The sequence below is a fragment of the Rhodococcus sp. KRD197 genome, assembly GCF_017168235.1.
Lineage (GTDB): Bacteria > Actinomycetota > Actinomycetes > Mycobacteriales > Mycobacteriaceae > Rhodococcoides.
The window spans coordinates 1-56,708 of record NZ_JABFAO010000009.1; the positions used below are offsets into that span (position 1 = coordinate 1).

Annotated in this window: 56 protein-coding genes and 1 rRNA gene (1 of these 57 running past the window's edge); 21 read left to right on the plus strand and 36 right to left on the minus strand. The window is 63.1% G+C overall.

Annotated elements, in window-relative coordinates:
* Positions 1-6: 6 nt before the first annotated feature.
* A 5S ribosomal RNA gene (gene rrf / locus J1M86_RS13740) occupies positions 7-123 on the plus strand.
* A 69-nt stretch (positions 124-192) separates the two neighbouring features.
* On the opposite strand, the gene J1M86_RS13745 is transcribed toward rrf, so the two are convergent.
* The 5 genes from J1M86_RS13745 to J1M86_RS13765 all read right to left on the minus strand — a co-directional run bounded on the left by J1M86_RS13745 (position 193) and on the right by J1M86_RS13765 (position 6,626).
* Positions 193-942: a DUF2071 domain-containing protein gene (locus tag J1M86_RS13745; protein WP_307786634.1), complete on the minus strand. Its 750-nt coding sequence runs from the start codon at positions 940-942 to the stop codon at positions 193-195.
* Between the two features lie 61 nt (positions 943-1,003).
* The gene (locus tag J1M86_RS13750) at positions 1,004-1,666 is read right to left on the minus strand and encodes an SIMPL domain-containing protein (RefSeq protein WP_075837902.1); all 663 of its coding nucleotides are present in this window, start codon (positions 1,664-1,666) and stop codon (positions 1,004-1,006) included.
* Between the two features lie 70 nt (positions 1,667-1,736).
* Entirely contained in the window at positions 1,737-4,913 is a 3,177-nt protein-coding gene (locus J1M86_RS13755; RefSeq protein ID WP_075838021.1) for a DUF87 domain-containing protein, read from the minus strand.
* On the minus strand, positions 4,913-5,581 hold the full coding sequence (locus tag J1M86_RS13760) for a hypothetical protein (RefSeq protein ID WP_206510290.1): 669 nt from the start codon (positions 5,579-5,581) through the stop codon (positions 4,913-4,915). The genes J1M86_RS13755 and J1M86_RS13760 overlap by 1 nt, the downstream gene beginning before the upstream one ends.
* Positions 5,571-6,626 carry an endonuclease domain-containing protein gene (locus J1M86_RS13765; protein WP_206510291.1) on the minus strand — a complete coding sequence of 352 codons (1,056 nt, stop codon included), beginning with the start codon at positions 6,624-6,626 and terminating at the stop codon, positions 5,571-5,573. Before J1M86_RS13765 ends, J1M86_RS13760 begins: the two co-directional genes overlap by 11 nt.
* A 308-nt stretch (positions 6,627-6,934) precedes the next feature.
* Here J1M86_RS13765 and J1M86_RS13770 point away from each other — a divergent pair, with 308 nt between their 5' ends.
* The gene (locus J1M86_RS13770) at positions 6,935-7,999 is read left to right on the plus strand and encodes a DNA polymerase IV (RefSeq protein WP_206510292.1); all 1,065 of its coding nucleotides are present in this window, start codon (positions 6,935-6,937) and stop codon (positions 7,997-7,999) included.
* Here the strand turns inward: J1M86_RS13770 and J1M86_RS13775 are convergent.
* The 15 genes from J1M86_RS13775 to J1M86_RS13845 form a co-directional block, all read right to left on the minus strand.
* Positions 7,996-8,403, minus strand: a complete 408-nt coding sequence (locus J1M86_RS13775; RefSeq protein ID WP_206510293.1) for a CoA-binding protein — start codon at positions 8,401-8,403, stop codon at positions 7,996-7,998. The two genes, J1M86_RS13770 and J1M86_RS13775, sit on opposite strands and share 4 nt — an antisense overlap.
* A gap of 9 nt (positions 8,404-8,412) precedes the next feature.
* Positions 8,413-8,823, minus strand: a complete 411-nt coding sequence (locus J1M86_RS13780; RefSeq protein WP_075837905.1) for a DoxX family membrane protein — start codon at positions 8,821-8,823, stop codon at positions 8,413-8,415.
* Positions 8,820-9,302 carry a heme-degrading domain-containing protein gene (locus J1M86_RS13785; RefSeq protein WP_230557122.1) on the minus strand — a complete coding sequence of 161 codons (483 nt, stop codon included), beginning with the start codon at positions 9,300-9,302 and terminating at the stop codon, positions 8,820-8,822. Before J1M86_RS13785 ends, J1M86_RS13780 begins: the two co-directional genes overlap by 4 nt.
* Positions 9,299-10,351: an L-glyceraldehyde 3-phosphate reductase gene (gene mgrA, locus J1M86_RS13790; RefSeq protein WP_206510294.1), complete on the minus strand. Its 1,053-nt coding sequence runs from the start codon at positions 10,349-10,351 to the stop codon at positions 9,299-9,301. Before mgrA ends, J1M86_RS13785 begins: the two co-directional genes overlap by 4 nt.
* A gap of 13 nt (positions 10,352-10,364) precedes the next feature.
* Positions 10,365-10,976, minus strand: coding sequence for a bifunctional 4-hydroxy-2-oxoglutarate aldolase/2-dehydro-3-deoxy-phosphogluconate aldolase (locus tag J1M86_RS13795; RefSeq protein WP_206510295.1), 612 nt, complete (start codon positions 10,974-10,976; stop codon positions 10,365-10,367).
* Positions 10,964-11,707, minus strand: a complete 744-nt coding sequence (locus J1M86_RS13800) for an IclR family transcriptional regulator (protein ID WP_206510296.1) — start codon at positions 11,705-11,707, stop codon at positions 10,964-10,966. Before J1M86_RS13800 ends, J1M86_RS13795 begins: the two co-directional genes overlap by 13 nt.
* A 19-nt stretch (positions 11,708-11,726) precedes the next feature.
* Complete coding sequence (locus J1M86_RS13805) at positions 11,727-12,638, minus strand: sugar kinase (protein WP_206510297.1); 912 nt, start codon at positions 12,636-12,638, stop codon at positions 11,727-11,729.
* Positions 12,631-14,136 (minus strand): tripartite tricarboxylate transporter permease, encoded by a 1,506-nt coding sequence (locus J1M86_RS13810; protein ID WP_206510298.1) that lies wholly within the window; start codon positions 14,134-14,136, stop codon positions 12,631-12,633. The genes J1M86_RS13805 and J1M86_RS13810 overlap by 8 nt, the downstream gene beginning before the upstream one ends.
* A complete protein-coding gene (locus tag J1M86_RS13815; RefSeq protein ID WP_206510299.1) occupies positions 14,133-14,651 on the minus strand; it encodes a tripartite tricarboxylate transporter TctB family protein in 519 nt (172 codons plus the stop codon). The genes J1M86_RS13810 and J1M86_RS13815 overlap by 4 nt, the downstream gene beginning before the upstream one ends.
* A complete protein-coding gene (locus tag J1M86_RS13820) occupies positions 14,648-15,637 on the minus strand; it encodes a tripartite tricarboxylate transporter substrate binding protein (protein WP_206510300.1) in 990 nt (329 codons plus the stop codon). Before J1M86_RS13820 ends, J1M86_RS13815 begins: the two co-directional genes overlap by 4 nt.
* A gap of 171 nt (positions 15,638-15,808) precedes the next feature.
* Entirely contained in the window at positions 15,809-16,225 is a 417-nt protein-coding gene (locus tag J1M86_RS13825; protein WP_075837909.1) for a VOC family protein, read from the minus strand.
* A gap of 58 nt (positions 16,226-16,283) precedes the next feature.
* Positions 16,284-17,543, minus strand: a complete 1,260-nt coding sequence (locus J1M86_RS13830) for a cupin domain-containing protein (protein WP_206510301.1) — start codon at positions 17,541-17,543, stop codon at positions 16,284-16,286.
* Complete coding sequence (locus J1M86_RS13835; protein WP_206510302.1) at positions 17,540-17,797, minus strand: BatC protein; 258 nt, start codon at positions 17,795-17,797, stop codon at positions 17,540-17,542. The genes J1M86_RS13830 and J1M86_RS13835 overlap by 4 nt, the downstream gene beginning before the upstream one ends.
* Before the next feature lie 98 nt (positions 17,798-17,895).
* Positions 17,896-19,032: a hypothetical protein gene (locus tag J1M86_RS13840; protein WP_206510303.1), complete on the minus strand. Its 1,137-nt coding sequence runs from the start codon at positions 19,030-19,032 to the stop codon at positions 17,896-17,898.
* Positions 19,033-19,042: 10 nt separating this feature from the next.
* Positions 19,043-19,972 (minus strand): metal-dependent hydrolase, encoded by a 930-nt coding sequence (locus J1M86_RS13845; RefSeq protein WP_206510304.1) that lies wholly within the window; start codon positions 19,970-19,972, stop codon positions 19,043-19,045.
* A 171-nt stretch (positions 19,973-20,143) separates the two neighbouring features.
* On the opposite strand from J1M86_RS13845, the gene J1M86_RS13850 reads away from it, so the two are divergent.
* Genes J1M86_RS13850 through J1M86_RS13870 form a run of 5 tightly spaced genes read left to right on the plus strand, consistent with a single transcriptional unit; the run spans position 20,144 to position 23,889 of the window.
* On the plus strand, positions 20,144-20,755 hold the full coding sequence (locus J1M86_RS13850) for a TetR/AcrR family transcriptional regulator (protein WP_206510305.1): 612 nt from the start codon (positions 20,144-20,146) through the stop codon (positions 20,753-20,755).
* A 19-nt stretch (positions 20,756-20,774) separates the two neighbouring features.
* Positions 20,775-21,272: a nitroreductase family deazaflavin-dependent oxidoreductase gene (locus J1M86_RS13855; RefSeq protein ID WP_075837912.1), complete on the plus strand. Its 498-nt coding sequence runs from the start codon at positions 20,775-20,777 to the stop codon at positions 21,270-21,272.
* Between the two features lie 51 nt (positions 21,273-21,323).
* Entirely contained in the window at positions 21,324-21,713 is a 390-nt protein-coding gene (locus tag J1M86_RS13860) for a hotdog domain-containing protein (protein ID WP_206510306.1), read from the plus strand.
* Between the two features lie 2 nt (positions 21,714-21,715).
* On the plus strand, positions 21,716-22,807 hold the full coding sequence (gene galT, locus J1M86_RS13865) for a galactose-1-phosphate uridylyltransferase (RefSeq protein ID WP_206510307.1): 1,092 nt from the start codon (positions 21,716-21,718) through the stop codon (positions 22,805-22,807).
* Positions 22,804-23,889 (plus strand): galactokinase, encoded by a 1,086-nt coding sequence (locus J1M86_RS13870; protein WP_206510308.1) that lies wholly within the window; start codon positions 22,804-22,806, stop codon positions 23,887-23,889. Before galT ends, J1M86_RS13870 begins: the two co-directional genes overlap by 4 nt.
* Positions 23,890-23,939: 50 nt before the next feature.
* Here J1M86_RS13870 and J1M86_RS13875 read toward each other — a convergent pair whose 3' ends face one another.
* Positions 23,940-24,605 (minus strand): hypothetical protein, encoded by a 666-nt coding sequence (locus J1M86_RS13875; RefSeq protein ID WP_307786635.1) that lies wholly within the window; start codon positions 24,603-24,605, stop codon positions 23,940-23,942.
* A gap of 46 nt (positions 24,606-24,651) precedes the next feature.
* Here J1M86_RS13875 and J1M86_RS13880 point away from each other — a divergent pair, with 46 nt between their 5' ends.
* A complete protein-coding gene (locus J1M86_RS13880) occupies positions 24,652-25,056 on the plus strand; it encodes a hypothetical protein (RefSeq protein WP_206510309.1) in 405 nt (134 codons plus the stop codon).
* A 25-nt stretch (positions 25,057-25,081) separates the two neighbouring features.
* Here J1M86_RS13880 and J1M86_RS13885 read toward each other — a convergent pair whose 3' ends face one another.
* Positions 25,082-25,459, minus strand: coding sequence for a VOC family protein (locus J1M86_RS13885; protein ID WP_206510310.1), 378 nt, complete (start codon positions 25,457-25,459; stop codon positions 25,082-25,084).
* Positions 25,460-25,514: 55 nt separating this feature from the next.
* Here J1M86_RS13885 and J1M86_RS13890 point away from each other — a divergent pair, with 55 nt between their 5' ends.
* Complete coding sequence (locus tag J1M86_RS13890) at positions 25,515-26,357, plus strand: helix-turn-helix domain-containing protein (RefSeq protein WP_307786636.1); 843 nt, start codon at positions 25,515-25,517, stop codon at positions 26,355-26,357.
* A 51-nt stretch (positions 26,358-26,408) separates the two neighbouring features.
* Here the strand turns inward: J1M86_RS13890 and J1M86_RS13895 are convergent, their stop codons facing one another.
* Positions 26,409-27,785 carry an NAD-dependent succinate-semialdehyde dehydrogenase gene (locus J1M86_RS13895; RefSeq protein WP_206510312.1) on the minus strand — a complete coding sequence of 459 codons (1,377 nt, stop codon included), beginning with the start codon at positions 27,783-27,785 and terminating at the stop codon, positions 26,409-26,411.
* Between the two features lie 215 nt (positions 27,786-28,000).
* Here J1M86_RS13895 and J1M86_RS13900 point away from each other — a divergent pair, with 215 nt between their 5' ends.
* Positions 28,001-29,257, plus strand: a complete 1,257-nt coding sequence (locus tag J1M86_RS13900; RefSeq protein ID WP_206510313.1) for a DUF4185 domain-containing protein — start codon at positions 28,001-28,003, stop codon at positions 29,255-29,257.
* 16 nt (positions 29,258-29,273) lie between these two features.
* Here J1M86_RS13900 and J1M86_RS13905 read toward each other — a convergent pair whose 3' ends face one another.
* From J1M86_RS13905 to J1M86_RS13925, 5 genes are read right to left on the minus strand one after another with little or no spacing between them, the layout of a single operon-like run.
* Positions 29,274-30,314 carry a substrate-binding domain-containing protein gene (locus J1M86_RS13905; protein WP_206510314.1) on the minus strand — a complete coding sequence of 347 codons (1,041 nt, stop codon included), beginning with the start codon at positions 30,312-30,314 and terminating at the stop codon, positions 29,274-29,276.
* 48 nt (positions 30,315-30,362) lie between these two features.
* Positions 30,363-31,382 (minus strand): ABC transporter permease, encoded by a 1,020-nt coding sequence (locus J1M86_RS13910; protein ID WP_075837918.1) that lies wholly within the window; start codon positions 31,380-31,382, stop codon positions 30,363-30,365.
* Positions 31,379-32,929, minus strand: coding sequence for a sugar ABC transporter ATP-binding protein (locus J1M86_RS13915; protein WP_206510315.1), 1,551 nt, complete (start codon positions 32,927-32,929; stop codon positions 31,379-31,381). Before J1M86_RS13915 ends, J1M86_RS13910 begins: the two co-directional genes overlap by 4 nt.
* A 34-nt stretch (positions 32,930-32,963) precedes the next feature.
* Positions 32,964-33,728, minus strand: a complete 765-nt coding sequence (locus J1M86_RS13920; RefSeq protein WP_206510316.1) for an SDR family NAD(P)-dependent oxidoreductase — start codon at positions 33,726-33,728, stop codon at positions 32,964-32,966.
* A complete protein-coding gene (locus J1M86_RS13925; RefSeq protein ID WP_241260099.1) occupies positions 33,725-34,717 on the minus strand; it encodes an NAD(P)-dependent alcohol dehydrogenase in 993 nt (330 codons plus the stop codon). Before J1M86_RS13925 ends, J1M86_RS13920 begins: the two co-directional genes overlap by 4 nt.
* A 225-nt stretch (positions 34,718-34,942) precedes the next feature.
* Here J1M86_RS13925 and J1M86_RS13930 point away from each other — a divergent pair, with 225 nt between their 5' ends.
* From J1M86_RS13930 to ppk2, 4 genes are all read left to right on the plus strand, one after another.
* Positions 34,943-35,890, plus strand: a complete 948-nt coding sequence (locus tag J1M86_RS13930; RefSeq protein ID WP_206510317.1) for a sugar-binding transcriptional regulator — start codon at positions 34,943-34,945, stop codon at positions 35,888-35,890.
* Positions 35,891-36,083: 193 nt separating this feature from the next.
* Entirely contained in the window at positions 36,084-36,482 is a 399-nt protein-coding gene (locus J1M86_RS13935; RefSeq protein ID WP_206510318.1) for a hypothetical protein, read from the plus strand.
* A gap of 6 nt (positions 36,483-36,488) precedes the next feature.
* On the plus strand, positions 36,489-37,892 hold the full coding sequence (locus tag J1M86_RS13940; protein WP_206510319.1) for a hypothetical protein: 1,404 nt from the start codon (positions 36,489-36,491) through the stop codon (positions 37,890-37,892).
* Positions 37,893-37,914: 22 nt separating this feature from the next.
* Complete coding sequence (gene ppk2 / locus J1M86_RS13945) at positions 37,915-38,745, plus strand: polyphosphate kinase 2 (RefSeq protein WP_206510460.1); 831 nt, start codon at positions 37,915-37,917, stop codon at positions 38,743-38,745.
* A 31-nt stretch (positions 38,746-38,776) separates the two neighbouring features.
* Here the strand turns inward: ppk2 and J1M86_RS13950 are convergent, their stop codons facing one another.
* Positions 38,777-40,096 (minus strand): diacylglycerol kinase family protein, encoded by a 1,320-nt coding sequence (locus J1M86_RS13950; protein WP_307786637.1) that lies wholly within the window; start codon positions 40,094-40,096, stop codon positions 38,777-38,779.
* A gap of 200 nt (positions 40,097-40,296) precedes the next feature.
* Between J1M86_RS13950 and J1M86_RS13955 the strand changes: the two genes are divergently transcribed.
* Positions 40,297-41,904, plus strand: coding sequence for an MFS transporter (locus J1M86_RS13955; protein ID WP_206510321.1), 1,608 nt, complete (start codon positions 40,297-40,299; stop codon positions 41,902-41,904).
* Positions 41,905-42,027: 123 nt separating this feature from the next.
* Here J1M86_RS13955 and J1M86_RS13960 read toward each other — a convergent pair whose 3' ends face one another.
* Positions 42,028-42,645: a TetR/AcrR family transcriptional regulator gene (locus tag J1M86_RS13960; protein ID WP_206510322.1), complete on the minus strand. Its 618-nt coding sequence runs from the start codon at positions 42,643-42,645 to the stop codon at positions 42,028-42,030.
* An 84-nt stretch (positions 42,646-42,729) separates the two neighbouring features.
* On the opposite strand from J1M86_RS13960, the gene J1M86_RS13965 reads away from it, so the two are divergent.
* The gene (locus tag J1M86_RS13965) at positions 42,730-44,082 is read left to right on the plus strand and encodes a cytochrome P450 (RefSeq protein WP_206510323.1); all 1,353 of its coding nucleotides are present in this window, start codon (positions 42,730-42,732) and stop codon (positions 44,080-44,082) included.
* Between the two features lies 1 nt (position 44,083).
* Here J1M86_RS13965 and J1M86_RS13970 read toward each other — a convergent pair whose 3' ends face one another.
* From J1M86_RS13970 to J1M86_RS13985, 4 genes are all read right to left on the minus strand, one after another.
* Positions 44,084-44,947, minus strand: a complete 864-nt coding sequence (locus tag J1M86_RS13970) for an alpha/beta hydrolase (RefSeq protein ID WP_307786638.1) — start codon at positions 44,945-44,947, stop codon at positions 44,084-44,086.
* A gap of 78 nt (positions 44,948-45,025) precedes the next feature.
* Positions 45,026-45,325, minus strand: coding sequence for an antibiotic biosynthesis monooxygenase (locus J1M86_RS13975; RefSeq protein ID WP_206510324.1), 300 nt, complete (start codon positions 45,323-45,325; stop codon positions 45,026-45,028).
* An 89-nt stretch (positions 45,326-45,414) separates the two neighbouring features.
* Positions 45,415-47,826, minus strand: coding sequence for an ATP-dependent Clp protease ATP-binding subunit (locus J1M86_RS13980; protein WP_206510325.1), 2,412 nt, complete (start codon positions 47,824-47,826; stop codon positions 45,415-45,417).
* Between the two features lie 85 nt (positions 47,827-47,911).
* Complete coding sequence (locus J1M86_RS13985) at positions 47,912-48,784, minus strand: hypothetical protein (protein ID WP_206510326.1); 873 nt, start codon at positions 48,782-48,784, stop codon at positions 47,912-47,914.
* Positions 48,785-48,901: 117 nt separating this feature from the next.
* On the opposite strand from J1M86_RS13985, the gene J1M86_RS13990 reads away from it, so the two are divergent.
* The 4 genes from J1M86_RS13990 (at position 48,902) to J1M86_RS14005 (ending at position 51,645) form a co-directional block, all read left to right on the plus strand.
* Positions 48,902-49,195 (plus strand): hypothetical protein, encoded by a 294-nt coding sequence (locus J1M86_RS13990; RefSeq protein WP_206510327.1) that lies wholly within the window; start codon positions 48,902-48,904, stop codon positions 49,193-49,195.
* Entirely contained in the window at positions 49,192-50,157 is a 966-nt protein-coding gene (locus tag J1M86_RS13995; RefSeq protein ID WP_206510328.1) for a hypothetical protein, read from the plus strand. The genes J1M86_RS13990 and J1M86_RS13995 overlap by 4 nt, the downstream gene beginning before the upstream one ends.
* Before the next feature lie 106 nt (positions 50,158-50,263).
* Positions 50,264-51,121 (plus strand): hypothetical protein, encoded by an 858-nt coding sequence (locus J1M86_RS14000; RefSeq protein WP_206510329.1) that lies wholly within the window; start codon positions 50,264-50,266, stop codon positions 51,119-51,121.
* The gene (locus tag J1M86_RS14005; RefSeq protein WP_206510330.1) at positions 51,118-51,645 is read left to right on the plus strand and encodes an LpqN/LpqT family lipoprotein; all 528 of its coding nucleotides are present in this window, start codon (positions 51,118-51,120) and stop codon (positions 51,643-51,645) included. The genes J1M86_RS14000 and J1M86_RS14005 overlap by 4 nt, the downstream gene beginning before the upstream one ends.
* Position 51,646: 1 nt before the next feature.
* On the opposite strand, the gene J1M86_RS14010 is transcribed toward J1M86_RS14005, so the two are convergent.
* On the minus strand, positions 51,647-53,944 hold the full coding sequence (locus J1M86_RS14010) for an excinuclease ABC subunit UvrA (RefSeq protein WP_206510331.1): 2,298 nt from the start codon (positions 53,942-53,944) through the stop codon (positions 51,647-51,649).
* 150 nt (positions 53,945-54,094) lie between these two features.
* Here J1M86_RS14010 and J1M86_RS14015 point away from each other — a divergent pair, with 150 nt between their 5' ends.
* Positions 54,095-54,340, plus strand: a complete 246-nt coding sequence (locus J1M86_RS14015) for a hypothetical protein (RefSeq protein ID WP_139317961.1) — start codon at positions 54,095-54,097, stop codon at positions 54,338-54,340.
* Positions 54,341-54,353: 13 nt separating this feature from the next.
* On the opposite strand, the gene J1M86_RS14020 is transcribed toward J1M86_RS14015, so the two are convergent.
* Positions 54,354-56,708, minus strand: partial view of a bifunctional diguanylate cyclase/phosphodiesterase gene (locus J1M86_RS14020; protein ID WP_206510332.1) — the 3' portion only. It continues 177 nt past the right edge of the window; the window shows 2,355 of its 2,532 coding nt (coding positions 178-2,532); its start codon lies beyond the right edge, outside the window; its stop codon occupies positions 54,354-54,356.

Sequence of the window (56,708 nt, forward strand, 5' to 3'; positions counted from 1 at the left end):
CAGAGTTACGGCGGCCATAGCGGAGGGGAAACGCCCGGTCCCATTCCGAACCCGGAAGCTAAGCCCTCCAGCGCCGATGGTACTGCACTCGACAGGGTGTGGGAGAGTAGGACACCGCCGAACACAATTTAAGAAAAAGGGGACCCACCTTGGTGGGTCCCCTTTTTTGCGTTTTCTACCAGGTATCTGGAATCAGGTAGAACGAACGAGATACGGCTTCCCGAATTGTGTCGCCACTCCCTCCGAGAACAAGACCGAGTCAGGTTGCCTGTCCGCAACTCCGGGGAGGCCCGCCGCCTCGATGAGGCGGTCGGAGCAATGAGTTGATTCAGCGCCCGTGAGTTTCCAGCGACGGTGGACGTTCGGCACGTAGAGGAGTCGGCCGGCGAAAATTGTGTGCAAACCCCAACGGGCTGTGAGGAACTGAGCAAGTGGATCGTCGGACATATCGGTGGTTCCCCGAATGATTCCGAAGTCGGTCGTGGCACCACGGTGTGGAGGGGCGAGGCGTCTGCTGCGGTAGCTGATCGCATCATCGCGCACTTCTGCGGTTATCGAAGCCCAGCGATACGGAATTCGTGCGAGATTGGTCCCGATCACCACCGCGAGCCGGTTGGCCTCTAGTGAACGGAAGAACACGCCGCGCCGGCCGTCGGCATCTATCGAGTAGAGACGAACGTTGATCTCGTCGAAAGTTCCGAAGTAGGGGACAGGGCAGCCGTAGCCGAGTCCAGCGTCGACCATCTCGAAGCCGATCAGACCCACCCAGGACGAGCCGTCGAACTCGTCGGGCCGGCAACCAGCGGGGAGGAGCGGCGCGACTGCTTCACTGGGAACTCGCCAGTGCAGAAAGGCCAGGTTTTCCCACCTCTGGTCCATCAGGATCGGTCGCGGCAACTTCGGAGGTCGGGGCCACAGGCGTGGTCCATCGAGTCTGTCCACAGTTCGAGAGTAGGCGTGAATGGGCCGGGAAGGACGAACACGGTCCACAGCGGGCGTTGTGTCAGGTCGCGGTGAAGCGCGCATGAACCTCGGCCCGGAGCGTGATGTCCTGTGGACGCAGCTCGAAGCCCTCCTCCGCTCCCGCGAATGCACGAGCCGATGCAACGTAGCCCGACTGCGTGGGGCCCACGCCGAGCAGTCCGGGATCGGCGATGGACATCGCTGTGATTGCCGACCGTCCCACGCTCTGGGCATAGATGTCGGCCTTCTCGACGGCATCCTGCACAGCGAGAGTTCTGACCTCGCGGATCTTCGCTGCCTGGCTGTCCGCGGCAAGACCCCACTCGAAGTGCCCAACTTCTACGCCATCCAGTGCGGACACGGCATAGACGAAGGCATCGATGACGTCTATCTGACCGAACTCGACCATGATCGTCGCGACTGCCTGGTACACGTACGGCAGCTGCTCTCCTTCGTGGTTCGACGGACGGTGGCGCGAATGCCTGACCTGATCGAGCGCCCACGAATCGATCGGACCGTGCTCCGGATTGTAGAGCGGATCGATGAGTCGACTCAGCTCATCGACCAGGCGATGAGCGGGTTCCGCAGCGGCCTCCGCGGAGCGCCCATCCGACCGCACCGTGAGGGCGATAGTGCAACGCTCGGGCGCGAATGTCGCGCTGCCCTGACCGACGACCGTGATCTCGACGGTGTTCGATTCCATGGGTTCGAGTTTCGCACAAAGGTCGTCGCGACCGCGGCAAAGGCCGTGCCACTCGGCAGATCTGCCAGCATCACGATTCGTGCGGAATCGGGCGGTGTGCGAGCGCGATGACCTCCTCGGCGGTCAGCGGACTGCTCGGGTGGTAGCTCAGACAGAGAGGGGCCTGGATTTTGCTGAAGCCTTCCCCCTCCACAGCCGCGTAGAACTGGCCGGTCTTCAAACGACCGATATCGGTGGCCGAGCTGCCCTTTGCCCGTGCCATTTCCTTCGCTGCATCGATTTGCGCAGGGCTGTTGAGGAACCCGAAAAATTGAGTGGCAGCGTTTCCAGGAATCTTGTTGTTCAGTCCTTTCGGAGCTTGGGTTGCGAACACCAGTCCGAGACCGTACTTGCGTGCCTGGGATGCGAGCGCAAGGGTGCTTTGCGTACATGCAGTCATCGCCCCGGATGGCGCCAACGTTTGCGCCTCGTCCATAACGAACAGACCGCCGAGCGGTCGGTCACCCGCCGGGTTCTTCTTGACCCACGCGAATAACGCCATCTGCAGTTGGTTCACGAAACTCTGACGTTGTTCGTCGGACGGTAGGCCAACCATGCTGATCACCGATATGCGCGCGCGTTTGCCGGCCGATGGAGTGAGCAGCAATCCTGGGTCGACCGGAGTCCCCTCGCCCCCGAACATCGGGTCGTTCACCATTGAGGCGCGTAGGTTCTGGGCGATATCGGCTGCGATCTTCTCGGAGTTCTCGAGCCCGCTTATGTAGTCGGGAAGCTCGGACAGCAGGTCGATGAACTGAACGAGGCTGCTTCCTGAGTTGCTACCGAAGTGTTCCAGGGCCTGGCGAAGTACTGCCTGCGCTTGACTGGCCTTGGCAGTCTTACCGGCTATGAGGGCGCGCGGTGCCAGCGTTGCGACAGCAGAATCGATTGCTTCCCCGAACTCGTCAGGGAAATCCAGGACGCTCGTGAAGTCGGGCAGAGGTTGGAAACTGAGTGGCCGTCCGGCCGTCCGTCGAGGTGTCCAGATGACCACCTCGGTATTTGCGTGATACTCCGCAGCTCTGTGTGTCTCGGCGCTGTCCCAGTGCGCCGGCGGGGTCGGCCAAGTCGATCCAAGCCTGGCGAGGTCGTTGTTCGGGTCGAGCACGATCGCAGAAACTCCGCGTAGCGCACACTCCTCGACCAAACGCCGAATGAGGACAGTCTTGCCCGAGCCTGAGCCCGCGAAGATTGCCGTGTGCTTACGCAGCGCTTCGAGGTCGACATGGAGTTTCCCGTCGCTGTCGATCCGGTTTCCGAGCGGGACAGAATGTGGATCGACAAGTGGCTGGGGATCCGTCGAAGGTGCGGTGTCCTGCTGCGCACCGTTCGTCTCGGGCACCGCGGGGGTCTTGTCTGGCTGGGGATCCGGAACTGGGAACAGCCCCGAGCCAAGGTCGGTCTCGTCGCTCAACGCGTCGACGAGAACCTTGATCTGGTGAGCCGGACGTCGAGACGTCAGCCATGCATCGAGCTGCGGTGAGCCTTCGTCCAGCATGCCGATTAGTGCCGACAGTGACGCCAGTTCATCCTCGGACACACTCAGCGTGCGCCCGCCTGCCTGTTCGAAATCGTTGACCGCCTGGGCAGTTTTAGGGCCCTTCGACCACGGAACGTTTCGAATGACGAAGAGCTTGCGACGGGAAATCCCGGTGTGCAGTCCTGCAGTTGTACATGCGGCACGGAGGCGGTTCAGAACCGCAACTGCGCTTTCCGACGCGATGGCGCGGAAAGCCCAGTGCTGCTCGTCCTCGGTCGCAGGGTCGAGCTTCTGGCGCAGCCGTGCGTGTAGGGCAGGCTTCGCACTCGGCAGGTTGTCGAGCGAAAAGGCGTCGCCTATGCCGCCGAGTTCCTTAATCCATGCCGTGAGACCGGCTGAGAGCAGGGGCGGCATGAACTTGTCCTCGAACTTGTGGCTCGTAGGGAGGTTCGTATTCGCCTCCTTCTTCAACTCTTCGAACCTGATATCGAGAACAGCGAGCTCTGATTCGTCTTCTCTACCCTCATCTGTGTATCCGTGATCGCCGACGAGATCGGTGAGTTCCGAGACTGTGCCTGTCTCCAAACAGCGGCGGATGTGCTTGTCCACATTGATCATCAGTTGCCGCGGTGTTATGCCCTCGGCCGCGGCGAACGCGCTTTTCGAGACAGGCCAGGTCGGATGAGGTGGCTCGAAGCCGACCGAACCGTACTTGGCCTGAAAACGTCTGGTCAGGATGTCCTCGGCTATGGAGCCTCTCGGGAGTCCCTTCAGTACAGGCGTGAGTCGAAAACGGTCGCTGACGGTACGGCTGGCACGATCTTGGATCAACTCCCACACGCTCGGCAGGCACGCCACGACCGAAGCTGTACGTCCCAAGTTTTCGCGAAGGGCCATCAACCCGTGGGCGACCTGTTCGATGACGAGATTGTCCGAGGATTCGATGTCGCTCGGTGCGTTGGTTGCGGAACGGGACTGCGCGAGCAGGGTATCGATCTGGTCCACGGCAAGTACCGACGGGCCCGTAGCTGCGAGCAGCCGCGAAATATCTCTCACCACCTGTTGGGGCGTCAGCACCGCTTGCTGGATTCCCCAGTGTTCCCGAGATCCCGTCTGTGCTTCATCGATCGATTGAAGGAACGCATTGCCGACGTCCAGCACGCTCAAATCTGTTGTGGCATAGAGCGTCAGTGCGCGCAGGGTCGACTGGCTTTGGTTGATCAGTCGCGGATGAACCGCGTGGACTGCGCTGACGAACTTGTCGAGCGTTTCGGGGGTGAGCTTGTCTTCGCCGATGATGGCTCGACGTTCCGCTCTGGTGATACGCGTGATCGACGCCAAGCGCCACAGAAACAATTTGAGCTGTGTGTCCTGTTCGGGTGCAGGTCGCGTGAGATCGTCCAGCATCCCGACCAGTGTCGTCTGCCAGAAGGTCGTCGCGTCGAGCAAACCGATCAGGAAGAAGTACCCGCCGCTCGCTTGAACTCGTTCACGTACCTGACCGAGCAAGTGCGTCTTTCCGGACCCCGCGGTGCCGCGAAGTGCGACACCGATCGGACTTGCGTCAGCGCTGGCTTCTGCGTCGTCGAATGCCTCGAGAACCAGGTTCAATGCGGTGTCGTGAAGCGAGTGCGCATGGAGTTCGGATTGCGAACGCCAGACGTCGTCGGGCGTGGGAGCCCAGTTGAGTCGTATCGACCGCAGCGCCTTGCGCTCGAGGTCCTTCATCATCCCTCGATTGCGATCAGGTGGACTGGCTGGCCGGCGATCGTGATGGCGGAACTTCGAACGGAGTCCTCCAACGCCTTCTGGTTCTCCTCCGCTATCAGACTGACGTCATCGATCCTGTACATCTCGCCAAGCGCTCTGTCCAGCTTCGGTTTCGGTACGCCGGGTAGGGCTGAACGAATGTCTCGGATGGTGACCCAGGCGCCCTTTCTGGGAGCAAGGTCGGCGTACGCCGTACGGACAAGAGTCTCGATGCTTGTGCCTACGGGGGCGGCAACCGTTGCAGCAGGAGTCAAGATCTCGGTGCTGTCAGGGGCCGGTTCGTCGATGCGGAAAACGTCCGACGGGCGGAGGTCGCGTCTATCCAGGAATCGCTGGAGCCCCGCCAGGATTGTGTACGTTCCCTTGGCCTGCGGTGTTGCGCGCGGAGGTGGTCCGCTCTTGAGTTCCCGGGCGCATGCGGCCCAGCCCTTGTCGGTGAGGGAGTGGACCATCGGCTTCCTGCTGTAGTCCGTCTCAATCAATCGAAGGTTGTTCAGGCGTGTGCGATGATCCTTCTTCAATTCGGGACCGAGTTCTTTGAGACGAGTGTTCGACGTCTCTTCGGCCTGAGCCATGAGCACCAGGAGTATCAGCCTCTCGGTGCCGGTCAGTTCGTCACTCGCCACGGGGTGTCCCTTCGATTTGTGCAGTGCGGGCGGTCGACTCCCGCTTGATCTTGATGTACTTCTCGATTGCGGAGACTACAGCTGTCACGTCGTCGAGGATCTGTGCGTTGGTGAAGCGCAGCACCGCGTAGCCATCCAACTGCAGCACGACGTCGCGTTGGTGATCGCGCGCGAACTTGACCGGATGGCGATGTTCGTCGCCGTCGACTTCGACGACGCACTTTTCGCCTGGCCATCTGAGATCCACCACGATGCGTTCGTGCAGCGAGGTGGCCTGGAAGGGTTGATTCCACTCGCGGCCGGACGCCCACTCGCAGGTGGCAAGGACCTTTTCGAGCTTCTTCTCTGCTGTGCTGCCTGGATGGGGTTTACCTGCGAGAGCGGGAATGTGAATACGCTGGTCGGTGAACTTGGACGACTCAAGCACACGGTCGATCGATATGTCGACTACTCGGATGTGGTCCGAAATCATGTCATCGGGACTGACGATCCACACTGCGAACCCGCCACTGTTCGCCAGCCACATGCACCCGGCAATCAACTGCGAGTGTTGATAGCTACTCTGACCGGCCTCGACGCTCAGCACCAGCGCGACCGATCGACGGTGGTAGGTGTCAGCCAGCAGGCGTCGCAGACCCTCTGCTCGGGTTTGATCTATGAATTCTCGACCGATGGGCCTGCCGCGCAGTGCGGACTCCGTCATCGCGGTCACGAACGGACCGAAGTGCTCCGAGGTCGATGCCAGCTCGAGCGAGAGTCTTCGTGACGCGAGAAGGTCGAGACGGTTGGGGCCTTCTAAATAATCCCCGCCGGGAAGCCAGGTAGGAAAGGAATCACGAACAGCAGTTTCCAGGTTGTCGAGAACTGTGGTGACTACGCCGCGCTGCGATACGACATCGACGAGGTGGATCGTCGCCACGGCTGGCGCATCGTGTGGAAGAGGATCGAGAGAGACTGCGATGTGGTGGGCGTCGGCGCCGCGTAGCACCACTGCTCGACTGTCCGGCAGTCGCGCGTACCACGGCGTTTCGTGCCGTGTTTTCAACGAACCCTCCACGTCGAATTCGAAGCCGACATGCACGGGCACTGCCGAGTTCGATGCACGAACGTCTTGCTCAGATTGAACATCCCGATCATCTTGGCACGCTGGCTGACCCCGCGCAGGAAGCGAAGTGGGACCAAGGCGGCTCAACTGCATCGTTGCTGCACAGGGCCGTTCAAGTTCATTCATACGGATGACCAGGGCAGCGTCTTCCGCTGACCCTCCCGCCGAGATCGAAGTTGTGTCTCGAAAACGCCCGATTCCTGGTCGTAACCTCGATCTCGGCGGGAGGGGTGCAGCACAATGGCTCCATGACCACTGCGCCGCGCCGACGGTGGGTGCTGCATGTGGATCTGGACCAGTTCATCGCCGCGGTCGAGGTCCTTCGTCATCCGGAACTCGCGGGTAAGCCGATTGTCGTCGGGGGCAGGGGAGACCCGACCGAGCGAGGCGTGGTCTCGACGGCGTCGTACGAGGCACGAGAGTTCGGCGTCGGATCCGGGATGCCCCTGCGTGTTGCGGCGAAGAAGCTGCCAGATGCGATTTTTCTGCCCGTCGACGGTGATGCGTACAACGCGGCGTCGAACACCGTCATAGACGCCTTGCGCAGCCTGGACGTGGTGGTCGAGGTGATGGGCTGGGACGAGGCATTTCTCGGAGTCGAGACCGAGGATCCTGTGCGGTTCGCTCGGCGGGTACACGACACCGTCTTCGAGGCGTCGAGGTTGCACTGCTCGGTCGGTATCGGCGACAACAAGTTGCGGGCGAAGATCGCCACAGACTTCGGGAAGCCGCAGGGCATCTACACCCTCACGAAGGACAACTGGTTCGAGATCATGGGGGAGCGTTCGACCGATTCGCTGTGGGGTATCGGCAAGAAGACGGCCAAGAAGCTTGCATCGATCGGGATCGAGACGGTTGCGGAGTTGGCGGCCACGGACGATGAGGTGCTGGCCGCTGCTTTCGGACCGAAGACCGGCCCGTGGATTGCATCGAAGGGGCGCGGCGTCGACCTGTCGCCGGTATCCGCAGAGCCATGGGTGGCGCGCTCACACAGCCGCGAAACGACCTTTCAGAGCGACCTCGAAGACTGGAACGACGTCACTGAGGAAGTACGACGCCTCGCGATGCGGGTGCGGGAGGATCTTCTCGCCGAGGATCGCTGCGCAGTTCGAGTCACCCTCAAAGTGCGGTACGCGCCGTTCGAAACTCACACCACCACAGCGCCGCTGCCGGAGCCGACTTTCGATCCGGCGGTGATCTCCGATGCTGCCGTGGCACTGGTCGATCGGTTCGACCACTCACGCGCTGTCAGATTGATGGGGGTTCGGCTCGAAATGACCCCGCCGGATGCGAAGAACAGTGAGCAGGCTTAGCGGCGACGCCACTGTATTGCCGGGCAGGTGTCCATGATCATCGGCACGCCTGCAGCGATGGTTCGATCGAATGCGGCCTCGTCGATGACACCGAGTTGAAACCACACACCTTTGGCGCCGATGGCGACGGCTTCGTCGGCGAACTGGCCGGCGGAGTCGGACCTGCGAAACACATCGACGACGTCGATGGGAAACGGAACATCTTTCAGGCTGGCGTAGCCCTGTTCGCCGAGGACTGTCGGGGCGCTGGGATGAATGGGCACGATTTTCTTGCCGTGCTCCTGCAATACCGTAGCGATTTCGTAGGCGGTCTTGGAGGGGTCGCCCGATAGCCCTACGATCGCCCACGTGTCGAGTCGGTCGAGCATGAGGTTCACTGACTCGGGTTCCTGCCATGACGTCATATCTAAAAGCTACACCTGGCGTGCCGTCGTATCCCGTGTTCGCCACGAAGCCCACGCGTCGGTGCACCACAGAGCCCAGATGATCAGCAGCGGCTGAAACACCAGCCGTATCCCGCGGGCAGCGTCGGTGTCCAGTCCGAAAGCATCGGTGCCCGTGACGAACTGCGAGATGTTGCCGGGAAACACGGCGACGAAGAACGCGGCAACGACCCACCCCACCAAGGCCCGTCTGCGAACCCACAGGATGAGGGCAGCACCGAGGACGATCTCGACCACGCCGGATGTGAGCACCACGAAGTCCGTGTCGATCGGAACCCACGTCGGCACCTGCGCCTGAAACTCCGTCCGCGCCCAGAACAGGTGGCTCAGTCCCGCAAAGACCAGAAAAGACCCCAGGATGACGCGGGCGATGAGTTTCATTGCTCCATGGTTACACGTTGGCTGCTCGGCGCAAATGCTCTCAACTGCTCCATGACGAACGTGTGATCCTCGCGGTGCGGCAGACCGGATACTCCAACGAAACCGACGATCCCGACGCCAGTCACCTCGATCGGCACGACGCCGCCCGCCGCTGCAAACGTTTCCGTCGGCAGGTGTGCTTGAGTGTCGAAGTCGCGGCCGGTGGCAGTGAAGAACTCGACGATGCCGAGCGAGCTTCGGCCATAGCGTTTGGCGGCCTCCATCTTTCGCGACAGCCAGTGATCGCTTTCTGGATACGAACCCGGCAGCGCGGCGTGGAACGCACGTTGGTGACCGTGGACAATGCCGATCACCAAGGGCAGTTGCCGCTGCGCCGCCTCCTGCCGCATCTGGCAACCGAGGGCCCAGGCGTCGTCGTAGTCGAACCTGTCCAGGCGCACTTCCTGCTCGTCGGCGACAACCGCGTCGAGGGCGTTCATGCGGTTGAGGAGGCGAGCCAGATGTTCAGTTCGCCGTCGACGGCGTACTCGTCGATCTCGGCGAGCTCGTCCGCAGTGAATTCCGGGCGCTGCAACGCCAGCACGCTGTCGGCCAGCTGACTCGGCCTCGAAGCGCCCACGAGCACCGAGGACACCTGCGGCGTTCGCAGGACCCACGCCAGCGCCATCTGGGCGAGCGGCTGTCCGCGTCGCTCTGCGATCTTGTTCAACGCTGCGACGTTCTCCAGGTTCTTGTCCGACAGCATGCCGTCGCGGAGCGTCTTTCCCTGCGTCGCTCGCGATCCCTCGGGGATGCCGTTCAGATACTTGGTGGTAAGCAAGCCCTGGGCGAGTGCGGAGAATGCGATGCAGCCGATCCCTTCTGCTGCCAGCACGTCGAGCAGCGACGGAGTGCCGTCTTCCACCCACCGATTCAGGAGCGAGTACGACGGTTGATGGATGGCCAGAGGCGTCCCGAGCTCACGCAGCAGACCAGCGATTTCGACGGTACGCGCCGCGGAATACGACGAGATTCCTGCATACCTGGCTTTGCCGGAGCGCACCGCGGTGTCGAGTGCGCGCGCGGTCTCCTCGAGTGGTGTGTTGGGATCGAACCGGTGACTGTAGAAGATGTCGACGTAGTCGAGTCGCAGGCTCTTCAGCGAGTGCTCGAGACTGCCCAGCAGGTACTTGGAACCGCCACCGCGACCGTAGGGTCCGGGGAAAAAGTCGTAGCCGGCTTTGGTCGAGATGACGATTTCGTCGCGCAGGTTCGAAAAGTCCTCCGCGAGAATCCGTCCGACGTTCTTCTCGGCCGACCCCATCGGGGGTCCGTAGCCGTTGGCAAGGTCGAAGTGTGTGATTCCGAGATCGAAGGCTGCGCGGACGATGTCGCGCTGCTTCTGGATGGGGGTGTCGTCGCCGAAGTTGTGCCACATTCCGAGCGATACCGCTGGTAGCAGCAATCCGGATGTGCCGACGGGACGGTAGTCCATCGAGTCGTAGCGGGTGGGCGCCGGGGTGTAGGCGTCGTTCAGAAGAGAATGCATGGGTGAAGGCTCCTTATCGAGCTGCGAAGAGGTCTGTCAAGAGGTCGATTTGGGCGTTGTCTTCGAGTGCGGAACCGACGGCGACGACGCGGGCGCCTGCCGCGAGGAACTCGGGTGCGTTCCGTGCGTTCATACCGCCGGTAGCAACGAAGTTCATCGATGGGAATGGACCATGCATCGCGGAGAACCACCCCGCGCCCAGCACTGATGCCGGGAATGCTTTCACCCACCCGAGTCCGAGGGCCGCGGCCTGTTGGACGTCTGTGCCGGTCGCGACTCCCGGTAGATGCGGCATACCAGCGTTCATGCTGGCCAGCGCTACCGCTGGGTCGAATCCGGGTGCCACGGTGAACGAGGCGCCCGCTTCGCGTGCCTGCGTCACCAGTTCCGTTGTGACCACGGTGCCGGCGCCGACGGTCATGCCGCGGTCGGCTGCCGCTTTCGCGGTGGCGGTGAGCGCGTCGATCGCCGACGCGGATTGAATGGGTACTTCGATGCAGGTGATGCCTGCGTCCCATCCGCGTTGGGCGAGTTCGACGGTCCGGGCGGGGGCGAATCCGCGCAGAATTGCCATCACCGGGGCCCGAGAGAAAGCCTCGTCGAACCAGGAGTTCATGGTCTCCATCCGAGCTCCTTCGATACGTTGTCGGTCACTGCGCGTAGGTCGGGCAGCAACAGTTCGAGTGCCGTGAGATCCGCACGGCCCTTCAAGGCGGTCACCGAGACGGCTGCGACCACGCGATTGCTCGCGTCCCGCACCGGCATCGCGACACAATTGACGTAGTCCTCGTATTCGGCGTCATCGACCGACCACCCACGTTCTGCAACGACAGCCAACTCGGCATCGAATCGGCTTCTCGAGGTGATGGTGGTGGGCGTATGCGAAACGAAGTCCGCTGCCTTCATTACGGAATCGACGACGTCGGGTGGCTGGAAAGCGAGAATTGCCTTGCTGACTCCGGCCGTGTGCAGGCACACGGGCGCACCGATCTGGGAGAACAGTTTGATCATTCCGGGTTGCTCGATTTTGTCGACGTACACGATCCGGCCACCTTCGAGTGCCGCGAGGTGGATGGTGTGCGAGCACTGTTCGCCCAATTTCACGAGATACGGGCGCGCGACGTTCGCGAAGTCGAACTGTTCCCGTGCCGCATTCGCCAGCCCGGCCAGCCGGTAGCCGACGCTGTACTTTCCGTCGCTGCGTTTGCGCGTCAAACCCGAATCGGTGAGAGTCTGCAGCACCCGAAGCGCGGTGGATCGGTGCACGTCGAGGTGCGAGGCGACCTCGCTCTGAGTGCGCGGCGCAATGGCCACGAACTCGAGAATTTCGATGGCGCGTTCTACGCTCTGCGACATTGACTGCTCCTTCGGTTCTTCACGCGCCGAGCTCGACTGCTGGGACGAAGTCGCTGGTGCTCGACAAGGCGCGGGCTGCGAGATCGTGGCCCATCGAGAGCCTCCCGTGGGCATCCTTGCCGTTCGCCATTCCTGAAAGGTAACCGGCTGCGAACGCGTCCCCGGCACCCACCACTTCGACGACATCGACGGAGCGGGCAGCGACGAAGCGAGTTCCTGACGCGCTGAACTCGGTGGCCCCGATGCCACCGTCCTTGACCACCAATGTTCCTGTGCTGTATTCCTCGTCGAGAATCAGAGCCGCGATGGATGCGGCGTCTGTGGTGGACCAGAGAGTGGCTGCCTCGTCCCGGCCGACGAAAACGATGTCCGCGCGTCGCGCGAGCTCGAGAAGCGCAGGCGCCGCTTGCTCGATCTCCCAGACGCCGGGACGGTAGTTCACGTCGAAGGAGATCGGTGTACTCGATGCTGCGCATCGATCGAACAGCGCGCGCATCATCTCGGCGCACGTGTCGGACAACCCGGCATTGATACCGGAGACGTGTACGAGCGAAACTTCCTGCAGCGGTAGTTCATCCAGTGTGGAGGGTGACATCTTCGAGGCCGCCGACCCGCGACGGTAGTAGTGCACCGTCGTCACGCCGTCGTCCGGGTCCTTGAAATAGACGCCGGTGGCGGCGTCCTCGCGCATTGTGACGAACGATGTGTCGACTCCGTGCGAGGCGATCTCGTCGACGATGCGGCGGCCGAGTGGATCGTTGCCGACGTAGCTGGCCCAGGCGACACTGTGTCCTTGTTCCACGAGGTAGAGCGCCACCGTGGATTCGGCACCGCCCATGTGCAACGTGAACAACTCGGCGCACGAGAGGGGCACCGCCTCGACCGGGGCGACGAGTGTCATTGTCTCCCCGATGCAGAGAAACTCAGGCATCGATCGTCCCCTTCGAACGTGTGCCGCGCCCCTTCCTCAGGGCCGCGCGGATGTGCGGACCGAGGATTGCGAGTGCGCTGAGGACGAGCAGGCCCACGGCGATACCGCTGGTGTAGATGCTGGCTGCGCCGTCGATCAGGAAAGCGCGACGGATATTGCTCTCCGCGAGGGGGCCGAGGATCAGGCCGAGGACGAGGGGGCCTGCTGGGAAACCGTTGCGGCGCATGACCAGTCCGAGGAGGCCGAAGACGAGCATGAGGCCGACGTCGAACGCGCTGTTCTGGACGGCGTACGTGCCGACCATGCAGAACGTGATGATGACCGCCCAAAGGTACTGCTGCGGGAGGTCGAGTAGCTTGACGACTCCGCGCATCCGGACGAGCGCGAGGGCGAGGGCGGCGAAGGTTGCCAACAGCATGATCGCGGCGATGCTGTAGACCAGGTCGGGCGATTCGACGAACAACGCTGGTCCCGGCTGCAGTCCCCAGATGACCATGGAACCGATCATCACAGCCATGACCGCGTCACCGGGAACGCCCAGCGCGAGTGTTGTGGTGACGGATCCGCCCATGGTGGCGGTGCTTGCCGTGTCGGCCGCTGCCAAACCTTCGAGTGATCCTTTGCCGAACTTTTCCGGCGTTTTCGATGCGCGCCTTGCCTGATCCCAGGACACGACGCCCGCGATGTCACCGCCGGCAGCCGGAACGACTCCGACGACGGCACCTACACCTGATCCGATGAGCGCAGGTTTGACGAGTTCGCGTCGTTCCGACCTGTTCGGCCACCACTTGCCGAGTTGGGTGATCGGTGCCGGTATGTGCGTCGGATGGCGGCTGATCATCTGGTTGAAGACCTCGGCGATGCCGAAAAGTCCGACTATCGCGGCAATGAACGGTATGCCGGAACTGAGTTCGTTCACACCGAAGGTGAAGCGTCCGTCGCCGGTGATCGGATCGCGGCCGATGGTACCGAGCAGCAACCCGAGGATGCCTGCGAAGAGGCCCTTCGCGATTCGTCCACCCGAGACGCCGATCATCATCGTCATTCCGAAGACCACGAGAGCGAACATTTCCGCCGGCCCGAACTCGAGGGCGACACTTGCGATGGGCTGCGCGGCGAAGACGAGGATGCAGATGCCGACTACGGACCCCACCGCCGAGACCAGCGCTGAGCTCGTCAATGCAATCCCGGCGCGGCCTTGCTTGGCCATGGGGAAGCCATCGAATGTCGTGGCGATCGACGCGGGCGTTCCCGGTGTGTTGATGAGGATTGCGGGCACCCGGTCACCGAACTGTGCGGCAACGTAGATGGACAGAAGTACCGACAAACCCTGGAGTGGTTCGAGTGTCAGGGTGAATCCTGCAGCAAGCGCGACGGCCATGGCTGCGGTGATGCCCGGAATGGCACCGACGAGCGTGCCGAGAAGTACCCCGATGATCAGGCACAGGCCGATACTGGGATCGAGGAGCGCATTGAGTCCCTCGGCGACGGCGTTCACAGCGGGACCCGCAGCAGCAAGCCGAAGACCGACCACAGCACGGCGGTGGTGACAACGGGAAAGAGTACGAGCGCCCTGATGCCGCGCCCACCGCCGATAGCGACGAGGCCCGCCAACAGCAGAACCGTGACGGCCCGGAAGTCGAAGTACTGCCAGGCGAGGCCATATGCCGCGATCATCGCCAACGTCGTCACCAGAACGACACTGCCGGACCTGGTGATCGGTGACTCCTCTGACGTGATTCGCTTCAGCACCGCCTGAACAACCAGGATCAGTCCGATGACGATTGCTGCAATCGACAACGCCGTCGGCCACCAGCGTGGTCCGAACGACTGACCGTCCCTACCGACCTCGATCGCATCGGCCGCGAAATAGACGACGATGCCGAAAGCGATGACGGCAATCCCTGTCGCAACTTCGTACACGCGACTGTTGGGTCGGGCCACGACATCCTCGTGGATGTCATCTGGGATCTGATCGGGGGTATTCACCTCTGGGAGATGCCGGGTAGTCATTGTTGCCCTGCCAGTTGTTCGAACCTGTCCGACTCCGATTCGACGAACGTGGTGGTCTCGTCGGCCGAGCGATACAGCGGTAGATTGCCGCCGGCCTCGATGAGATCGATGTATTCAGTTGTTGCCGAGGCTGATTCGATGGCATCCTCGAGTTTCGTCGCGACGGCGTCCGGCAGGCCGCTGGGTGCCGCGATCACGGCCCAACTGCCGATTACGACGTCGTGTCCCTGTTCGATGGCGGTCTGGACACCGGGTAGGGCTGGTGCGGGCTCCTCGGTGAAGACGGCAAGTACCCGCAGGCGTCCATCCGCGTGGGCCGGTGCCGTCTCGCCGATGCCGGCGACCACGGCGTCGACCTGAGATCCGATCGCCGCGGTGACGGCGGGTGCTCCGCCGTCGAAGGGGACGCCGGTGAACTCCACGTCTGCGACGCGGCCGAGTTCGAGTGCACCTGCTTCCCAGATCGAGCCGGGTCCGGCGTTGGAGATGGTCACGCCTCCGGGGTCTGCCTGCGCTGCTGCGATCAGGTCATCGAGCGTCTGAAAGGGGCTGTCGGCGGGTACGGCGATGGTCCCGGGCTGTGAGTTGACCTGTCCGAGGAAGTCGTAGGCGGCCGGGTCCGTCGAATATCCCTGGTGGCCGAGCAGGCTGACTTCGACGGGGAGAACACCGATGGTGTATCCGTCAGGATCCTGATCAGCGAGGTATTGCATGCCGATCGATCCGGCGCCGCCTGGTCTGTTCTCGACGACCACGCTGACGCCCAGCTCGGCCTCCATTTGTTGGCCGAGCGTGCGTGCGGTCAGGTCGGTTGCGCCGCCGGCGGCGGTAGGGGTCAGCAGGGTGATGTTCTGGTTCGGAAAGTCCTCGGCCGAGGATTCACCAGAAGCGCGATCGGCGCATCCGGCGACCGTTCCGGCCAGGATCGCCAGTGCTGCACCGGAGCCGACGAGTGCGCGGGATGGACGTGGAAGTGATGTGAACAAGGTAAGCCTCCGAGGTTATGTTGCACTGTGTGCAACACTGTTGCTCTCTGTGCACAAACAATAGCGCATGTGTGACCCGGGGCATAGTGGTTCTGAAATGTGATGTGCCGAATATGGAATGAAGGCAGCAATAAGGGGCCCCACCCGCCGGGTGGAGCCCCTTATCGAAATCTATCCCTGGCTGCCGGAGATGTTGACCAACCAGTTGATGCCGAATTTGTCGGTGAGCATGCCGAAGGTGTCGCCCCACGGTGCCTTGTTCAGGCCCATGGTGTTCTGCGCGTCGACGGCGAGTTTGTCCCAGTAGCCGGTGAGCTCGTCCTCGTCCTCGCCGCTCAACGAAACCGAGACGTTGTCGCCGACATTGAGGGCCATGCTTGCCGGGGTGTCAGCGGCCATGATCGTCAAACCCGACGGCGACTCGAGTTGGCTGTGCATGATCTGATCTTTTTCGGCGGGATCCTCGGTGGTGCCGAAATCTGCATAGGTGTTCATCGCGAGTTCACCCCCGAATACGCTCTGGTAGAACTCCATCGCTTCACGGGCGGTCCCGCGGAAATTCAGATACGGGTTGAGTCGGGTGGGCATGATCCGTCTCCTCGTCGGTTGGTGAGAGGTCAATCGTAAGGCGCCGCGACCGCCCCCGTCAGGAGTGCGGGACCACGATTCCCTCGCGCAGCAGGCGTCGGGCGACGACGATGGCACTGCCCTCGTCCAGACCGGTGAGATCGCCCACTCGGCAAGGCTTACCCGATCGAAGCCGAGCTACTGCGGCAGAGGCCTCGATCGGTAGTGAGACAGTCTTGGAACTCAGGGTCAGATGGACCCGGCTGTCGTCCTCCCTCACGTCCGCAGTGAGGCCTCGACGCCAGAGCACGATGCTGTCCGCGTCGAGTCCGGTCATGAACGAGACCGTATGCAGCGGGTTGACGGGCTCGGGGCGCGTGATCTCGACGAACCGTCGTCCCAGTCGTTCCGCGATGCGGCGTCTGGCCTCGGGGTCGTTCTTGATGTCGTGGAGCCTCGAGATGACCTCGTCGATGACGCGATCCACATGCGGAAGGACTGCATCGGGATCGGTCAGATCGAGGCCGGCGGGCAACGGCCGACGTAGCGCGGGATCGTCCTGCACGAGACCGAGGAGGTGATGCGCGACGTCGAAACGGTTGAAGGAGGCAACCCCGAGGGTGAGGTGAATCGTCGTCTCGCCCAATGCCTCGGCAGAGTGGATCCATCCGCGAGGAAGGTAGAGGCAGTCGCCCGGCGCCAGCACCGTGTCGAGGAAAGGTGTCTCGCGCGCGCGTTCTTCCACGGCGCTGCGGCGATCCGACCACGGCTGATTCGACAGCGGATGTGGGTGTACCGGCGGATGTAGGATCCAGCGTTTCTCGCCGCTGATCTGCAGCACGAACACGTCGTGCACGTCGTAGTGCGGGGAGAAGCCCTTCGATGAGGCCGGTGTGATGTACGCATTCACCTGAGCGGGGTGGCCGAGATCGTCGACGAGATCACGCACGAAGTCGATCAGCGGTGGCCACAGACGATGAAGTCCCTGAAGGACGAGGGTGTGACCGTCGGCGAAGGCCGACAGCACCGACGCGGAATCGAGTTGATCGGGCATCTCCGCCCCGAAACCACCGGACGCGGTGAACTCGTTCTTGTCCAGGAGCGCACCGTCCTTGGCCATGCGCGCGAACGGTGTGCGTACGCCGCGACGGGAGACGAGCTCATCGACCGAGGCGGGCGTCATGAGATCGTCGAACGCGCCGGGTAGCTCGCGCGCGCGAGACAGAAGAGGTGAGCGCCCCCAATGCTCCTCGGCGAGGACGCTGCTGTCGACGGAGATCAGACGAGCGAGCGCGGACCGGAAATCCGATCCGCGCTCGTCAGCTGCAGGCTTGCTCAAGCCGAGCCGTCCGCACCGCCGTCGTGGCCGCCGGGGTTGGATCCGCCGTCGGCAGGTCCTTCGCCCGGCTTTGCAGCGCCATCGGCGCCGCCGTCGTGGCCCTCGGGGTTGGATCCGCCGTCGGCAGGTCCTTCGCCCGGGCTCGCAGCGCCATCGGCGCCGCCGTCGTGGCCGCCGGGGTTGGATCCGCCGTCGGCAGGTCCTTCGCCGCCGCTCTTACCGGTTGTGGTGATGTCGTCATCGTTGATGCTCATCGAGTGCCTTTCCGTTTACGGGTCGAGGAACCTCACGGTCCGCGGACAGTATGGTCGCTACCGCCCGCTTCCAAACACTCTACGAGCGTCGCTCCCCGTCAAGCGCTCGCCGGAGTATTTGGGGGAGTGACTCGGACCGTCGCCGACGTGAATGTTGCAGCGACAGTCGCAATCGCAATAGCGAAGCAGGCCAGCGTGTACCAGAGATTCCCGATTGGATCGTTGTTGCCGGTGACGCCGTCGGTTGCGCTGAAGAAGTCGGGCAGTGCGCTGATCCAGAGCAATGCCATGATGCACAGGTACACCACGGCGTAGGCCTGCACGAACCGGTTCTGGTACACGGGTTCATCGGCGACTCCCCGCCGCAGCCGATTCCACTGTCGCGTCAACACGACGACTGCGACGATCGTGAGGATCAGCAGTTCTGCTGCGAAAAGGAAGCCCCGAATCGTGTCGCTTCCCATCCCGAGGACCGTCGCCGGAATCGGGAGAATGAACGTACCCAGCGACGCAAGAACACCGATCACTATCGTGCGCCACACCAACTGCAGACCATCGAAGCGCCTGCCCTCGTCGATGTGTCGACCGACGAACCACTGGACACAGAATGCGAGCGACATCGGCCACAGTGCGGCGAACACCACGACGCTCCCCAGCGGAACCGAATCGAACATGGGCTGGTTGAGTGGGTTCTCCGTCGCCCATGCCCACCATCTGAGCTGTGGCCCCAGATGATCGAAGATTTCGTAGAACGCATGATGCACGAACCCGACGCAGACTGCACCGACGAGTACACCGTATCGACGGAAGATGCCCAACATTTTCACGATCTCGAAGGCGATCGTGGCCATCAACGGGTAGATCGCAATGATGTACAACGGCAGTCGGCCCCACAGGAACTCCACTGTGAACACGTTGTGCGCGAACATCGTGTCGACGTGTTCGTCGATTCCGAACGCAGCCGGGAAATACAAGGGCGGTTCGATGATGAAAAGGTATGCGCAGGCACCGAACCACAGGACCAGGCTGGTGGGGTCGCCGTGCCGTCGGAGGCGCACGATGGCAAATACGAGCGCGAGCACAGCGCCCAGAATGATGGTGAGCTCGAGGACGGGAAGTGTCCAGTTCTCGAGCGCGAACGGGTTTCGGAACTCGACCAGTCCACCGGCTTCGGCACACGAGAAGCCGAGGGATGTGGCCAAGGAATCGAAGGTCGGTGCGCAATGATCTGCCATCTGTCTGCCCCTATTCCGACGCAGCGTTCTCGGCCGTGTACCACTGCGTGACGTCGTAGCCGTCGTCGAAGCGCTTGAACCACAAATCTGCGAGCTCGGGAAGCTTCTCGTGGTCCGGGTTGTGCTTCGGCAGCTGGCTGCGGACGACTCCCACCAACGCGGTGAGTTGCTCACCGATCGGCAGATGGTCGAATGCGCGCGGCATCGGGCCGTGGTCCTCGAAACTCACCAGCGGTGTCCATTTTTTCAGATGCTGTGCGCGTCGGTGCGATGCGAACATTGCGAGCGCATCGATCTTCCGCTCGTCCAGCGGGACGTGCTGATTGAAGCCCTCGCACGCAATCTTGATGACATGCAGAACGTGCCGAAATATCGACGGCGCCATACGCATTCGGTAGACGTCGCTTCCGACGATGGAACTGAAGATTTTCAGCGCCGAGCTTCGATGCTCTACCTCCTCGACGAAGTGCCAGATGAACAACGACGCGACTCTGTCGTCTCCAGGCTGGAACAGCGTCGAATCGTTGTCGAGCATCAACTTGAAGACCGGGGTGAACGTTGCTTCGAGGTCGGCGGTGTAGGCGAGCCGGTACTTCAGCGAGGTCTCCGCGGTGAGCTTGTCGTAAGCACCGATGACGTCGTCGAGCGTTTCCTGGAGTTGTGGATATGCCTTGATCAAGCCTTTTGCGTGCTGACGATGGGCGCTCGAATGCTGCCCCTCCTGACGTACGAACGCGATTGCCTCCTCGGCGATCGCGGGGTCGGTGATGTGGGGCTTGGCCTCGCTGATCATCTGCACGATCATCTTTTCGAAGCCGATCGCCAAGAACGAGACCGCGTTGGCCATGCTCGAAAAGGCGGGATTCTCTTCGTTCCAGAGGAACGGCACGTCATAGTCGGCGAAGGCGAAGCGCATCTTGCGCACATGTAGATCGGTCACCGTCGATACCTCGTTCTCGGGAAGCGAATGCGATTCGGCTGAGCTGGGCTGGTCGAGCGTGCGAATGATGCAACCATACACATTGCTGTCACTTTGTATGATCGTTTCGGGGCATCTCTCGATCAGATGCCCGTGGTAGCGTCGAAAACCCTTCGAGCGAGGAAGCGGGACGTGGCGCGACGACGCGGATGGAACGGCAGTCCACCGGACACCGATGACGAGGCGGCCCGGCGAATTGTCGCCGCGGCAGTAGATCTGATCGCAGTGACGGGATCAGCTGTGAGCATTGCCGACGTCGCGGAATCGCTCGGCGTCATCCGGCAGACGGTGTATCGCTATTTTCCCAGCGCCGAGGCTCTGTTGAGAGCGGCGGCCATTGCGTCGGTCGACGGATTTCTCGAAAGACTGTCGATCCACGTGAAAGGCATCGGAGACCCGGTCGAGGCGATGACCGAGGGAGTGGTCTACACGCTCGCGGAAGTACGTCGAACCCCACATCTGGGCATACTGCTCACTGGCACTCACTCGAACGTCCATCCCGAAGGACTCACCTCCCACGAAGCGCGTGCATTCGGTCTGACAATGATCAGGCGCTTCGACGTCGACTGGGAGTCGTACGGGTACGACGGTGCATCCCTGCAGGAGCTCGTCGAATACGTCCTCCGAACGATGCAATCGTTCTTCGCTTCCCCTGGTAATCCTCCGCGGGACGACGATGATCTACGCAGATTTCTCCGCCGCTGGATGGGATCGGCCATCATCGCTCAAGAAAGACCTCAGTAGGCGGCCTAGGCTTCGCTCCATGACGACATCGCCGAAGCGGCCGCCTCAACTGGATTCTCCGCTCGTACCGAAGGTGCTCAAGTATGCGTCTCGGGCGCAGGTCTGGCTGTATCAGCGCACCGGCGGGCGAGTTGGAGGGAAATGGCGAATCGGTAGCGGGTTCCGCAAGCCGGTGCCGGTTCTGTTGCTCGGTCACACGGGCCGGAAATCAGGCACGTCGTACACGACACCGCTGCTGTATCTCCGAGACGGCGACGACGTGGTCGTGGTGGCGTCACAAGGTGGTATGCCCAAGAATCCGCAGTGGTATCGGAATCTCGTCGATAACCCCGACACCTGGATTCAGGTCGGAAAGGATCGGTCCAATGTCCGTGCCCGTACGGCGTCGGCGGACGAGCGGGCGCGGTTGTGGCCCCAGCTGGTGCAGCTGTATGCCGACTTCGCGAACTATCAGTCCTGGACTGAGCGCGTGATACCGGTGGTCGTTCTCGAACCCCGAGGGGCGGTCGCGAGTTGAATGTGCGTTGCAGTTCCGAGCCGATCGAGTCCTGCCGGTAGCGTGCCAACGATGTATCGAGCCACGCTCCCGCTGACCCATCGTCCGGCCAGAGATGGTTCGGCCGTCGAGGCGGCACACGTCCCGGCGTACTTGGCGCTGGAGCTCGCGAGCCAGGCCTGGGCCGATGCGTTGAGCCACGCCAGTGCCGGGCGCTTCACGGCGATGGACGTGATGATCGTCAACGTCACGTCGAACTTCTCCCGCGAGCTCCTGGTGGGTGTCGCCGACGTCGAAGTCTCCGTAACGAAGGTCGGGCGGAGCTCGTTTTCCGTCGATGTTGCCATCGACCAACACGGTGAACGCGCCGCACTTGCGTCCTTCACCTTGGTTCGCGTCGTCGACGGTTCGGCCAGTGCGCTGACCGACGATCACCGTCGCGTTCTCGACACGCTGCGATAGTCATGTCCACCACGCGCACGGTTCGCAGCGAGCTGGCCGACGGACGTGAGATCGTGTTCTTCTCGTTGGCGGGCAACACCGCTCGTCCGGTTCCCGATGTTCGTCCATTGACAACGCGCGCCGATACCGCGCCGTCGGAGATTCGGCGCGACCGCCAGACCGGCGACTGGGTCGCGATCGCTGCGCTGCGACAGGAGCGGACATACAAGCCGCCGGCCGATCAGTGTCCGCTGTGTCCGTCGCCGAACGGTGATCGCAGTGAGGTGCCTGCAGCCGAGTACGACGTCGTGGTGTTCGAGAACCGATTTCCCAGCCTCTCGGGCGCTGGCGACGACGCACCGGCGCCCATCGACGATGCTGTGTCGGCCCCGGGAGTCGGCCGGTGCGAGGTCATCTGCTTCTCGAGCGAGCACACGACGTCCTTCGCCGAGCTCGGCCACGCTCACGCGCGCCTGGTCATGGACGCTTGGCGTGAGCGGACCGCGGCCCTGTTCGCATTGACCGGCGTCGAGCAGGTCTTTTGTTTCGAAAACCGCGGCGCGGAGATCGGGGTGACGCTCCCGCACCCGCACGGGCAGATCTACGGATATCCGTACCTGACGCCGCGAACGATGTCGATGCTGCGACAAGCGCGGGAGTTCGCGGAAATGCACGGCCGAAACCTGTTTGCGGACATACTTTCCGGGGAAATCGATGACGGCCGTCGTATACTCGTTTCCGATGAACATGTCACGGCTTTCGTACCGTTCGCCGCGCGGTGGCCTGTCGAGGTACACATCTACCCGAATCGTCACGTACACAACCTGAGTGAGCTGACCGACGCCGAACTGGACGCTCTGACGTCGGTATATCTCGATGTGCTCGGCCGTTTCGATCGACTGTATCCCACTCCGCTGCCGTATATTTCGGCGCTGCACCAGTATCGAACCGAGGGCATTCAGGCGCACGGCTACTTCCACATCGAGTTGATGTCGATCCGGCGGTCGGAGACGAAACTGAAGTATCTCGCTGCATCCGAATCCGCGATGGACGCGTTCGTCACCGACGTGACGCCGGAGCAGGCCGCAGACAGGCTCAGAAGCGCGGCGTCGTGAATGCTTTCGCTGCGCGAGCACCGGGCCGCATCAACCTCATCGGCGAGCACACCGACTACAACCTGGGTTTCGCGTTGCCCATCGCGCTGGAGCGGTGCACTACCGTTCGGTTCGAGCCCGACGGGTCCGATTCTGTGACCGTGTCGAGTGACCGAGAGAGCAACAGCGTGTCGTTTCCCATCGATGTCCGTCCTGGCGATGTCAACGGCTGGTCGGCATACCCCGCCGGGGCGCTCTGGGCGCTCGCCGATGCCGGGCATCCGGTGGTGGGCGGCGTGATGTCGGTGACGAGCGATGTGCCCGTCGGCGCAGGGTTGTCGTCCTCGGCTGCCCTCGAGTGCGCAGCACTGCTGGCAATGAACGCTGCTACCGGAACCGAATTGGATCGCAGCGAGACCGCACGGATTGCGCAGCATGGTGAGAACGACTTCGTCGGAGTCCCGACCGGGCTGATGGATCAACTGGCCTCGATGTACGGCGAAGCCGATCGGGCGCTGCTCGTCGACTTCGACTCCACCTCGGTTCGGCTTGTCCCCTTCGACCTCGCGGCGCACGGACTCACACTTCTGGTGGTCGATTCCCATGCAGTACATCAGCACACCGCGGGGGAGTACGCCTCACGTCGTGCAGCCTGCACTCGGGCGGCGCGGGTACTGGGGGTGGGCTCACTGCGCGACGTGCAGGGCCGCGAGGTTCTCGACGAGCTCGAGGGGGTCGTCGATCGTCGCCGGGTCCGGCACGTTCTGTCCGAGAATCAGCGGGTACTCGACTGCGCAGAGGCGTTGGCGGCCTCGGACTTCCCGCGTGTCGGGCAGCTGATGATTCGATCGCACGAGTCCATGCGCAAGGACTTCGAGATCACCACACCCCACATCGACCTCATCGCGGCCTCTGCGGTCCGGCATGGTGCTCTCGGCGCGCGCATGACCGGCGGAGGCTTCGGCGGCTGCGTCATCGCCATTGTTCCGGCATCCGAGATCGACGCCATCACCGACTCGATCACCGGTGATACCACTGCAGGCGGATTTCCCTCGCCCACGATCTTCACCGCGCGCGCCGGCAGAGGCGCCTCCCGCATGTGAGCGGAAATCCATAGTGGGGCACGTATTTCCACTCACATGCGCGGAGCGCATCACATGGCGTCGACCAGCTGGCGGTAGGCCTCGGCAAGCAGGTCGGACGCGAGATCCTCGCTGTGAGCGGTCGTCTCCGGCTGAGCGTCGCCGCTCATCAGTTGTGAGTTGAGGGTGTAGGCGAGATCGTCGAACAATTCGTCGTCGATCCCGAAGTCGACTTCCGCATCGTCGGTCAGGAGCGCGCCCAGGTCGATTCGCCACGTCCACACCTCGTGCGAGGAGTAGCTGCCGCGCGTCGCGGAGACGACATCGGTCGAAATGTCGAGCTGCTGGGCGGTGTACCCACCGGGGATCGCGGTATTGACGGTCATCTCGAGTTCGATCGTGTCGTCCGCCTCGTTGCTGTACTCGGTGACGAACAGCGTCTCGAGGTTGCCGCAGGTCACTGTGAGCAGGCGTCGCTCGTGATCGGATTCCGACGGTGTCAGCGCCTCGACGGTCCAGCGGTGGCGCTGTGTATTCGCGGGGTCGGAGATCGTCGAGTTGATGTAGTCCGCGACGATGTTGCGCACGTCCGGGTAAGCGATGTGTTCGGTCAGCGTCCAGAAACGCAGTCGCTCGGCCGGTGACGAGCCGGACAGCAGTGTCGTGCGCTGTGCACGGTCGGCTGGAAAGGTGAAAACGGGGTTCGATGCCATGGCAGTCGATTCAACTACATTCACTTCGAAAGGTTCCCATTCGACTCGATCGACGGCACACTGACTGACCATGGACTCGGAGAACGCCAAACTCGTCGCCTCCCAACTCGGTCGCGCTCTCGCCGTATGGGGTGGGGGCAGCGTCGTCGCCGGTGCGATCGCTGCCACCACCAGCAGCCGCCCGATGGTTCGCGCATTCGGGATGCAGACCGCGGAATGGGGTGCTATCGATCTCGCGATCGCCGGGGTTGCATCCCGCCTTCGCACGCCGACCTCGTCCAAGCTGCGGAAAATACTGCTGGTGAACGTGGGCCTCGATGTGGGCTACATGCTGGGCGGTGCGTACCTGGTAGCCCGCCGGCCCCGGTTCGGTGGCCGCATCACCGCCGACGTGGCCCGCGCAAACGGGGTAGCCGTGGTGATACAGGGGGCCGCACTGTTGGTACTGGACACCACGCACGTCCGCAAGCTCTGACTACTGCGTCCGAGCGTCGGTGCCGTCAACCCCAATTTTCCGCTTTCGTCAGGCAGAAGGGGTGTCCAGCAGGGTCGAGAAGGACACGCCACGTTTCGCCCGGTTGATGGTCGGGGAGCGAGGCGCCGAGTTCGACTGCGGCGGTTGCGGCAGCGTCGAGATCGGCAACAGCGAGATCGAAGTGGAATTGTTTGCTGCCGTTCGCATTCGGCCAGTTCGGCGCAACATAGTCTTCGACGCGTCCGAAGCCGAGCGCGCTACTCGGCCCCTGGAGCATGGCGTAGTCCTTTTCCGCGTGGACGATGCTCCAGCCCAGGAGCGATGACCAGAACGACGCACTCGCCTCGGGGTCTGCGCAGTCCAGGGTCACCATCTTCAGCGTTGCGACCGGTGTAGCGCTCACGGTTGGTCTCCTTCGTAGTCGTTGCTTGTCGGTCCATCCTCCTAAACTTCGATGCGTGCTGGATAGGAAAAACGCGACAGGCTCGACGGCGACCACTGCCGGTGTTCTTCGTCCCGACCAGTTGGCGAAATGTGTCGACCTCGTTCGGCTACCGTGCGCACCGTCGCTCGCGCTCTGGGTGGAGAACTACTGGCTGTTGCACTGGGAGCTACCAGCGGAAACGTTCTACCGCAGCTCGACGCTTCCGCATCCCGCATGCACTCTCAGCGTCGAGCGGGGATGGGTGCGTGACGGTGTCGATGCGCTCGGCGGTCCCGTTGTCGTGACCGGTCTGCTCACTCGCCGGTTCGACGTGACGCTCGCCGAGACAGGCTGGGTCTTCGGTATGAAGTTTCGTCCCGGTGGTTTCACCAGCCTGACCGGGATCAACGCTCGATCTCTGCGCGACGTACCGGTTGCACCGCCGTCGGCGATCTCGTCGGAAACCGTCGACGCCTTGGGCGCACTCGGACCGAATCTGACTGCAGATGCCTGCCGGGAGCTGGCCGATTCGGCTCTGGACGCCCTCCACCGTGCCCCTGACCCCGAATACGACGCAGTCCTCGAGGTCATCTCGATGATGCTGAGCGACCGGACGTTGACTCGCGTCGGGCATGTCGAGGAACGGTGCGGAATCGGTTCTCGGCGGCTTCAGAGACTGTTCGCCAGGTACATCGGCGTCGGGCCCAAGTGGGTTCTCGCTCGTTACCGCATCCACGATGTCGTCAGCGATCTCGACGCCGGGTACACCGGTTCCCTTGCCGACCTCGCCGCGCGGTACGGCTGGTTCGACCAAGCGCATTTCACGCGCGAATTCACCGAGCTCGTCGGGGTATCGCCGAGTGCGTATCAGAGTTGAACACGGCCGCGCCGATACTCGCTCGGCGCGGCCTGTGTCTCGGGTACTTACTTACTTCTTGGACACTCGCACGAGCTTCTTGTTGACGAACTCGTCCATTCCCCACGGCCCGAGTTCGCGGCCGACGCCGGAGCGCTTGATACCGCCGAACGGGAGTCCCGGGAGGGTGGTTCCGTGCTCGTTGACGAAAGCCATGCCGACATCGAGCTGCTCTGCGACTGCGCGGGCGCCATCGAGGTCGGTGCTCCACACCGAGCCGCTCAGCCCGAATGGAGACTCGTTGGCCAGGGTGATCGCCGCGTCGGCGTCGGTGACCTTGTAGATGACAGCGGCCGGCCCGAAGAGCTCCTCACCGTAGGCACGCATGTCCGGTGTGACATCGGCGAGCAACGTCGGCTCGACGAAGGCTCCCGGTCCGTCGATCTTCTTACCGCCGGTGAGCAGTGTCGCGCCCTTGGCGACGGCGTCGTCGATCTGCTCGATCAGATTGTCGGCGGCGGTCTGTGAGGACAGGGGCCCGAGCGTGGTGCTCTCGTCGAGCGGATCGCCGGTCGCGGTGGCCGCGAACGACTCGGTGAGCTTGGCGACGAACTCGTCGTAGTACGGCTCGGTGACGAGGATGCGCTTGGCGGCATTGCACGCCTGACCGGCGTTCGACAATCTTGCGCGCGTGGCCGCGGCAACGGTGGCGTCCATATCGTCGCTGTCCAGGACTATGAACACGTCGGAGCCGCCGAGCTCGAGCACGACCTTCTTGAGGTTGCGGCCCGCGGTCTCGCCGACGGATGTTCCGGCCCGCTCACTACCGGTGAGCGAAACACCTTGCACGCGAGGGTCGGCGATCATGTCCGCGATCTGCTCGTTGGTGGCGAAGATGTTGATGTAGGCATCGGCGGGTAGGCCTGCCTGGTGGAAGATCTCCTCCATGAGCAGAGCGGACTGCGGGCAGTTGGGTGCGTGCTTGAGCAGCACGGTGTTGCCCAGCATCAGGTTCGGGCCCGCGAATCGGGCGACCTGGTAGTACGGGAAGTTCCAGGGCATGATGCCGACGAGGGCGCCCACCGGCTTGCGTTGCAGCACAGACTCTTCCGCGCCGGGGACGTCGAGCTGCTCTTCTTCGAGGAACTTCGGTCCGTTGTCGGCGTAGTACCGGTAGATAGCCGAGGACAGTTCGACCTCGCCTTTCGACTCGGTCAATGGCTTACCCATTTCGAGCGAAATGCTGCGCGCCAGTTCGTCGGACCGTTCGTCGTAGATGTCGGCGACCTTGCGGAGGGTGTCCGCGCGATGCTGCGGCGACGTAGCGCGCCATGTCTGGTAGCCGGCGTGCGCCGAAGCGAGGGCACGCTCGACGCCCGGTCCATCGAGGGTTTCGAATTCCTTGACGGTTGTGCCGTCGGCGGGATTGACAGTTTTGTAGGTTGTCATACCTAGTGCAACGGGCTGGGGGCGGGGGCTTGTTCCTGCTGAGTCGAATTGAGGCTTCCTCGCTGGTCGCAGCGGTGCCCGCGAATCACAACGTTGGCATTCGTTTTGTCAAGTATCGACACGCGTGATTTGTTGCGCATGCCGTTGAATTGCGCCACACTCACCACGTCAGTCACATACGTCACAGCAGTCACACGTGAAGGGTCGGGTCGTGTATGCGCGCTCGTAGTCGACAGATCGTGGTAGGCACCGTCCTCACCTTGGTTGCAAGCGGGCTGTCCGTCCTCTCGGCGCCCGTGGCGTCCGCCGAACCGTGCGGCGGTATCGGCAGTCCGGGCTCGTCGCCGCTGTTCGGATCGTCTGGGAGCTCCGGCGGTGACCCAGGCCGGGACCCTCTTGGCCCCCAGGGCCCGCTGCCCACGATCTCCGGCAACTCGACATCGGTTGCCTGGGTGACGGGCCCTCGCAGCCAAAACGACACCTACGACCGCTTCGGTATCTCAGGTACCGATCTCGGCATCAGTTGGGACAATGGCTCCGGCCAGACACTGATGGCGTTCGGCGACACGTTCGGAAACTGCTCGATTCCGGGTACACAGTGGCGCAGCAACGCTCTCATGCGCTCCGACGACACCAATTTGTCCGACGGTATCTCGATCGAACCGGGCATTCCCGGCGATGTGACCTCAGGTGCGGTAGTCCAACCCGAGAATCCGCAGTTCGCCAGCGAGATCATTTCGAGTCTCGGTATCGCCGGTGTCGAGGACACCGTCATTCCGACAGCCGCAATCGCGATCGACGGCGTCCAATACTTGAACTACATGTCGGTGCGGGAGTGGGGTTCGCCCGGCCGGTGGGTCACCAATTTCTCGGCGATCGCCACTTCCGTCGACAACGGCCAGAACTGGGTAACGGCAACGGAAACGGTGCGGGTCAACGCCGGTATCACCATTCCCACACTCCCTCAGGTCGAGGAGAGCAACGGCAAGTATCAGATGAACGCCTACGTCGAGGGTGAGGACGGCTACATCTATCAATTCGGAACACCCAACGGGCGTTTCGGCGCAGCCTTCCTCGCCCGAGTGCTGCCGGAGGACATTCTTGATCTGAACGCGTACGAATACTCGACGCAGAATCAGGAGGAACCGTGGTCGACGGAAGTCGGTGACTCCGTCTCGGTGGTTCCCGAACCGGTGAGCGAGATGTCCGTCGCGTGGAACGACTACCTGGGACGCTATGTGATGATGTACGGCAACGAAGTTCAGCGCACCATCGTCGCCCGGACCGCCGAGAACCCGGAGGGACCGTGGGGTCCGCCGCGGACGGTGCTCAGCCCGCTGGAGACGGCAGGCGGCATTTACGCGCCCTACATTCATCCCCTCACCAGTGGGAACAAGCTGTACTTCACGGCGTCGCGGTGGGTCGACTACAACGTGATGTTGCTCGAGACCAACTTGGATCTGCTGAGCTAGAGAACGGTGAGGCGTTTTACTGCCCTGGGATGCCCTCGTAGGCGATGTCGCCGGATTCGAGGTTCTCATCCGTCAGCGCGACGAGCCCGTCGAGGAATGCTTGACGGTCGGTCACCACGTGCTCGATGGCCACATCGACGTTCTCGGCCGTGATGGCGGGCATGACGTAGACGGGTTCGGTGTCGACGTCCTCACCCTTTGCGATGCGGTTGGCGACGGCGAGACCGGCGGACAGTTCCACCGTTCCGTTCTGCAGCGATGTGCCGATGAATTCGCCGCTCTTGACGGCGTTGAGCCCGTCCTCGATACCGTCGATGCCGACGATCGGGACATCGGTTCGTCCGGCTTCCTTCAGCGCCTGCAGCGCTCCGAGTCCCATGTCGTCGTTCTGTGCGACAACTCCGTCGATCTGGTCGCCGAAGCTCGAGAGCCAGTTCTTGGTCTTGTTGACCGCCTCGGTGCGCTTCCAGTTGGCGGTGTCCTTGGCGAGGACGTTGATCTCCGGGTAGTTCGCGAGAACCTGGTCGATACCGGCGCCGCGGTTGATTTCTCCGGAGCCACCGAGCGGGCCCTGGAGGATGACGATGTTGCCGCGGCCACCGAGGGCGTCGGCCATCATTTGCATTTCTTGCGCGCCGGCGGCGACGTCGTCGGGCTGGACGTTGCCGGAGATCTGGTCGGACTCGAGCGCGGCGTTGACGGCGATCACCGGAATGCCCTGGTCCGTTGCCGCCTGTACCTGCGGGGCCAGCGAATCTGCCTGTGCCGGTACCACGATGATGGCATCGACGCCCTGATTGATCAGCGAGTCGACTTGGCTGGCCTGGGTGGAGACATCGTTGTTGGCCGAGTTCCACAGCAACTCGATGTCATTGGCGGCGGCATAGGTGTCCATACCCTCCTTTCCCGCGGTGATGAACGAGCTCATGTCGTACACCGTGACGCCGATGCGGGTCTTGCCGTCCTGTGCGCTGGTATCGCCTGCTCCGCAGGCGGTGATGCCGACTGCGAGCAGACCGGTGGCTGCAACGGTCAGCATCTTGGAAGCAAACTTCATTGTCATCTCCAGATCGAGGGGTGTGATTCATTCAGGGAAGGGGCTGGGTCACGTTCTTCGTTTGGACGACCAGACGTCGACCGAGACGGCCGCAACGATGAGCACGCCCTTGATGACGTCCTGCCAGTAGGCGGGAACGATGAGAAGGTCGAGACCGTTGTTCAGCGTCTGAATCATCAGCAGGCCGAGCGCGGTACCCCAGATGGTTCCGCGTCCACCCATGAGGCTGGCGCCGCCGATGACCACTGCCGCGATCGCATCGAGTTCGTAGCCCTGGCCCAGGTTGGGAGGGCCGGAAATGACCCGCGATGCGAGCATGACGCCGGACAAACCGGCGAGCAGACCGGAGAGCGCGTATACGCTGAAAAGGATGTTCTTGGCATTGATTCCGGCGATCTCGGCCGCGGTACGGTTGCCGCCGACAGCGTAGACGCGCATGCCATAGGCGGTCCGCTTCATCACCACCGCCAGCACGATGATGCCGATGATCATCACCAGAACGGGGATCTGCAGGCCGAGGATCTTGGTGTTGGCGATCTGGCCGAACTCCGCTGGGAGTCCATTGATGGGTGCGCCTCCACCGATAACATATGCGAAACCCGAACCGGCTGTGAGCATACCGAGTGTCGCGATGAACGGTGGCACATTGATGCGCGAGACGAGAAATCCGTTGATGCATCCCGCGATGAGGCCGACTGCCATCGCCACGAGCACCGTCAGGTACACCTGGCCGGGATTGGCTTTGGCGACCGCAGCCGAAGCCATGGCCGAGACCGCGATGACGCTGCCGACGGACAGGTCGATGCCTCCCGTCAGAATGACGAGTGTTTGGCCGAGCGCGATGAGCGCGAACGGTGCTGCAGCGACCAGGATGGTCTGCAGGTTGTCGACGGTTCCGAATCGCGCACTGCGGTAGGAGAAGTACGCGATGACGAGCAACATGACGATGACCATGGAATAGCGCATGGCCATGGCGCCCGCCCAAGCGCTGGAGAATCGGCGCGCCGGTCCTCCCGTTGTGGCCGAACTGGATTGCTCCGAGTCCTTTTCGGCAACGGGTGTACTCACTGGTATGCCTCCTCGAGTGACGATGGCGTCGTGGCCGTGTCGGTTGTGCGTGTGTCCAGGGCGGTGGCCAGACGGAACACCGAATCCTGCACCGCTGGATGGTCGAGCGCGTCCCGGTCGAGCTCACCTACGAATGTGCCCTCGCGCATGACGAACGCGCGATGCGAGAGACCGACAATTTCAGGCATGTCCGACGACGCCATGACGACGGCCATTCCGCGTTCGGCGAATTCGGTTATGATGCGGTAGATCTCGGACCGTGCGCCGACATCGACACCGCGAGTGGGTTCGTCGAGCAGAAGCACGTTGACCGTACCGGTGAGCCATCGCGCCAGCACCACCTTCTGCTGATTTCCACCGGACAGAGTGCCGACGCTCTGGCCCAGGCCGCGACTACGCAACCGGACCGAGTCCATCGCGCTCGATACTGCCTCCGAGCGTGCCTTGTTGCGCAGCCATCCCGCGACGTCGAACGAGGACAACCGGGGTAGTGATCCGTTGTCGAGCACACTCATCGACAGCACGACGCCGTTGACCTTGCGATCCTCCGGCACCATGGCCATGCCCGCGGTGATCGCCGCGGCGGGTTCGCCTTTCGGTACTGTCTTCCCAGCGACCTCGACCGAACCGGAGCTGACGGCGCGCATCCCGAACAGTGCTTCCAGCAATTCGGTGCGTCCGGCGCCGACGAGTCCGGCGAGTCCGACGATCTCACCACGTCGTACCGTGAGGTTCACCGGCCCCGACGCGCCCACTACCTGGAGGTTCTCGACTTCCAGAACCACTTCGTCGGTAGCGGAACCGACACTGGGGAAGAGATTTTCGAGTTCGCGTCCGATCATTGCGGTGACGATCTCGTCATCGGTGATGTCGCCGAGCATTTCGTCGGTGATGAGCTTGCCGTCTCGGAGAACGACGACGCGGTCGGCGATCGCCCTGATCTCGGCCATCTTGTGCGTCGTGTAAACCATGGCCACTCCGCGATCACGCAGCTGCTGCATCACCTTGTAGAGGCCTTCGACCTCCCGTTCCGAGATGGCGGAGGTCGGCTCGTCGAGCATGACGACCTGGGCGCCTGTCCGGGCGGCCTTGACGATCTCGATGATCTGGCGCAACCCGACGGGTAGTGAACCCATCCGCGCGGTCGGCGAGATGGTCACGTCGAAGACGCCCAGTGTTTCGGCGGCTTCCTTGATCATGGCCCGGCGGTCGAGGAAGATCCCCCTGCGCATCTCGCGGCCGACGAACATGTTCTCGTAGACGGTCATGTCGTCGATGGACGCGAGTTCTTGAGGCACGATCACCACGCCGCGGCGCACCGCGTCGCGTGGATCGCCGGAGGACAAGGTGTGTTCGCCGATCGTCACCGTGCCCGTGTCTGCGCGCAACTGGCCAGTGGCGATCTTCATCAGGGTCGATTTGCCTGCGCCGTTCTCACCGGCGAGCGCGGTCACCGTGCCCGGCTCGAGGTCGAGCGAAATGCCCTTCAGGACGGGTACGCCGCCGAAACTCTTGGTCACCTCACGGCAGGCGAGCAGTGCGGTCACGGTGCACCTCCGACGGTGCTGGCAGCTTCGGTACTCACCATGCCGTGTAGCCCCCGTCCGCGACCAATACTGATCCGGTGATGAAGCTGGCGGCGTCACTGGCCAGGAACACCACGCTCGGCGCGATCTCCTCCGGCAGGGCGTAACGCTGCATCGGCGCGTCATCGATCCAGTACCTCTTCAGGTCGGGGCGGTCGACCGGTGCCATCTCCGTCTTGCAGTACCCGGGGGCTACGGCATTGACGCGAATTCCCAGCGGACCCCATTCGGCAGCAAGTGATTTCGTGAGGTGATGCACCGCTGCCTTCGACGCGTTGTAGGCGGGTTGCATCTGCGGACGGTTGACGATGATTCCGGACATCGATCCGATGTTGACGATCGATCCGCTGCCCCGTTCGCGCATATGCGCGCCGATGGCGATCGTGCACTCCCATAGTGCTTTGACGTTCAGGTCGAAGACATTGTCCCATTCAGTCTCGGTGACATCCCAGGAGTCGTTGTGGTAGCAGGTCCCCGCGTTGTTGACGAGGATATCGACGTGTCCGAGTGCATCGATGGCTTCTGCGGTCATCCTCTCGATATCGGGGCGGCGGGTGATGTCGGCGGTGATCGAGGTGAATTCGTATCCGGCGGTGGCGGCTTCGGCCAGGACTTTCTCGTTGCGTTCGGCGCTGCGTCCGGCGATGGCGAGGCGGGCGCCGGCGGCGGCCAGCCCGAAGGCGAAGGCGCGTCCGAGTCCTTGGTTCCCGCCGGTGACGATGGCGGTACGTCCGGTCAGATCGAATGGATTGTTGTTCATGCAGGCACCACTATCGACTTGAGGCTGGCGGGGTCGTTGTCGCTGTCGAGAGCATCGGCGACGTGTTCGAGGTCGTAGCGTCCGGTGACGAGACGGTCGAGGTCGACCAGACCGGAGGAGACGAGATGTATTGCCGCCGGCCATGTGTCGGTGTAGCGGAAGATGCCGGTCACCGTGATCTCGAGGTTTTGGATGTGGCTGACCGGGAGCGGGTAATTGTCGGCGCCCATTCCGACGAGTACTACTCGACCGGCGGGGCCTACGGCGCGGATGCCGCTCTGTACGGCCGGAACTGCGCCGCTGGCGTCGACGAACACATCGACCTGTGGGTCGAGGGCTGCGACGTCCTGGTTCATCGGGTCGATCACCTCGGTCGCGCCGAACTCCTTGGCTCGTTCACGGCGGGATTCGACCGGGTCCGACACGACGATGCGTGCGGCCCCGAAGGCTCGGGCGGCCTGTGCGGTGATGATGCCGATGGGACCGGCGCCGGCGATGAGAATCGAAGACCCGGGAACGATGCCGGCTTTGCGCATCGTCGCCACCGCTACGGACAGCGGCTCGAGCAGGGCGGCTGCCTCGTCGGATACCGAATCCGGTACGGGATGCGCAAAGTCGGCGTCGATGGTGACGTACCGGCAGAACGCTCCGTCGACGGGCGGCGTCGCGTAGAACTTCATCTGCGGACACAGGTTGTAGCGGCCGGCCATGCATTGCGCGCAGCGACGGCAGGGGTGCTGGGGTTCGACGGCGACGCGTTGACCGATGCGGCTCGCGTCGACACTCTCGCCGACTGCAGCGATGCGGCCGGACAGTTCGTGACCGAGGATCATCGGGTCATCGACGACGAAGTCGCCGATGCGGCCCTCGCGGTAGTAGTGCACGTCCGATCCGCAGACGCCGACGGCGGCGACCTCGATGAGTACTTCCTCGCGAGCGGGCTTCGGGACGGGGCGGTCTTCGATCGAGAGCGTGCGTACCCCGGTCATCACGCTCGCGCGCATCGACGACGCAGGTGGGGATATGTCGGTGGTCGTGATGTTCTTTCCAACGCGCTCCAGGGTGGCGTCGTCGAGCATGCTCATATGATCTACCTCACTGCTCATGTGATTGGTGAAGAGGATCATGCATCGTTGTTTGCTCATATGTCAACGTCCTTGCTCATGTGAGCGCATGGGAGGATGATGGTGGCCATTCACATGAAAGGTGGGGGGATGCCGCAGGAGATCGACGTCCGCAGAGTCGGACCCGAGGAGCTCATTCAGCGCGGCCTGATCGCTCGTCGCTACTACCTCGACGGACGCACTCGGGTTCAGATCGCCGAGGAGTTCGACCTCTCGCGCTTCAAGGTCGCTCGCATTCTCGAAGACGCCGTCGCGTCGGGAATGGTCGAGATCACCGTGCACGCACCGGAATCGATAGACATCGACCTTTCGCGCGCACTGAAGGACAAGTTCGGGCTGCGAATGGCCTTCGCGGTGCGCACGGCCAGCGACGAACAGGACGAGCTCTGGGATGCCGTCGGACGCGTCACCGCCGATCTGCTGAGCGAGATCGTCACCGCTGCAGATGTTCTCGGTGTCGACTGTGGGCGCACGCTCTCACGGATGGCGACGCACATCGACGCCATCGCTGCGTGCGACGTCGTGCAGTTGACGGGAATGGCGGGCGCCGTCGGTGCTACGTCCGCCGACCTGGTCCGCCGCATCACCGAACTCGGAGGGGGGCGAGCGTGGTCGATGTACGCTCCGCTCGTGGTCTCGGAGGCGAGCACCTGCGCCGCACTGCGTCGCAGCCGAGGGATCAAAGAAACACTCAAACATCATGCTTCGGTGACGAAAGCAGTTGTCTCCATTGGTTCGTGGAGCCCAGGGCTCTCTCAGGTGTACGATCTCTTGGCGCCGGAGGAGGCCGAGAAGTTCGCAGACAGGGGAGTCGTTGCTGAATCGTGCGCGCTGCTGCTCGACGCCGAGGGCAACCACGTCGAAGGCTTGGCCGACCGCCGCATCGGCGTGTCCGAGGAAACCCTCCGCGGCATCGACCATGTCGTCGCCATCGCGGCGGGTGAGAAGAAGCTCGCGGCCGTCCGGTCGGTCCTCGAATCCGGGCTGGTCTCCTCGCTGATCATCGACGCCGGAACTGCCGCCGGACTCGTGCGCTAGTCGGGTGTCGCTGAGATTCGGGTGTCGGCGGAATTCGAGATCGGCTGACGGCTTATCTGCCCGTTGAATTCTCTTACCACATTGTCACCCAGAAGACATTTCTTGGTCCTATCAATTCCCTGACAACAAGATGCCACGAGAGTACCGTTATTTTTCCCAGTTCGTCCATGCGAGTGCGGCAAGGGGAACGATCATGTCTGATAGAACTCTGGTCAACCAAGGTGCGGCAAAGGGAACTTCGATGGCAGGGGCGGTTCTCCTCCTCACCGTCGGCATACTCGAAGCCCTGCAGGGAATCTCTGCTATCGCCAAAGACGATCTCATTGTCGTCGGCGACGAATACATCTACCAACTCGACGTCACGACGTGGGGATGGATACATCTCGTGCTCGGCGTGATCGTGGCTGCAGTCGGTGCGGCGTTGTTCACCGGAGCAACCTGGGCGCGCGTCGGTGCGGCAATGGTGTGCGCCCTGTCGATCGTCGTGAACTTCATGTGGTTGCCTTTTTACCCGTTGTGGTCGATCACGATCATCGCGTTGAACGCGGTTGTGATTTGGGCGGTCGCGACGTGGAATCCTGAAAGAGTCTGACATGCGATGGACAACGTAGCGAGCGCACACCCGCTCGACGAGGACGAACGCGCTGAACTTCTTCGGCTACGCAACGAAGTATCGACACTGCGCGCTAGGGCCGGTGGCGAGGCCGCCGTCGGCGCTCGAGTGCAGCGTTCACCGCGGAACGGGCTACGCTGGACGGCGGTCACAATATTGCTGGTTCTGGTCGCTGTTCTGGCGATCGCATCGGTCACCGCCCGCTTCACGAGAAGTCAGATCCTCGACACCGACCGCTACGTGGCCACGGTCGCACCCCTCGGTGAGAATTCGGCCATCCAGGCGGAGATCACGAACCAGATTACCGACGAGATCTTCACCCGGGTCGACGTCGAGGGGACCACCAAGAATGCCTTGACCGCGCTGACGGAAGTGTCGAACGCGTCCGCGAACGCTCCGCGCCTAGATCAGGCCGTTATCGGACTCACACCCGTGATCACCAGCCAGGCAAGAAGCTTCGTCCATGACACCGTCGGTTCGCTAGTGCAGTCCCAGCAGTTCGAAGATCTTTGGTTCCAGGCGAATCGGGCCGCACACGACGCACTCGTCTCGGTGATGACTGGCAACTACGGCGTGAGCTCGGTTGCGGTCGACCAGAGCGGAACCGTCAGTATCTCCCTGGGCACAGTGATCGACAACGTGAAGGCCGCACTGACCGAGCGTGGTTTCGCCTTCGTCGACAAGATCCCTGCGGTGGACAAACAATTCGTGTTGTTCCAGTCACCCGAATTGGTGAAGGCACAGCGAGCCGTCGCCGCGCTCGATCGTGCCTCTGTGATTCTGCCGTGGCTGGGGATCGCCTGCGCTGCAGCCGCTGTCGCCCTCGCGCCCTCGCGCAGGAGGCTCCGTGCACTGGGCCTCGCAGGGTTGTCGATCGCACTGGGAATGCTTGTTCTGGCAATCGGACTACTCGTCGGACGCGCGAGCTACCTCGCCAGCGTTCCCGCCGATGTTCTCTCACCCGATGCTGCGTCTGCGGTGATCGACACCGTCTTGGTTCCGCTCCGCACGAGCCTGCGCGCGGTTGCAGTCCTCGGTCTGGTGGTCGCTATCGGCGCCTACCTCATCGGTGGCTCGGCATCCGCCGAAGCCGTGCGTCGCGGCTACGGGCAGGTGTTTGACGCCTTCCGCCGATCGGGAAGCGGCAGGCCACCGAACGGGGTTGAACGTTGGGCGAATCAAGTGCGAATTCCGCTGCAGTGCTTCATAATCGGAGTAGGAGCGGTGGTACTGATGTTCTGGCCGTACCCCACGGGGATGGTCGTGTTGTGGATCGTTCTCGTCGTAGTGCTGGCCCTCGCGGGACTTGAACTACTCGTCCGACCGGCTCGAGTGTTCGCCTCGTCCACGGGCGGAGGGAGAAGCCTTGAAAAAGAAGTCGAAGCATGACGAGCCTGAACGCGACTTGCCTATGCCCCACGCCGACCAACTCCCCGGGCCGTCGAGCGACAAGCCCCTGAAGAACGACAAACCCATGAAGAACAAGGAGTACCGCCGACTGCTCCGTCCGCTTCACGGTGAACTCGTCGCAATGCAGGAGTGGGTGAAGTTTTCGGGTGCGAAGATCTGCATCGTGTTCGAGGGGCGCGACACCGCAGGGAAAGGCGGAGTGATCAGGGCAATCACCGAGCGGGTCAGTCCGCGGGTGTTTCGCGTCGTGGCCCTGCCGGCTCCGACGGATCGTGAGAAGACGCAGATGTACATTCAGCGGTATCTGCTGCACTTCCCGGCCGCCGGGGAGGTTGTCATCTTCGACCGCAGTTGGTACAACCGCGCCGGCGTCGAACGGGTGATGGGTTTCTGTACCGAGGATGAAGCGAAACAGTTCCTTCAGCTGACCCCGGCCGTCGAACGTGCGATGGTCGACTCGGGGATCATTCTGCTCAAGTACTGGCTCGAGGTGAGCGAGGAACAGCAGACGCTGCGGTTGCAGAGCCGCATCGACGACCCGCGGAAGACATGGAAGCTGTCGGATCTGGATCTGGAGTCGTACACCCGCTGGTACGACTACGCGCGGGCGCGTGACGAGATGTTCCACCTCACCGATACCGGCTGGGCGCCTTGGTATGTCGCCGTCAACGACGACAAGAAGCGCGGTCGACTGAACATCATCAGCCACCTCCTGAGTCAGATCCCGTACGAACCACCCGAGCGTCCCCGCATCACCCTTCCGGAGCGGCGGGGCGCAAGCGGTTACGAGGCGCCGAGGCAACCATTGCATTGGATCCCGACGCCGTATTGAGGTTCGCGCCGGAAAGGTCGAGAGGTCGAAGTCAGCTCGGGAAAGCCGTCCGCCACAGCCGAACCCAATCGAACACCGGTGCAGCAACACGTACCCCCGGCCTGTCTCGGGGAACCCGCACCCGCAAGGCGCCTGGGTGTACGGTGCACCGCACGGGAGTGCGGAGCAGGAGCGATTCACCGTCGACGCCCACGGGGATCTCCGGGGTGTCGGCCTCTACAATCACCTCTCTCGCCGTTGTCTGCGTCAAACCACGAACATTGTTGAGGCGCAGTAAGTCGACCGCTTCTCGGGTGTTCGATACAGACAGCGTGACCACGCCGAGGACGCCGCGATCGAGACGGTCGCGGCGGCTCAGACCCGCAAGGTCACTGGTGCCATAGGAATTGTTGCTCACCAGAACTGCTTGCGGCTCTTCCACCGCATTGGCACCGATATGCGCAACCAAACGTGCGCCGGAGTGCCCGGTCAGCAGATCGGGGAGCAGTTTCAGGACAGTTGCAGCCTTGTCGTCACGGTATGCGGGGCTGCTTACGATTTCGGCGTACACCCCGAAGGATGCGTTGTTGACGAAGGGCCGTCCATCGACCGCGCCCAGATCCACGCGCAGCTCGACACCATCCCGGAGTGCATCCAGCGATCGGGCCGGATCGGATCGATCGAGTCCGAGATCCATCGCGAAGTGGTTGCGGGTTCCGGCGCTGATCACCAAGAAGGGCAGGTCGTGTTCGGCCGCGACCGCCGCGACGAGCGCCTGGGTACCGTCCCCGCCGGCCACCCCCAGCAGATCCGCCCCCTGCTCGACAGCCTGCCGGGCCAGAGCCGCGACATCGATGTTGCCAGGGCCTTCCAGTAGCACTACATCGGCGCCCAAAGCCTCGGCTTTGCGCTTCAAGTCGAATTTTGCGACCTTTCCGCCACCGGAATGCGGATTCATGATCATGAACGGATGCTGCGCTGGCGAGGCAGGGTATTCGGGCATGGTCGCCTCCGCGCGATGGGTACGCAAGGCGGCACGGGCGCAGACGCCCGCTGCCAGCGCGAGCAGGTAGGCAAGTAGGACCACCCACAGCAAGTGAGCCCGCACGAACACGGCGAGAACGATGACCGGTGTCACGATCGCCACTCCCAGGGATATCCACCTGAGCACCCCGCGTCGGGCGAGGAACCAGTACAACGACGCCACCGTGACCACGACGCCACCGATTTCCACGACGAGCAACGCCACGGCGCCCAGCACTCCGGCAAACAGCACGGGTACCGCCGCCGCAGCCACTGCCAACGCGAATGCCCCACGTGCCCACCAGCGCCGACCACGGTCACTGAAATCGGCAAAGTCTGATCCGTTCACGTGAGAGCCCCTCCCGGTTTCGCGTCCATTCCTTGCGACGGATCGACTTTTCATCGTATGTCCCATCTTCCACCTGTGGGAGAGGAATTCTGGGTGGTGTCCAGGGGTGTGCGCCGAGGCATCTCATCCGAGACGGGTGATTCGGAATCGACCGACCAGCTGCATAGTCGTGGGACCAATGCTGCCAGGCGGGTGAGTTCATGACTGCTGCAACGAAAACAGGTTCAGGGCTTGTGCTGACGGTGTTGGCGTCGAGTCAGTTCTTGATGACGCTGGACAGTTCGGTCATGAACGTGTCGATGGCTCAAGTTGCTGCCGACCTGGGCACGACAATTACCGGGATCCAGACAGCGATCACGCTCTACACGCTGGTGATGGCGACGCTCATGATCACCGGGGGCAAGATCGGCACCATCATCGGAAGGCGTCGAGCGTTTGCCCTCGGTCTCATCATCTACGGCCTCGGGTCGCTCACCACGGCGTTGGCGCCGAATCTTCCGGTGCTGTTGATCGGGTGGTCGTTACTCGAAGGCATGGGTGCGGCGCTGATCATGCCTGCCATCGTCGCGTTGGTTGCGGCGAACTTCCCTCCCGAAAAGCGGTCAGCAGCATACGGTCTGGTCGCTGCGGCGGGCGCGATGGCGGTGGCGGCGGGGCCACTCATCGGGGGAGCGGTGACGACGTTCGCCTCGTGGCGGTACGTGTTCGTCGGCGAGGTTGTAATCGTCATTGTGATCTTGTTGGTGCTTCGTCGCATCAACGATGTTCCGCCTGCAAGAGTTCGGCTCGATCTGGTCGGCTCCGTGTTGTCGGTGGCCAGCCTGGGTCTGATCGTGTTCGGCGTGCTCAGGTCGGGTGAGTGGGGGTGGATTCAGCCGAAACCGGGAGGGTCCGAAATCGCGAGCTTGTCACCGGTGATATGGCTGCTGCTGGCGGGAACGATGCTCTTGTACGTATTCATGAGATGGCAGACGCATCTTGCCGAGTCCGGCAGAGAGCCGTTGATCGATCCGCGGCTGTTTCGCAACCGTCAGTTGACCGGTGGGCTCACCATGTTCTTTGCGCAGTTCACCGTCCAGGCGGGCGTCTTCTTCACCGTGCCGCTGTTCCTGTCTGTCGTACTGGAATTGAGCGCCCTGCAGACCGGCATACGACTCATCCCGCTGTCGATTGCGTTGCTCGTCGCGGCTGCTGGCATTCCGAAGCTGTGGCCTCGTGCGAACCCGCGTCGAGTCGTGCGGTGGGGGTTGGCGTCGATGACAATCGGCATCCTGGTGTTGGTTGCCGGGCTCGATCCCGGTGCCAATGCCGGCATCGTTGCGGTACCGATGCTTCTCATGGGCCTGGGACTCGGGGCCCTGGCCTCGCAGCTCGGAGCGGTGACGGTATCGGCCGTGCCGGATTCGCAGAGCGCAGAGGTCGGCGGATTGCAGAACACGGCTACCAATCTCGGTGCATCACTCGGAACTGCGCTGATCGGATCCGTTCTCATCGCAACCCTGAGCGCGACGATTGTTGCAGGCATCCAGTCGAATCCTGACGTTCCGGCCGCAACGAAGGAGCAGGCTTCGACCGAACTTGCCAGCGGTGTTCCGTTCCTGTCCGATTCCCAGCTGAGAGTTGCCCTGAACGAGGCGTCGGTGTCGGAATCGACTGCTCAGGAGATTGTGGACCTCAATGCGGATGCTCGGCTCGAGGCACTGCGAGTAGCACTGGCGCTGGCAGCTCTGCTGGGGCTGACGGCCTTGTTCTTCACGGGTAACATTCCGCGGCAGGCGCCTGCCGCACAGGTGCCCGAGAACCCGTAGCCGGGAAGCTGTCAGCGGTGAGAACTGTTTCACCGCAATGGATACGGCGCGCGTCCACACAACATGATGTTGCTCGAGATCAAGTTGGATTCTCAGTTCTACTCCATCCACTGTAACGACGTGTCAGCGGTGGGCGGCCGAGAGAAATTGGCGCGTCGCAGCGTCGACGATCTGCTGCGGTGTCGCGTCGATCTCATCCCCGAGCCACGCGACGACCAATTCGGCGAGTCCGCCGATGAACAGGAGTCCGTGAATGGACGATTGCGGCTGCGGCCAGGCGCGCTCGCCGAACAGTTCATGGGATTCCTCGGCGACGATCCGCGAGAAGTCCCGCATCAACTCTCGGCGGTGCGTGCGAAGGGATTCGACTGCGGACGACTCGATCAGCGCCACGCGACCCTTGCGCCTGTCCTCGGTGAGAACGGCGACAAAGGCTGCGATCGCATTCTCGACCTGCTTGTCGACGGTTGCTGCGGGGGAGTGCAGGGCGCTGAGCGCGGCGAGTTTGATTTCCTCGGATACCGCGTCGACGACGTGCCGCAGTAGATCGTCTCGGCTGGTGAAGCTTTCGTAGAAGTAACGCTCGGTGAGCTTCGCCTGCGCGCAGACAGCCGTCATCGTCGCCCCGGCAGCTCCGGCGGTGGCGAACACCTCCAACCCGGCTTCGAGCAAGCGTGCTCGACGCTCGGCAGCGCGGTCGTCGGCGCTCATGCCTGCGTAGCGACGCGTGGTGGGTGTCATGGATAGATGTTGACAGATCCGAGGAGTGTGACGCACACTACATCCAATCTGACATGACCCCCTGTCAGATTGACGGAGGTGCACATGACACGCGTTTTGGCTGCTCCACCAGCGGAGTCTCGACTCCAGGCTGTATCCGGCGACGGCGGCTTGCCGGTCGTCGGGCACACGCTGAACTACATCCGAGATCCACTCGCCCTGTTTCAGCAGCGTTGGAACAAGTACGGCGAGGTGTCGTGGATGTCCATGGCAGGCAAGCGATGGATCGCGGTCCTCGGGCCCGATGCCTGCCAGGAGGTTCTGCAGAACAAGGACAGGGCCTTCGTCAACAGCGACGGTTGGTCGCTGCTGATCGGCCCGTTCTTTCACGGCGGATTGATGCTCCTCGACTCCGAGGAGCACATGCGACACCGCCGGATCATGCAGCAGGCCTTCACCCGGGAACGGCTCGTCAAGTCGGTGGAGTCCTTGAACCCGGTCGTCGCCGCAGGCCTCGATGCGTGGGAACCCGGTCCCGGCTTCGGTGTGTATCCCGCACTCAAGGAACTCACTCTCGACGTGGCCACCGACATCTTCATGGGCGGGGCGGAGGGGAGCACGCCTGCCGAGATCGCCGAGATCAACGACAGCTTCGTAGCGTGCGTGCAGGCCGCGACGTCGATCGTGCGGTATCGACTGCCGCGAACGCGGTGGAAGCGTGGCCTCGACGGGCGTCGGATGCTCGACGAGTTCTTCCGGCGCTACCTTCCGGCGCGGCGTGCCACCGAAACCGACGACATGTTTTCGGTGCTGTGCCACATCGAGTCCGACACCGGTCAGCGGTTCACCGACGACGAAGTGGTCGATCACATGATCTTCCTGCTCATGGCCGCCCACGACACGTCGACGATCACGCTATCGACCATGATGCAATACCTTGGTCAGCATCCCGAATGGCAGGACAAATGTCGTGCGGAATCGCTCGGGCTCGGCACGGATTCGCCGACGCTCGGTCAGTTGGATCAACTCGAGAGTGTCGACCTGGTGATGAAGGAATGCCTCCGGTTGGTGTCCCCGACGCCGGTGGTAGCCCGTCGCGCGATCAAGGACACCGAGGTGCAGGGGCACTTCGTCCCGGCCGGGACCTTCGCGGCGGTGGCGCCGCACTTCACCCATCACATGTCCGAGTACTGGCCCGACCCCGAGGCGTTCGACCCCGGCAGGTTCGCCTCGGACCGCCGCGAGGACAAGGTGCATCGCTACGCGTGGGAGCCGTTCGGCGGTGGCGTCCACAAGTGCATCGGCATGTTCTTCGCGGGCGCCGAGATCAAGACGATCATGCACCACCTGCTGCTGAAGTTCGACTGGTCCGTCCCGGCGAATTACGTTGCGCCACTGAACTTCACCTCCCTGCCCTTTCCTGAGGACGGGCAGCCGGTGAATTTGCGACGCCGGTAGCTCAGCCGAGTCGGTCGGTCAGCCAATCGATGATGTCGGAGGTGACCTCGTCGCGGTTGGTTTCGTTGACGATTTCGTGCCGGGCTCCGGGGTAGATCTTGACGGTGACCTCGCTCAGCCCTGCTTCGCGGTACCGGGAAGCCAGCAGTTCGATGAGCTGCCCACCGTCGGCCAGCGGGTCATCTGATCCCGAGGTCAGGAGCAACGGCAGGTCCGAGCGGATCTCTCCGAGCTTCCTCGGGTCGGCGAGATCGTCCGCACCGGTGAACAGCGCGGGCACCGTGCTGTCGGGAAGATCGAATCCACACAGCGGGTCGGCAACATAGGCGTCGACCTCTGCCTCGTCGCGGGAGAGCCACTCGTAGCCGGTGCGGTGCTCGAACGCGTTGTTGAAGACGCTGAGGTCTCCCGCGGGGGCGTCGGCCATGTTCGCTGCCAGGACGTCGAGCGTCGTCGATCCGGACAGGACGACCCCGTCGTACAGATCAGAGCGTTCGATCAGAACATGTTGCGCAGCAAAAGATCCCATCGAGTGAGCAAACAGGAACAGTGGCAGGTTCGGGTGGTCCAACCGTAGTGACTCCCCAAGTTGTTCGATGTCCGACCACAACGCGGCAAATCCTTGTGCGCCGAAATCGCCCGGTGTGTCGGTGATCGACGAACCGTGTCCGCGGTGGTCGGAGGCGATGACATGGAAGCCGGCGCTGTTCAGCGCCCCGGCGAAGCGAGCATAGCGGCTGCCGTGTTCGGCCAATCCGTGCGCGATCTGAACCACTCCGCGCGCAGGCTCGGCCGTAGTGGGCCACGTGTAAGTGCTGATCCTCAGCTCGTCCTGCATGGAAACGTACGACGATGCGTTGGCCACGGATTGCTCCTTCGACGATGAGGGGGTCGTGGTCGAACATATCGCCAGCCGGGGTTCCAGCGGGGGAGTTTGCAGACCCTACGAACCGTCGAGGACCGGCGAGAAGTGCTCGACGATCGGAAATGGATCGTAGAAGTGGTGCAGCAACTTTTTCCACTGCAGGTACTCGTTGGACTGCCGAAATCCTTCGGTGTGGTCCTCGAGCGTCATCCACTCGACCAGTAGAAGGTAGACGTCGGGGCGCTCTATCCCGCGCGAGAGCCTCAACGACACGAAGCCCGGCATCGACGAGATGATCGACTTGGCTTCCGCGAAGGCGGTTTCGAACTCGTCGGATCGGGAGGGTGCAACGTGCAGCAGTGCGTGCTCCAAGATCATCGCCACAGTATGGCAGTGCGCGCTCGAGCTCTGAATCCATGAACTCCCCGCACGTATGGCGTGCGGGGAGTTCATGCGGCGGAGCCGTGTCAGCTGACGCTCAGGGCCAGTTCGTCGTCGGCGACGTCGACGGCGACCTTGCCGCCCTCGATGAGGATGTCGTCGAGCAGCAAGTCGGCGATTCGGTCGTCGAGTGCACGCTGTATAGAGCGACGCAGCGGCCTAGCGCCGAACTCGGGTTGGTGACCGTTCGCCGCCAGCCAATCGACCGCAGAGTCACTGAAGGTGATCTCGATGCCCTTCGCCGACAGGCGCTCGCGGCTCTCCTCGAGCATCAGGTCGGTGATGCGGTGCAGCTGCTCGGTGTCGAGCTTTCGGAACACCACGATCTCGTCGATTCGGTTGAGGAACTCGGGTCGCATAGCCTCCCGTAGCCGTCCCATCACGCGGTCCCGCAGTGGTTTGTCGTCGGCGTCGCCTGTCGTGAAGCCGAGACCGCCCGACTTGCTCGAGATGATGTCCGAGCCGAGGTTGCTCGTCATGATCACCACTGTGTTGCGGAAATTCACCGTGCGGCCTTGCCCGTCGGTGAGCCGTCCGTCGTCGAGCACCTGCAGAAGCGTGTCGAACACATCCGGGTGAGCCTTTTCGATCTCGTCGAGCAGCACCACCGAGTACGGGTTGCGCCGAACCTGTTCGGTCAGCTGGCCTGCCTCGCCGTATCCGACATACCCCGGAGGTGCACCGACCAGCCGGCTTACCGTGTGCCGCTCGCCGAACTCGCTCATGTCCACGCGGAGCATTTTCTTCTCGTCACCGAAAAGCGATGCAGCGAGGGCTTTTGCGAGCTCGGTCTTGCCGACGCCGGTCGGGCCGAGGAACAGGAAGCTGCCGACTGGACGGTCGGGATCGCTCATGCCGGTCCGGCTGCGGCGTACCGCGCGGGCGATGGCCTCGACGGCTTCGTCCTGGCCGACGACGCGCTCGTGCAACTCCGACTCCAGTCGACGCAGGCGTTCCTTCTCCTCCTGTGTCATCTGGCTGGCGGGGATGCCCGTCGCGCGAGAAACCACGCCGGCGATGTCCTCGGCAGTCACCTCCAGCGTGACTTGCTCGGTAGCGGTGCCGGTCAGGCGGGCCTGGAGCTTCGCGGACTCGTCGCGCAATTGCGACGCACGCTCGTAGTCCTCTTGCGCGATTGCTTGTTCCTTCTCGGCATCGAGTGCCGCGCGCTGCTTTTCGATGGCCTCGACATCCACCGACGGGCGGCTCAGCTGCTTTCGCGCGCCCGCCTGATCGATGAGGTCGATGGCCTTGTCAGGCAGGAATCGGTCGCCGATGTAGCGATCGGACAACTCGACGGCCGCGTCGATCGCCTCGTCGGTGTAGCGGACGCCGTGGTGCTCCTCGTAGCGACTCCGCAGACCCGTGAGTATTGCTTTCGCGTCGCTGATGCTGGGCTCGGGGACCGTGACCGGCTGGAACCGGCGTTCGAGAGCGGGGTCTTTCTCGATGTTGGTGCGGTACTCGTCCTGCGTGGTCGCACCGACGATGTGCAGCTCACCGCGAGCCAGCTTGGGCTTGAGGATGTTGCCGGCGTCCATTGCTCCCTCTGCGCCTCCGCCCGCACCGGCGATGGTGTGGACCTCATCGATGAAGACAATCAACTCGTCCTTGTTGGCCGAGATTTCGTCGATCACCTTGGTGAGGCGTTCTTCGAAGTCGCCGCGGTACCGAGTGCCGGCGACCATCGACGAGAGGTCGAGCTGAACTATTCGCTTGTTCAGCAGGCGATCCGGTACATCCCCGTCGACGATGCGTTGGGCGAGGCCCTCGACGACGGCCGTCTTGCCGACGCCGGCTTCGCCGACCAGAACGGGGTTGTTCTTGGTGCGGCGCGAGAGGATCTCGATGGTTTGCGCGATCTCGTCGGCGCGTCCGATGACGGGGTCGACGCCACCCTCGCGTGCGCGTCCGGTCAGGTCGACGCCGTACTTGTCGAGCGTCGGCGTGCCTGAGTCGGACTTGGGTTCGACCGAGCCGCCCTTGATCGCAGTCTGCAACCCGTCCGGGGTGATCCCTTCGGACGTGAGCAGACGGCCGGCGATGTGGTCCTGATCGGCAGCGAATGCCAGAAACAGGTGCTCGGGGTCGATGTATGTGGAGCCCAACGTTTGGGCGATGTGATGAGCTTCGAGAATCGCGGTCTTGAGGGTGCTGCTGAGCACGGTGGCGTTGACTGCAGCGCCCGCGCGCGATTGCGGGAGCCTCAGCTCCACGGCATCGACCACGGCGGGGGACTGGACGCCCGCGCGCTGCATGAGGCTGCGGGTGGGGTCGTGCTGCGCCATGACGTGCAGCACATGCAGCGCGTCGAGCTCGGCGTCGCCGCGACCGGCAGCAAACGTGGCTGCATCGCCGATGAGCGATTGGGTCGACCTGCTCATCAGGCGACTGATGTCGATGCGACGCGGGCCCTCGGGTCCCAGGAATGCCGGCATTGAGTTCCTCCTACGGAAGATTGAGCGACTTCGACTCAACTAACGTGCTCGGAGGCGTATCAATTCCCGCCGGACAGAAAAATCTTCAGCGCTTCTTCGTGCCCGGCAGAATCCCCGAGGTGAGGACTGCCTTGACGTAGGGGCGCGCGCTGGTGATCAGCTCCTCCGCGTCGGAAACGTTGCGCCAGATCGAGGAGGCCAGCACATCGGTGCGGCCCTCGATATGGGCATCGAGCGCGACTCCCTCGTCTGTGAGTGCCTCGCCGTCCTCGGAGTGCGTGAGCAGCCCGCGGGTCTGCAAACGCTCGGCCGCCGCGTTCCATTCCTCATCCGACCACTGCCGAGTGAGCTGCGTTATCCGCTTGCCGAGCACCTTGCGCGCCTTCGGGTCGGGGTGCGTCGCGTCGTGGAACACGACGGCTTCGATGGGATCCAGTTCGGCGTCGACGAGGGTCGCAATGTGGCCGTCACCGCGCCACTCCCTCATGACGGCGATGGCGTGCCACAGGGCGAGGTGCGGCAATTCGGGACTGGGCGAGCAATGCCATGCCGCGGACAGCGGACGTCCCGCGAACACTGCGGTCTCGCTGATCTCGTGGAGCCGTCCGGCGATCTTGGCCAGCTCGGGATCGGTTGCGAGTGGGCCGAGCGCGTCGCTGAGGACGTTGTCGAGCATCGCCCAGCGTCGATCTGACACGGTGTCCAGCCCGGCTTCGACCGCCTGCGGCCACACCCGCTCGATCAGCTCGGGGTTGAAGTTGTAGAACGCGGAGGTGACGACGCTGGCCGCGCACGGCCCCATCGGAGCCGCCCGCGCACCGACGTACCAGGCGTGGCCGTCGAGCCCTGTCTCCTCGCCGACCGACCTCAGCTGCGGGTTGAAGTACGCGGCGAGGTGGTAGGGCTCGAGGGTCTTGTATGCGGCCCGGGCAATGGCGGTCGACGTGTCGTTGCTCATAGCGCCCGAACCTACCTGCTCCGGGTGACACCTCGGCTGAACCTGAAGTGGAACCGATTCGTCCCCGTTCGCGTCGAAATCTATGAACGACCGACCTTCCGATAGGAGTGCACCGAAGTGAACGTGGATCCGGCAATACTGCGTGCGTTCGCGGGGATGCTCGGGCAGTCGGCAGGTGTATTGGATGGGATCGACGCCCTGGAACCGTTCAGGGCCTCGGAGGGTGCGGTCAAGGGCACCGACTTCGACCAAGCCAATACGCTGTCTGCCGCTGCTGTTGCGGCGGCTGTTCAGGGCCTTGCCGGGCGCCTCGGTTCGGTTGCTGAAATCGCTGCCGGCGTAGCCAACGACTATCAGATTGCCGAGAACGAGTTCGCCGAGAAGCTGGCGTCGATGGACGGACCGAAATGAGCCTCACTGTCTCGCAGGTACGGAGTTGGAAGCCGGACGCGCTGCGCTCGACGCAGGCAGCCCTCGTGGAGGTTGTGAGGCGTGTCGATGGCCAGCGCGCGAGTGTGCTCGAAGAACAGGACGCTCTGGCTGACTCGTGGGGTGGTGACGCCGCAAACGCTGCTGCTGCTCGCATCGTCACAGAGTGTTCGCGAATGGGCCACGTCGCAGGACACCTCGAGGTACTCGGCGCAGCGTACGAGGCAGCGGCGCGCATGTTGGAGGCTGCAAGAGAACATGTCGAGTTCGAAGTCAGCGCAGCAACTTCCAGTTCCTTCGACGTCAACGACCAAGGAGTGGCGAACGCCGATGCGCTCGTTGCGTTGCTGCCGGCCACTGCGACCCGCGGCGAGCAGGCCCGCGACCTCCGGCACGCGGCAGCAGAGCAGTCCGTTCGAATTGCGGAAGCACTTCGCCAGGCCGCGGAGACGGCAGCCGAAGCCGCGGGACGGCTCGACGAGCCCACCTTGCAGCTGGCAAAGCTGGGGCTCGAGAATCCACCGGGTCGATTCGTCGAGAACGCGGAGGGAGAGTTCACCTGGAAACCCGATATTCCGGCAACAACGGCGTCGACGATCATCTCCGGGATGACGACCTCGGTGACGGAGGGATTGAAGAACGCTGCCGCCGGATCCGTTGATGATGTCGCCCGAAATATCGGACGGGGATTCGGGGCCTTCGGGGCAGTTCTCGGTACGGTGCCTGCCATCAAGAACGACATCGACGGTGGCATGGATGTAACCCAAGCGGTGGTCACGAATTCGGCGGGGACGCTAGCCGGTGTGGGAACAGCTGTTCTAGCGGGTGCCGCCGCAGGATCGGTCGTCCCCGGTGTCGGCACTGTCGCCGGTGCGGTAGGTGGACTGGTTCTGGGTGGACTCACTGCGTATGTAGTCACCAAGGGTATGCAATGGGCTTGGTGAGCATGGAATCGCGGGACGGGGAAGAAACGTGAGCGAAGAGGGGCTGGAATCCAGGGTGCACGTGGCTCCAACTTGGAGAGCATTTTGGCCGAGGCGTGTCGGCATCGTGCTGTTGGTGTCGGCAAGCGGCATAGCGCTCGCCGGGGCGTTGTCGCTGGCGATGGCCTTTTCGGGAGTGAACGATCGGGACTGGGGTACCGCTCTTGGAGGCGCGGCCATGGGGCTGGGAATGCTGTTGCTCAGCTCGACAGTCTTCGCCTTGGCAGGAATTCAGCCACACAGGCCATGGCGCAAGGTCAAGTTGATCGTTGACGAGCACCGGGGGCCTGGGCTTCAGCTCCGGCGTCGGTTGACGGGTCTCCTGCTTGCCGCATTTCTCGCGATGACGGTATGGGCCGTGGTTGCCGTTGTTGTGCAGTTCCGTGGAACCTCGGAGTCCTTGCTGCCATCATCTCGCAACAATGATGAGGGTGGTCTGGTCTTGCTCGGCATGACAGTTGGTTCGATTGCGTTTATCATTTTCTGCCTGCTACAGGCGCGAACGGAGGTGTCGCTGTCGCTGCACCCCGGTGGAGTCCTGCGCCGGGCGCGTCGTCGTCGGTTGTTTCGTTCCGAGTCCGCCGAGGAGTTTCTCCGATGGGAGGACGTCGATGAAGTCAAGGTCGATACACACGATGTGCACACGGCTTACTCGACGGTGAACAATCCGATCATCAGACTCGTCTCCAGTAGCCTCGATCCGTCTCGGAAGTTGAAACGTTTCGATACCGAGGACTCCATGGCGTTGAGGGCGTACGAGCTGGGCGCTGAGCCGAACGCCATCATGGCTTTAGTTCTGTGGTGTCACGAGAATCCCTGGGCAAGAGAGCGGTTGGCCCGCGAGGACGCGCGAGACCTGCTTCACGCGCCACCGCTGAGGGAACGGCTGCGGCTCTCCCGCGAGGCGGTGAAGAAACCACAGTGAACAACCCGAGGACGATAGGCCAGTACTTAGCTGAACGGGAAGTCGATCTGACTACTGCCTCCGTCGACGAGTGTTCTCGGCTGGACATCGCCCTCGCTGAGCCCGTCGGGTGGAACCGGGCACCCGAAACCATGTTTCCGCACGCCGCTGCCGTGTTTTTCGACGACACGAGTGTCGTCGACGGATTCGCACCGAATGTGGTGATGCTGGTTGGCGCTTTGTCCCGAGCGGTCGATGCGGAGGAGTTGCTGTCCTACGGGTTCAACGATTCGCGCGCCCTCCTCGAATGGGCCGAGATCACCCGTGATCGCGACCAATTCTGTGGCCTACCGTCCGTGTCCATCAGCGGGCGCTACCGAAACAGTGAACATCAATTGGTCGGCCGCACCCGATACACCGTCGTACATCCCCTCGTAGATCAGTATCTGGTGCAGGTAACGGCCACGATCTCGGCCTCGCAGTGGGCCACATTGGGTTCGCGCATGGAAGCTTTGACCGACTCGGTGACAATCGGGCGTCAATGACTCACCGGCCGAGGCTTTTCGCCAGGTAAACCCCAGTGTGCGTATCGGACTTGACCAACTCGTCGACGGTTCCGGTGAAGACGACCTTGCCACCGTTGTGACCGCCGTCGGGACCGAGGTCGATCACCCAGTCCGCAGCCGCGACAACGTCGAGATTGTGCTCGATCACGATCACAGTGCGGCCCTCGTCGACCATGCCGGACAGCAGCCCGATGAGGTTCGCAACATCCGACGGGTGCAACCCGGTCGTCGGTTCATCGAGAACAAGGATCGGTGATGATCCGACGAGCTCTGTTGCCAGCTTGAGTCGTTGACGCTCGCCACCCGACAAAGACGAAAGATTCTGGCCGAGAGACAGATACCCGAGACCGACGTCGGAGCAGCGATGCAGAATGTCGCGGATCTTCTTGACCTCGAAGAAGTCCTGGGCGTCCTCGACAGACATCTCGAAGATGTCCGCGATGCTGATGCCGTCGACGGTATGCCGGATTGCTCCGGGGCGAAACCGTCTGCCCTGGCACGTCTCGCACGTGCTCGACACTGGGTCGGTGAACCCCAGGTCGGTGAAGATGATCCCGCTGCCCTGGCAGTCCGGGCATGCGCCGTCGGAGTTCGGCGAGAACAGCGACGCGGGTTGGCCCGTCTTCTTCGCGAAGTAGGCCCGGATGGGATCGAGTAGCCCGGAGTAGGTGGCGGGGGAGGAGCGACGCGACCCGCGGATGGGTGACTGGTCGATGATGACGGCCTCGGGTGCCACGGAACGCAGGTGGCCGTGGATGAGAGAGGACTTGCCGGACCCGGCGACCCCGGTGACGGCAGTCATGACCCCCAGCGGCACGTCGACGCTCACGTTCTGCAAGTTGTGTGTGTTCGCGCCCGCGATGTGCAAGAAGTAGGTCGGGGTCCGGGGAGTTCGGACGATGGCGTTGTCGCGGCGGAGCGCGGTACCGGTGCGTGTGTCGGCCGTCCTGAGTTCATCGAACGTGCCCTCGAAGACGACTGTGCCGCCGGCCTTGCCTGCGCCCGGTCCGATTTCGACGATGCGGTCGGCGATCGACATCACCTCGGGATCATGTTCGACGACCAGCACGGTATTTCCCTTGTCTCGCAACGCAAGCAACATCTCGTCGAGGCGGTGTACGTCACGTGGATGCAGACCTGTGGTCGGTTCGTCGAAGACGTAGAGCATGTCGTTGAGCGTTGCGCCGAGGTGTCGAACCATCTTGATGCGCTGCGATTCCCCGCCGGACAGCGTCGATGTTGCGCGGTCGAGGCTGAGGTAACCGAGTCCGAGGTCGACAAGTCTGCGCAATTGGGTGACGATCTCCGAGCGCGGAGCGTCGAGATCCTTCAGCGTCCAGGTGTCGATGAGGTCGGCGAGTTCGGAGACCTGCATGGCGAAGGCGTCGGGTAGCGAGAGTCCCTCGAGCGTCGCGTCGCGGATGGTCTCGTTATAGCGTGTTCCGCCGCATGCGTCGCAGACTCCGCGCGTGACGATGCGATCGAACGCTGCTTTCGCCTTGCCCTTCAAGGCGTCGGCGTCCTTCGACAGGTAGCTGCGCCGGAACCGCGAGACGATGCCCTCGTAGGTCTTCATGATCGCGTCCGGATTGACCATCGCGACCTCGCCGGGCTTGGCATCGAAGAACAGGTGACGCTCACGGGTGGAGTACTGCTCGATCGGCACGTCGAGGTCGAACAAACCGGAGTCGGCGAACACACGGTACGGCCACTTGCCCGGCTCGAAGTCCGGGTGCTTGAAGGGGCCCTCGCGCAACGACTTCGACTCGTCGACGAGTTGATCCATGTCGATCACCTTGGCCTCGCCGAGGCCCTCGCATTCGAGGCACATCCCGGCGGGGTCGTTGAAGGAGAACGCGTTGGCGTACCCGATCGACGGCTTCACCCCGCGCGACCACAGCATGCGCAACCAGTCGCCGATGTCGGTGATGGTGCCGACCGTCGAGCGCGGACCGCCGAACAACCGCTTCTGGTCGACGATGATGACTGCCGAGAGATTGGCGATGAGATCGGCGTCGGGGCGGCCGTACGACGGTAGAAACGTTTGCGCGAAGGCGGTGAACGTCGAGTTGATTTGCCGCTGGGCCTCGGCCGCGATGGTGTCGAACACCAACGATGACTTACCGGAGCCGGACACCCCGGCGAAGACCACCAGCTTCCGCTTGGGAATGTCCAGATCGATCTCGTGCAGGTTGTTCTCGCGCGCACCTCGAATGACGATCGTGGAGAGTGCGTCGGCTGGATTCGTCTCGGTTTGATTCGACGCGGCAGGGGTCATCTCGGGAGGGCACCTTTCACCGGGCATGGTTAGTCCACGCCGAAACTGACGGGGACGCGACGAGTCTACCGTACACTGTACGCCGATGGGGAAGCTGTGAATGATGGCTCCCGGGCGTCCCCGCACCAGCGCGCGTTAGGCTGTCGGCTCATGAGTGACAGGCATGCCGAGACGCGTCACGCTATTGCCGTCATGACTGCGTGGGCCGACGGCAACGACTCGGCGTTCTCGGTCGAACAGATCATGACGGCGATACGCGAGGACCCCCGCGGCGAGGTCGGCTTGATCATCGGACTCACCAATCTCCTCGGCCTCGTCCTCGTCGATCATCAGGAGGAGACCGGCCGTGCGCCGGCGGACATTCTGCAAGCGATTGCCCTCGCGATCAGCGACTAGTGAACTTGTGTTCTCAGCTAGCACCCTGAACCACTCCAGGCCGCTCCCAGGTGTTCGACGGGGTTTCTGCGGGCGGGCCCAGCAGGAACCCCTGTCCCTGAACCGAACCGGGCAAGGCATCGAGTTGGTCGGTGGTTTCGATTCCTTCCACCACGCACCCTAGCTGCAAGTCGCGGGCGAGGGCGATGATGGCTCGGACGATGCTGCTGCTGGTCGAGTCACTGGTCATGGTTGCGGTGAACGACCGGTCGATCTTCACCGCGCTGACGGGCAGGGTGGCGAGGTAGCGCAGGCTTGCGAAACCGGTGCCGAAGTCGTCGATGGCGATGCCCACACCACCGTCGCGCAGCTCGCCGAGTTGACGCAGCATCGAAGAGCCCGACTCCAATAGCACCGACTCGGTGAGCTCCAGCACCAAGTCCTCGGGTGATAGCCCGTGTCGGTCGAGGGCGGCTCCGACCACAGCGGACATGTCGACATGCTGGGCCTGTCGGGGGCTGAGATTGACCGCGACCGTGACGGGCACGTCCTTTGCGGAGGTGGGCGGGTGCGCTGTTCGCCACCGCACGAGCATGGCCAGGGCGTCATCGAGTACCCGCTTGCCGAGCCGAGTGATGAGTCCCGTGTCCTCGGCGACCGGGATGAAGCGCTCGGGTGTTATCTCCGCACCGCTCGCGTCCTGCAAGCGACTCAGAGCTTCGAAGCTGACCAACCGACCGCTGTCGAGCTGGTGTATCGGTTGAAAGACCACGCTGAGGGTCGCTGTGCCATTGCCATCGGAATCGAGGGCTTCCCGCAGGGTCTGCTCGATGTGGGCGCGTTCGAGTGCGTTCGCGCGCAGGGCATCGTCGAACAGTTCGATTCTGTCTTTGCCGAGCTGTTTGGCGCGGTACATTGCGGAGTCAGCGTCCCGTAGCACCTCCTGTGCGCTGGTTCCCTTGCGCGCCAGTACTATTCCGATGCTCGCTGACACCACGTACTGGCGGCCGCGGTGCTCTATCGGTGCGGCCAACACCTCTCGGATGCGTTGGGCGACTTTCTCTGCCACGCCGACACTCGTTCCCGAGGAGGAGTCGTGCTCGGCGGGCATTGCATCGACGACGAGTACGAATTCGTCGCCCCCGACCCGCGCGATCGAGTCGTTCGCCCGCAACACAGAGTGCAGGCGGTGGGCGACCTCGACGAGCACCGCGTCACCAGCGTCGTGCCCGCCGGTGTCGTTGACGCGCTTGAAACCGTCCAGGTCGCAGAACAGTACGGCTGCGGCCGCACCGGCTAGCTCGCCACGTTCGATAGCGGAGCCGATCCGGTCCAGAAGCAGCATGCGGTTGGGCAGCCCCGTAAGCGGATCCTGCAACGCAGCGCGTTCGAGGGCCCGCTCGGCCTCGACGAAATCGGTCACCTCACGGACGACGGACAATACCTCCGTGACCTTCCCTGACGGCCCCCGGCGGAACGGTGTGCTGCGGCGCGAAAGCCATCGCGTCTCTCCGTCGGCCCCCCGCACTCGGTATCGAGTAGTGAGGCTCTCACCGTCGGGCAGTGATGCTGCCTGCCGGTCGGCAGTGCGGAGGCGGTCGACATCGTCTGCCAGCACTGCGGTTTCCAGGTGGTCCTCTTCTGTGCCGTCCGCTCGGTCGAGTCCGTGCCAGGGCGGCAAGTCGTCCGGAAGGGGGCCTTCCAACAGCGACCGGAGGCTGCGTGAGGCCCACGTCAGATTGCCGGTCCTCACGTCGGTCACGGTGGTGATGTCTGGCGAGGCGGTCAACACCGCGTCACGGAACGCCCTGGCCCGATCCAGTTCTGACTTCGCCTCCCGCTCGGCAGTGACGTCCTCGGACAGCACCATGGCCCCGATGATCCGATCGGACCCATCGCGCAACGGCCGGGCTCGGACCTGGAAGGTCTTACCGGTGCGGGAACTGATCCAGTCGAAAGACGACTCGTTTCCGGCAACCGCTGCCGTGTAGTGCGGTTCCAGCTCGGCGTATACGTCCGGAGGCATCGTCTCGCGCAGGAGCTTCTTCTCCAGCAGCCGCCTGTTGTACCCCTCTGCTGCGAGATCCGCGCCCTCGACGAGGACGAAGCGTAAGTCGGGGTCAAGCAAGAACACCATGGTGTGCGGCAAGTTCGCTGCCAGCTGCCGGTACCGGGCCTCGCTCGCATCGTCGAACATGGCAGGCGAGCGAAGCAGTGGACCGTATGACCGACGCAATCCGAGGTAGACGACCCCCGCCAGCGCCGTCGACGCGGTAACCGCGATGTCGATGCCGCCACCCATCGACTCCCGCATGATCGAGATCACTCCGGAGTCGGATCCTCCGAGATGCGAGGCATGGTGGTCGGATCCTGCCAGCAGGTGCACCGC

Excerpts from the sequence above, each read along its gene's own strand:
- J1M86_RS13835 (WP_206510302.1), bottom strand. The coding sequence starts at position 17,797 with ATGAGCATCAACGATGACGACATCACCACAACCGGTAAGAGCGGCGGC.
- mgrA (WP_206510294.1), bottom strand. The coding sequence starts at position 10,351 with ATGCATTCTCTTCTGAACGACGCCTACACCCCGGCGCCCACCCGCTAC.
- J1M86_RS13855 (WP_075837912.1), top strand. The coding sequence starts at position 20,775 with ATGACGACATCGCCGAAGCGGCCGCCTCAACTGGATTCTCCGCTCGTA.
- J1M86_RS13775 (WP_206510293.1), bottom strand. The coding sequence starts at position 8,403 with ATGACGTCATGGCAGGAACCCGAGTCAGTGAACCTCATGCTCGACCGA.
- J1M86_RS13940 (WP_206510319.1), top strand. The coding sequence starts at position 36,489 with ATGGACAACGTAGCGAGCGCACACCCGCTCGACGAGGACGAACGCGCT.
- J1M86_RS13805 (WP_206510297.1), bottom strand. The coding sequence starts at position 12,638 with ATGCCTGAGTTTCTCTGCATCGGGGAGACAATGACACTCGTCGCCCCG.
- J1M86_RS13905 (WP_206510314.1), bottom strand. The coding sequence starts at position 30,314 with ATGAAGTTTGCTTCCAAGATGCTGACCGTTGCAGCCACCGGTCTGCTC.
- J1M86_RS13750 (WP_075837902.1), bottom strand. The coding sequence starts at position 1,666 with ATGGAATCGAACACCGTCGAGATCACGGTCGTCGGTCAGGGCAGCGCG.
- J1M86_RS13930 (WP_206510317.1), top strand. The coding sequence starts at position 34,943 with ATGCCGCAGGAGATCGACGTCCGCAGAGTCGGACCCGAGGAGCTCATT.
- J1M86_RS14015 (WP_139317961.1), top strand. The coding sequence starts at position 54,095 with ATGAGTGACAGGCATGCCGAGACGCGTCACGCTATTGCCGTCATGACT.
- J1M86_RS13900 (WP_206510313.1), top strand. The coding sequence starts at position 28,001 with ATGCGCGCTCGTAGTCGACAGATCGTGGTAGGCACCGTCCTCACCTTG.
- J1M86_RS13980 (WP_206510325.1), bottom strand. The coding sequence starts at position 47,826 with ATGCCGGCATTCCTGGGACCCGAGGGCCCGCGTCGCATCGACATCAGT.
- J1M86_RS13965 (WP_206510323.1), top strand. The coding sequence starts at position 42,730 with ATGACACGCGTTTTGGCTGCTCCACCAGCGGAGTCTCGACTCCAGGCT.
- J1M86_RS13755 (WP_075838021.1), bottom strand. The coding sequence starts at position 4,913 with ATGAAGGACCTCGAGCGCAAGGCGCTGCGGTCGATACGACTCAACTGG.
- J1M86_RS13795 (WP_206510295.1), bottom strand. The coding sequence starts at position 10,976 with ATGGAGACCATGAACTCCTGGTTCGACGAGGCTTTCTCTCGGGCCCCG.
- J1M86_RS13925 (WP_241260099.1), bottom strand. The coding sequence starts at position 34,717 with ATGACCGGGGTACGCACGCTCTCGATCGAAGACCGCCCCGTCCCGAAG.
- J1M86_RS13770 (WP_206510292.1), top strand. The coding sequence starts at position 6,935 with ATGACCACTGCGCCGCGCCGACGGTGGGTGCTGCATGTGGATCTGGAC.
- J1M86_RS13985 (WP_206510326.1), bottom strand. The coding sequence starts at position 48,784 with ATGAGCAACGACACGTCGACCGCCATTGCCCGGGCCGCATACAAGACC.
- J1M86_RS13895 (WP_206510312.1), bottom strand. The coding sequence starts at position 27,785 with ATGACAACCTACAAAACTGTCAATCCCGCCGACGGCACAACCGTCAAG.
- J1M86_RS14010 (WP_206510331.1), bottom strand. The coding sequence starts at position 53,944 with ATGACCCCTGCCGCGTCGAATCAAACCGAGACGAATCCAGCCGACGCA.
- galT (WP_206510307.1), top strand. The coding sequence starts at position 21,716 with ATGTCCACCACGCGCACGGTTCGCAGCGAGCTGGCCGACGGACGTGAG.
- J1M86_RS13785 (WP_230557122.1), bottom strand. The coding sequence starts at position 9,302 with ATGAACGCCCTCGACGCGGTTGTCGCCGACGAGCAGGAAGTGCGCCTG.
- J1M86_RS13840 (WP_206510303.1), bottom strand. The coding sequence starts at position 19,032 with ATGGCAGATCATTGCGCACCGACCTTCGATTCCTTGGCCACATCCCTC.
- J1M86_RS13995 (WP_206510328.1), top strand. The coding sequence starts at position 49,192 with ATGAGCCTCACTGTCTCGCAGGTACGGAGTTGGAAGCCGGACGCGCTG.
- J1M86_RS13825 (WP_075837909.1), bottom strand. The coding sequence starts at position 16,225 with ATGCCCACCCGACTCAACCCGTATCTGAATTTCCGCGGGACCGCCCGT.
- J1M86_RS13780 (WP_075837905.1), bottom strand. The coding sequence starts at position 8,823 with ATGAAACTCATCGCCCGCGTCATCCTGGGGTCTTTTCTGGTCTTTGCG.
- J1M86_RS13975 (WP_206510324.1), bottom strand. The coding sequence starts at position 45,325 with ATGATCTTGGAGCACGCACTGCTGCACGTTGCACCCTCCCGATCCGAC.
- J1M86_RS13815 (WP_206510299.1), bottom strand. The coding sequence starts at position 14,651 with ATGACTACCCGGCATCTCCCAGAGGTGAATACCCCCGATCAGATCCCA.
- J1M86_RS13860 (WP_206510306.1), top strand. The coding sequence starts at position 21,324 with ATGTATCGAGCCACGCTCCCGCTGACCCATCGTCCGGCCAGAGATGGT.
- J1M86_RS13920 (WP_206510316.1), bottom strand. The coding sequence starts at position 33,728 with ATGAACAACAATCCATTCGATCTGACCGGACGTACCGCCATCGTCACC.
- J1M86_RS13935 (WP_206510318.1), top strand. The coding sequence starts at position 36,084 with ATGTCTGATAGAACTCTGGTCAACCAAGGTGCGGCAAAGGGAACTTCG.
- J1M86_RS13955 (WP_206510321.1), top strand. The coding sequence starts at position 40,297 with ATGACTGCTGCAACGAAAACAGGTTCAGGGCTTGTGCTGACGGTGTTG.
- J1M86_RS13880 (WP_206510309.1), top strand. The coding sequence starts at position 24,652 with ATGGACTCGGAGAACGCCAAACTCGTCGCCTCCCAACTCGGTCGCGCT.
- ppk2 (WP_206510460.1), top strand. The coding sequence starts at position 37,915 with ATGCCCCACGCCGACCAACTCCCCGGGCCGTCGAGCGACAAGCCCCTG.
- J1M86_RS13800 (WP_206510296.1), bottom strand. The coding sequence starts at position 11,707 with ATGTCGCAGAGCGTAGAACGCGCCATCGAAATTCTCGAGTTCGTGGCC.
- J1M86_RS13960 (WP_206510322.1), bottom strand. The coding sequence starts at position 42,645 with ATGACACCCACCACGCGTCGCTACGCAGGCATGAGCGCCGACGACCGC.